Origin of the sequence: Mycobacterium sp. pR1184, from assembly GCF_041287235.1 — a bacterium.
Classification (GTDB): domain Bacteria; phylum Actinomycetota; class Actinomycetes; order Mycobacteriales; family Mycobacteriaceae; genus Mycobacterium.
The window spans coordinates 57,672-114,547 of record NZ_JBGGKR010000010.1 but is presented as its reverse complement, the minus strand read 5'-3'; the positions used below and the strand labels follow the sequence as shown (position 1 = coordinate 114,547).

The window sequence follows — 56,876 nt, the reverse complement described above, 5'->3', positions numbered from 1 at the left end:
TGCAGGAAATAGGTTTTCACCGGTTCTTCGAGACCACCGACTCGGTCAAGCACCACCTCGGCGGACCCAAGGGCGACCTGGACGTCATGGTCGTCGCGCTGCGGGCACCCGCCGACGGGCCGATCGGCGATTCAGCCCTGGTCGTGTCCGACGGCGAGACAACGCTTTTCAACATGAACGACGCCCGCCCGGTCGATCTGGACATGCTGGCGACCGAGTTCGGGCATATCGACGTCCACCTGCTGCAGTATTCCGGGGCGATCTGGTATCCGATGGTCTACGACATGCCGGCCCGGGCCAAGGCATCGTTCGGTACCCAGAAGCGGCAGCGCCAAATGGATCGCGCACGCCAGTACATCGCGCAGGTGGGTGCGACCTGGGTGGTGCCGTCCGCGGGACCGCCCTGCTTTTTGGACCCCGAGTTGCGCCACCTCAACGACGACCACGGCGACCCGGCCAACATCTTTCCGGACCAACTGGTGTTCTTGGACCAGATGCGCCGCCACGGGCACGATCGCGGCCTGCTGATGATCCCCGGGTCCGTCGCGGATTTCACTGGCAGGTCGCTGAATTCGCTACAGCATCCGCTGCCCGACGACGACGTGGAAGCCATCTTCACCACGGGCAAGGCGGCCTACATCGCCGACTACGCCGAGCGGATGGCCCCGGTGTTGGCCGCCGAGCGGGGCGGCTGGGCACCCGCGGCCGGCGAGCCGCTGCTGGAACCGCTGCGCGCACTGTTCGAGCCGATCATGCTGCAGAGCGACGAGATCTGCGACGGCATCGGCTACCCGGTCGAGCTGGTGATCGGCTCGGAGACGGTGGTCCTCGACTTCCCGAAACGGATTGTCCGAGAACGCATTGCGCATGAGAAGTTCCGCTACGGCTTTGCGATCGCCCCCGAGTTGGTGCGCACCGTGCTGCGCGATCGGGAACCGGACTGGGTCAACACCATCTTCTTGTCCACGCGTTTCCGGGCGTGGCGGGTCGGTGGCTACAACGAATACCTGTACACCTTTTTCAAGTGCCTGACCGACGAACGCATCGCCTACGCCGACGGCTGGTTCGCCGAAACGCACGACGACTCCGCGTCGATCACCATGGACGGCTGGGAGATTGCGCGCCGCTGCCCCCACCTCAAGGCCGACCTGTCGAAATTCGGTGTGATCGAGGGCGACACCCTCACCTGTAATCTGCATGGCTGGCAGTGGCGGCTCGACAACGGCCGCTGCCTGACCACCCGCGGTCACGAGCTGCGGAGCCGCCGGGTATGACCGACACCTACGACGACGGCCTGGTGCAGCTGGACCGGGCCGCGATCACGTTGCGGCGCTACCACTTTCCGGATGGCACCTCGAAGATCATCGCACTGAACTCGATCCGCGCTTACAAATCCCAGCCGTTGGGCTGGTTCACGGCGCGGTTCACCCTGTGGGGCGGTACCGACCCGCGCTATTGGCTGCCGCTGGACGTGCAACGACCACTGCGGTCGACGCTGATCACCCTGGACATCCGCGCCCGGCCGAACCCCGCGTTCACACCGGCGCGCCCGGACGAATTCGTCGCCCTGCTCGACGAGTTGCTGGCCCGGACCGGCTAGCGGTCTTCGAGCGCCGCATGCGCGGCGTTGTAGCCGGGGGTGAAGGTGATCCCGGGTCCGCCGTGACAGCCCGCACTGCCCAGGTACAGGCCCTTGATCGGGATCGGTTGGCCGAGAAAGCCTCTCGGACCCGGCCGGTTGGGACCGATCTGGTTCGCGTTCAACAGGCCGTGGCAGTAGTCGCCGCCGGGGGCGCCGAACATCACCCCCATGTGCTTGGGCGTGAAGGTGGTGTGCCGGATGATGCTGCGCTCGAAATTCGGTGCGAGCCGGGTGATCTTGTCGATCACCCGCTGACCCATCTCGACCTTCGCCTGCCCGTAATCCACGTCACCCTCGATCGGGAAGAACAACGCGAAAGCCGAAGCGGCGTGTTTGCCGTCCGGCGCCAGGTCCGGGTCGTTCTGCGACGGGATCTGCAACACGACCGTCGGGTCGGCCGGAACGATGCCACGCCGGGCGTCCTCCCACTGCTGCTGGACTTCTTCCGGCGTGCAGAACAACCCGATGGAGGCCTGCATGGCGCGGTCGTTGAGCATCTCGTAGGGCGCCGCGAATTCGGGGGCCTCGTCCAGCGCGAAGTGCATCTGCAAGTAGCTGCCGCGGTGATCGATGCGCGCATAGCGTTCCCGGATATCGGCGGGCAACTCGGCGGGATCGATCATTTCGTTGAGGGTGACGTCCGGCGCGACGCCCGACACGACGATCGGGGCGCTGAACGTCTCCCCCGCCTCGGTGCGTACGCCGGTCACTTGTCCGTTGGCGACCAGAATGTCGGTCACCTTGGTCCGCAACCGCACTTCGCCGCCGTGGCTCTCGAACACCTCGCGCAGATGGGCGGTCAGTGCGCCGATGCCCCCGCGCAGCTTCTTCATCTGCATGGTGTCCCCTTCGGGAACGCCGAGCCCGAAGGCGAGCGCGGCAGCACTTCCGGGCGTGGACGGCCCGCGGTAGAGCGTGTTGACAGCCAGCACGGTCATCGAGCCGCGGATCGCGCCGAACTTCTCGCGGTCGGGCAGGTAGCGGTCCAGCACGTCGGTGACCGATCCGAACAGTATGTCGTCGATCGCTGAACGCTCGAATTCGTTTGTGGCACAGGCATACATCTCGTCGATACTCTTGGGCGGCGTCCCGGCTTCGAATCGGCCCAACGCGCGGCACGGCGCTTGAGCCCAGCCCATCAACCCCGCCATTCCGTTGACGGCCTCCGCCCCGTGCACCTCGTTGAGATGGGTGAACAGCTTGATCGGATCGCTGTACTGGATCAGCGGATCGTCGCCGACACCACGCACTGCCACCGACATCACATCCAGGTCGATCGTCGGCATGGCGTCCAGGCCCAGCTCGCGGACCACCTCGGACGACGTCGGGAACAGCACCGAACCGGCGATCTCGAACTGGTACCCGTCGAACAGCTCGACGGTGGACGCCATGCCGCCCGCGTAGAGCTTGGGGTCCAGGCACAGCGTGCGCAGTCCCGCCTTTTGCAGTAGCACGGCCGCAGTGAGCCCGTTGTGCCCTGCACCGATAACGATCGCGTCATAGTCAGTCATATGCCTGCCCTCCGGGAAGGAGGCTCGCACGGCCGCAAAGTTTTGTCAATTATGACGAAACTCGCCGCGCGGTCGCCGAGCTCCAGGAGTCGGTGATTCCCGCGCGCAGCGACTCCAGCGCCGCATGGCACAGCCGCGCCAGTTCGCCCAGCGACCGGTCGTCGCTCTCCATCCAGACCTCCATCGCGCCGAACACCGCGGCCGCGATGCACCGTGCGGTCACCGCGGTGCGCACCTGTTGGTCCACCGTCGGATGCGCGCTGCCGTTGGTCCCGCCGCTACGCCGTTGTAGTTGCGCCCCAATGGCATCGGCGAAGTCGGCCTGGACCTCCCGGATGTGCCGAACGATGCGCCCGGGGTCGAGTTCGTCCTGGCGCAGGGCGGCGATTTTGGTCACCGCGTCGACGTCATAGGGGAACGCGAAAACGGCCGACTGCACCGAATCGATGATCGCCTCGTCGGCCGGCCGGGCGTCCAGGGCCGCCCGAAACCAGTGCAGCCCGGTGTAGTCCGCGAAGAGCAAATCGTGCTTGGACGTGAAGTGCCGATAGAACGTGCGCAGCGATACCCCGGCGTCGGCGGCGATCTGTTCGGCCGAGGTGTCTTCCACGCCCTGGGCCAGGAATCGCACCACCGCGGCCTGCCGCAACGCATCGCGAGTGCGCTCGCTGCGTGCCGTCTGGGCGGGCCGAACCATTTCAGTAAGGTACCAAGACTTTGGCACTGTTATGCCGCTAGTTGTGTCAATCTTGACAAAACTTCGCGGCGGGGGTGAGACTGCGCCCATGGTCTCCCTCATCACCCACGCGGTACTCGGACTCGCGGTCATCATCTGGATCGTCAGGTCGAACTCGGCGGTCTTCGCCCGGCCTGCCGGCGGCGGATTCTTCTCTCCGATGGAAATCGTCTACTACGTCGTCGGGATCGCGTCGGTCGCGCTCGGCTGGTACTTCAACATCACCTACGTGGCGGAGTACTCGCACGGATCCACCAATCCGCTGTGGGGTGAACACGGCAGCTGGGCCGAATACATCAAGCTGATGTTCACCAACCCCGCGGCCAGCTCGGCCAGCCAGGACTACACGATCGCCAATGTCGTTCTGCTGCCGATCTTTACCATCGTGGACGGTTATCGTCGCGGCTATAAGCGCCCCTGGCTGTACTTCGTGTCCAGCCTGTTCACCAGCTTCGCGTTCGCGTTCGCGTTCTACTTCGCGACGATGGAACGGCAGCGCCGCCACGAACAGGAGCGCGCGACCGTCAACGCCTGAGTCGGTCACGCCCTAGCTGCCGGCGAGTCTGCACCCACGGCTTCGATTCCGCTCTGACGGCGGGCTTTTCAGCGAGCAGCTCGCACTGGGCGCAGTCTCGAAACGGCGCGGCACGCCTACGGCTCCAGCACCTCGGTCCCGACGAACGGCACCAACGCCGCGGGCACCCGCACGGTGCCGTCGGGCCGCTGGTGGTTCTCCAGAATGGACACCAGCCAGCGGGTGGTACCCAGCGTGCCGTTGAGTGTGGCCGCGATCTGCGGCTTGCCCCCCGCGTCGCGGTAGCGGGTGGCCAGCCGGCGCGCCTGGAACGTGGTGCAGTTCGACGTCGACGTCAGCTCGCGGTAGGTGTGCTGGGTGGGAACCCAGGCCTCGCAGTCGAACTTGCGCGCCGCCGACGACCCGAGATCGCCCGCGGCGACGTCGATCACCCGGTACGGCACCTCGATGCGCGCCAGCATCTCGCGCTGCCAGCCCAGCAGCCGCTGGTGTTCGGCCTCCGCCTCGTCGGGCGTGCAGTAGACGAAACCTTCGACCTTGTCGAACTGATGCACCCGGATGATGCCACGGGTGTCCTTGCCGTAGCTGCCCGCCTCGCGGCGGAAACACGACGACCAGCCCGCGTACCGCAGCGGGCCGCCGGACAGGTCGAGGATCTCGTTCCAGTGATAGCCCGCCAACGGCACCTCCGAGGTGCCCACCAGGTAGAGGTCGTCGGCTTCGATCCGGTAGATCTCGTCGGCGTGGGCGCCCAGGAATCCGGTGCCCGCCATCACCTCGGGTCGGACCAGCACCGGCGGGATCATCGGGACGAATCCGTTCTCCACGGCCAGCCGCAGCGCCAGCTGCAGCAGGCCGAGCTGCAACAGCGCGCCCTTGCCGGTCAGGAAGTAGAACCGCGAGCCGGACACCTTGGCGCCGCGCTGCATATCGATCAGACCCAGCGACTCGCCCAGCTCCAGGTGATCCTTCGGGTTCTCGATCGCCGGCGGCTCACCGACGACGTCGAGGACCGCGAAGTCGGCCTCCCCGCCCGCGGGCACCCCGTCGATGACGACGTTCGAGATCGCCATGTGGGCAGCGGTGAACGTCGTCTCCGCGTCGGCCTGGGCGGCCTCGGCGGCCTTCACCTCGTCGGCGAGCTCCTTGGCGCGCGCCAACAGCGCCGGGCGCTCCTCGGGCGACGCCGTGCCCACGCTCTTGCTGGCGGCCTTCTGATCGGCGCGCAGCGTGTCGGCCGTCGAGATCGCGGCCCGGCGGGCGGCGTCGGCCGTCAGCAGCGCGTCGACCAGCGCCGGATCCTCACCGCGGCTGAGTTGGGAGCGGCGCACGGCGTCGGGGTCTTCCCGGAGCAGCTTGAGGTCGATCACGGCGCAAGATTACTTTTGGCTCGGCACCCGCCGCGCGGGAGCACCCGGCAGGCCTAACCCCAGGACTCACATCTGTAACGTTTGTCACGTTCGCCCGGGCGTCCTGTCAGAATGGGAGGCGATGTCGGACACGCTCGAGACGGAAGTCGCCGCTCCCGGCCCGCCCGCCGCTGAGGCGAAGCAGCCGCCGGCGGGCTTCCAGTTGCCGCGAACCCTGCAGGCGACCGCGACCCGACGGGCGCTGCTCCTGTTCGCGCTCGGCGGGCTGTTGATCGCCGGCCTGGTAACCGCGCTGCCGGTCGGCGGCCCGGGGCAGGGCAGGCTTGCCGGCTACCTCGACAGCAATCCGGTACCCAGCACCGGAGCTAAGACCGATGCGGCCTTCAACCGCGCCAAGACCGGCGATTGCCTGATGTGGCCGGACGTCACGCCGGAATCCGCGAGCATCGTCAAGTGCACCGACGACCACAAGTTCGAGGTCGCCGAATCCATCGACATGCGCACCTTCCCCGGCTCGGAATACGGCCCCAACGCCGCCCCGCCGTCGCCGGCTCGCATCCAGCAGATCAGCCAGGAGCAGTGCGAAGCCGCGGTGCGCCGCTACCTCGGGCCCAAGTACGACCCCAACAGCAAATTCAGCGTCAGCCTGTTGTGGGCGGGTGACCGGGCGTGGCGTCAGTCCGGCGAGCGCCGCATGCTGTGCGGCCTGCAGATGCCCGGCGCGAACAACGAACAGGCCTCCTTCAAGGGCAAGGTCGCCGACGTCGACCAGTCCAAGGTGTGGCCCGCCGGCACCTGCCTGGGCATCGACTCGACCGCCAACCAGCCCATCGACGTCCCGGTCGACTGCAAGGCGCCGCACGCGATGGAGGTCACCGGCACGGTGAACCTGGCCGAGAAGTTCACCGGCCCGCTGCCGGCCGAGCCCGAACAGGACGGTTACATCAAGGACGCCTGCACCAAGATGACCGACGCGTATCTCGCACCGACCAAGCTGCGCACCACCACGTTGACGCTGATCTACCCGACCGTGGCGCTGCCGAGCTGGTCTGCGGGGAGCCGCGAGGTCGCCTGCAGCATCGGCGCCACCCTGGGCAACGGGGGCTGGGCCACCCTGGTCAACAGCGCCAAGGGTCAACTGCTGATCAACGGCATGGCCCCGGTGCCGCCGCCCGACATTCCCGAAGAGCGCCTCACGATGCCGCCGATGCCGCAGCTTCCGGTCCAGACGCCGGCCAGCCCGCCGCAGCAGTCCAACTCTGCGCCGGAGATGCCGCCGGGCAATCAGCACCTGCCGCAGCAGCAGCCGGTCGTGACGCAGCCCCGGGCGACCACCCAGGCCCCGGCCAGCCAAGCGCCGCAAGATGTTCCGGCGCCGCCGGCCGACAACGGTGCACCGCCGGCCGGTAACCAGGCCCCACCGCCGATGCCGGACGCGCCCCCACCGGGCGCACCGCCGGCCCCAGCCGAGCCGGCGCCGGCGGGTTAGCCGGGTGGCCGTGCGGATGGATCCGCAGCGGTTCGACGAACTGGTCTCCGACGCGCTCGATCTGATCCCCGCCCAGCTGGCCGCCGCGATGGACAACGTCGTCATCCTCGTGCAGGATCGTCACCCCGAGGAGCCCGAACTGCTGGGGCTCTACGAAGGGGTGGCGCTGACCGAGCGCGACTCCGACTACGGCGGATCGCTGCCGGACGCCATCACGATCTACCGCGAGGCACTGCTGGATATCTGCGACGCCGACGACGATGTCGTCGAGGAAGTGGCGATCACCGTGATCCACGAAATCGCCCACCATTTCGGTATCGACGACGACCGGCTGGAAGAACTGGGCTGGGGCTGAAAACGCCGATCTTCTCCGCGCGGCAGCGCGGATTTGTCGTCCCCTGGTGCTAGGAACGGCTTATGAGCGCAGAATGCCGCGACTGCCGGGCAGGCCTGGAACACTGCCACGGCACCATCATTCGCCACTCGCTGCGCCGTTCGGAGTGCACCGAGCCGGACTGCGTCAGCCCCGAGCTGCTGGCGCACACGTTCGTCATCGACTGCGACGCCGTCGGCTGCACCTGCACGGAATTGGTGGCGCTGGCGGTCTGATCAGCCCATGGGATCGGTGCCCGAGTGCACCGCGTCGGCGACGGGCGTCGCCTCCGGTTCGGGGTAGAACGGCGGCGTCAGGGTTCCCCACCGCACACAGCTCCACCGCCCATCGGTGATCGGGGCCAGTACCACCGACTCGGCATTGCCCAGATGGTTGTCCAGGGCGAAGCCGGCGTCCACTCCGGCGAGCACCGCCGATACCAGCCGGATCGCCGCGCCATGGCTGACGACCACGATGTCACCGGTCCACGCGTGGTCGTCGAGGTAGCGCAGGCGCAAGTCGGTCAGCACCGGCACATAACGGTCCAGCACCTCGTTGGCGGTTTCACCGCCGGGTAGCGGCACGTCGAGTTCGCCGTGCTGCCAGCGCTCGTAGATGGCGTTGAACTCCGCGACCGCCTCATCGTCGTTGCGGTTCTCCAGTTCGCCGACCTGTACCTCGTGTATCCCGGCGAATTCGCGCGGCGCGACGTCGACCTGAGTCCCGATCACCGCGGCCGTCTGCGACGCCCGGTTGGCCACCGAGTGCGCGAGCAGCGCCGGCCGCCCGGCCTCGAGTGCGAACGCCCGGGCCTGGTCGCGCCCGGTCGGCGTCAGATCCGTCCCGGGCGGCCGGGTGTCCAGCCGCCGTTCGACATTGCCGAAGGATTGGCCGTGCCGAAGCAGCACCAACCGACCACTCATCGTTTAAATCCCCCCGCCGGAAGCATCGGCCTGCTCAGGTTTGCCCTCCCGCAGCCGCGCCAGCCAGCGCGACGCCTCGTCCGGTGGTGGTGGCCCGATGCCCGTCGCCGAGCCCGTCGGCCAGGAGCCCAAATACCGCACATCCACACAACGACGGTGCAGCGCCTTGAGTGCCTCGGCGACGGCGTCGTCATCGATGTGGCCCGCGCAGTCGGCGAAGAACTGATAGGTACCGAGTTCGGTGCGGGTCGGCCGGGATTCGATGCGGGTCAGGTCGATGTCGCGGATGCCGAATTCGCCCAGCGCGGCGAGCAGCGCGCCCGGCGCATTCTCGATCCGCAACACCACCGAGGTGCGATCGGCGCCGGTGCGCACCGGCGGCGGCCCGGGCCGGCCCACCAAGACGAAGCGGGTCCGGGCGTTGGGCTCGTCGACCACGCCGTCGGCCAGCGACTCAAGCTTCCAGTGTGTAGCCGCCAGCGGTGAGGTGACCGCGGCGTCGGCCTCGCCCTTGGCCACCTGCCGCGCGGCGTCGGCGTTCGAGTACGCCGGGCGCAGTTCGACGGCAGGCAGGTTCGTCGCGAGCCAGCGGCGCACCTGGGCGGCGGCGACGGGAAAGGCCGCCAGCGTCTTGACGTCGTCGGTGCCGAGTTTTTTTCCAAGGCCCGGTTGGACCACGATGCTGAACGCCACGTCCAGCGTCGTCTCGGCGAAAATCTGCATCGGCGAGCCGTTCGCAAGGCTGTCCAATGTCGGCACCACCGTGCCGTCGATCGAGTTCTCGATCGGCACGCACGCGTAGTCCGTCTCCCCGTTACGCACCGCCTCCAGCGCCGCGGGCGTGCTGTCGATCGGTGTCCGCTGAACCGGGCCCAGCTGTTGGTCGGGGATCAGGCCGGCGGACATCATCTGCAAGAGCGCCGCCTCGGTGAAGGTCCCTTCGGGACCGAGGTAAGTGATGCCGACCACGGTGACAACCCTAGTGGCCTCAATCAAAAAGCGGCCTTGCTTCGCTCTGCGATCTAAGTTAACTTAGGCTTACCTAAGATAGCGAGGAGAACGATGTTACCGCTGACCAGCGCCGCGCCGACGACTGCCGAACGTATTCGCAGCGCCTGTGCCCGCGCCGGTGGTGCCCTGCTTGCGGTCGAGCGCGAGGACCCGGTGCCCACGCCGGTGCACCACCTGCTGCACGACGGATCCTTCGCGGTCGCACTTCCCCGCGACTGCACGGCCCATGACCGGGTCTGCGGCTCCCAGGCGCTGCTCGAGCTGACCGACTACGCACCGCTTCCGCTGCGCGAGCCGGTGCGTTCGCTGGTGTGGGTTCGCGGTCACCTGCGCCAGGTGCCGCCCAACGAGATCAACCCCACGCTCGATGCGATCGCCAGCGAGTGCCCGCATCCCGCGCTGCTGCAGGTCGATACGCCGAGATGCCTGCCGCCCTCCCCGGGCGAAGATCGCTACACCTTGCTGCGGCTCGAGGTCGCCTCGGTCGTGGTTACCGACGCCACCGGCGCCGAACCCGTCAACATCGGGGACTTGCTCGCGGCGAGGCCCGACCCATTCTGCGAGATCGAATCGAGCCTGCTGTGGCACCTGGACAAGGCCCATGGTGACGTCGTCGCCCGCCTGGTGTCCCGGTTGCCGGCGCCGTTGCGGCGCGGACACGTCCGCCCGCTGGGGCTGGACCGCTACGGGGTGCGGTTCCGTGTCGAAGGCGGCGACGGCGACGACCACGACATCCGGTTGCCGTTTCACAAGCCGGTGGATGACATGACCGGGCTGAGCCAGGCCATTCGCGTGCTGATGGGCTGCCCGTTCATCAACGGCTTGCGCGCCCGCCCCTAACCGGGCGCGCCACCCGCCGGGCGGACCGCGCGGGGCACGTAAGTTAGCCGCGTGAACGGCGATCGATCAGCACACCGCGAATACCGTGGGCGACCGATCCCGCCGCAGTCGCGTCCCGAGCCACCGCCGATGCTGCGTCGCCACGCCAATCCGCCAGCGTCTGCTACCGACCAGACGGTGCCGCTCCCCCGGCTCTCGCCGCCGGCATCCACCGGCACGGCTACCCCCGGCCCGGGCGCGCCGCGGGATAAGCCGCGATCGCGCGCGCGGCCACGCGACCGGTCAGCGCCGCCGTCGGACCTGCCGGGCGTGCACCGCAAGCCCAAAAAGCGCCGTTGGGGCCGGGTGATCGCGTCGACGCTGCTGACCGGTTTGCTGCTGACCGCCGCCGTTGTCCTGGGCGGCGGCTTGTGGTTGGACACGGCGCTGCATCGCAAGGCGGTGCTGACCAATTACCCCGATCGGCCGGCATCCAGCCGCGGCACCAACTGGCTACTCGTCGGGTCGGACAGTCGCCAAGGCCTGTCGGCCGAACAGCAGGAGAACCTGGCCACCGGAGGCGATGTCGGTAGCAGTCGCACCGACACGATCCTGCTGATCCACATCCCCGCGCTGGGATCGAGCAATCCGACGACGATGGTGTCGCTGCCGCGCGACTCGTTCGTGCCGATCCCCGGACACGGCAAGGACAAGATCAACTCCGCCTTCGCGATCGGCGGGGCCACCCTGCTGGCCCAGACAGTCGAGCAAGCCACCGGACTACGGCTCGACCACTACGCCGAGATCGGGTTCAGCGGATTCGCGGCCGTGGTGGACGCCCTCGGCGGCATCACGGTCTGCCCGACCGCACCGATCAACGACCCGCTGGCCGGTATCGACCTGCCCGCCGGCTGCCAGCAGCTGAACGGCCGCAACGCGCTCGGATACGTTCGAACCCGCGACACCCCCCGAGCGGATCTAGACCGGATGGTCAACCAACGGCAGTTCCTCGGCGCACTGCTGCACCGCGCGGCCAGCCCGTCGGTGTGGCTCAACCCGTGGCGCTGGTACGCCGTGCCGCGCGCCGCGGCCGACGCGCTCACGGTCGACGACGGCGACCACGTCTGGGACCTGGCCCGGCTGGGCTGGGCGCTGCACGGATCTACCACCACGCTGACCGTCCCGATCGGGGACTTCACCAGTAACAGCTCCGGCTCGGTGGTGGTATGGAATCACGAGGTCGCGGGCAAGCTGTTCGAAGCGCTGGCCGCTGACTCCGCGGTGCCCGACGCCGCGCTCGAAGGGCAGTCATAGTGATTTCGTGACGCTAGTACGCGTCGCAATTGCTGAAATGGACCGGATGTGAATTCTCAATGGCCCTTGAATATGGCGTAGACAAATGCGCTTCTATGGTTTTGCGAACTTCTCCGAGCCGGTCCCACCCTCGTTGCGGCACCGATTTTACCTGCGCTAAGCTGCTGACATGACCGAAACCGACGCCCCCAAGTCTAAGTTCCACTCATTACTCCAGGAACAGATTTCCCACGAATTCACGAGCTCTCAACAATACGTTGCGATTGCCGTTTATTTCAGCGCCGGCGAACTGCCCCAATTAGCGAAGCATTTTTATGGACGTGCGCTTGAGGAACGCAATCACGCAATGATGTTGGTGCAGCATCTGCTCGACCGTGACGTCCAGGTCGAGATTGCGGGCGTCGACGCGGTGCGCAATCAATTCGACGAGCCGCGCGACGCGCTGGTCCTCGCTCTCGAGCAGGAAAAAATCGTCACCGAACAGATCACCCAGCTGGCCCGAGTGGCGCGCGACGAGGGCGATTACCTCGGCGAGCAGTTCATGCAGTGGTTCCTGCAAGAGCAGGTCGAAGAGGTCGCGGTGATGAAGACGCTGGTAACGGTGTCCGAGCGCGCCGGAGCCAACCTGTTCGACCTGGAGAACTTCGTCGCCCGCGAGGTGGCGACGCAGGGCATCAGCGCGAGCGCCCCGCCGGCCGCGGGCGGCCACCTGGTCTCGCCGGTCTAACCCCTGCCGTCGAGGGTCCGCGCGTTTTCCAGCCAGGTTTTCGTGCGGCCGGGGTGGTTGGTGGCGATCCAGGCCACCCCGACGTCTCGGCAGAAGTCGATGTCCTCGTATCCGTCGACGGTCCAGCAGTACACCGCCCGACCCTGGGCGGCGGCGCGATCCACCAGTTGCGGATAGTCCTTCAGCGCGACGACCGAAGGCCCGACGGCCGTGGCTCCGACGGCCGTGGCCGCGCTGCTGGTCAGGTAACGGGCATTGCGGCCGAGCAACACCGTGGGCAGCAGCGGGGCTGCTCGCCGGATTCGCCACACGGCCGCGGCCGAGAAGGACATCACCACCGCGCGCGACCGGTCAGCCGACGCCGGCGAGGCGATGCCGTAGCGGTGCAGCAGCGCCAGCAGCTTGCTCTCGACCAGCGAGCCGTACCGAACCGGGTGCTTGGTCTCGATGAAAAGCTTCACCGGCCGGTTCCAGTCGAGGACCAGCGATACCAGGGCGTCCAGCGTCAGCAGGCTGGTATCCCCGTGGGTGCCGTCGGGCCGCCAACTGTCGTGCCAGGCACCGAATTCCAGCTCACGCAACTGGGCAAGCGTCATGGTGCTGACCAGACCGGCACCGGTTGAGGTCCGGTCCAGCCGGCGGTCGTGCACGCAGACCAGGTGGCCGTCGCGGGTCAGCCGCACATCGCATTCCACACCGTCGGCGCCCTCTTTGAGCGCAAGGTCATACGCGGCGAGCGTGTGTTCGGGGCGAGCCGCCGATGCGCCGCGATGAGCGACGACAAAGGGGTGCCCGGCGACCACCTCGTCGGCCCACGTCATACCCTTATGCTGCCGGTTCCTCCCCCTTCAACTCAACCGGAGCGGCATCGGACGCGCCGGGCCGAGCCGGGAGATCCGGGGTTACCGCAACCCAGCGATGCGTGGGCCGTGCCACGGGTTTGCGTTCGAATCCCTCGAAAATGCGGGCTGCGGCGGCCAGCGTCGCCGCCGCGAACAGGTACCCGAACACCATCAGGACGGTGTTGTTCGCGATGCCCTGCGGATCGGTGGCGAAGCTGGTGATGATGGCCCAGATCGACACCGCGTAGCTGAAGACCCACGCGATCCACCACTCCAGGATCGGTCGACGCACCCGGGCGAGATGATCTTCGAGAGCGGCCAGCTCGATGACGTAGACCGGAGCCCACAGCAGGTTGACCAGTGGCACGGCACAGCCGGCCCACAGCGCGGCGGCCGAACGATGATCGGCCAGGCCGTAATGCGCGAACACCGCTGCCCGCCGTGCGATCAGCCACAGGATCAGAAACACGCCGGAGGTGATCAACGCGATGAGCGCCGCCACACTGGCCAGATCCCCCAGCCAGTCCGCCGCGGTCGCAACGATCGAGTTCAGCAAGGTCTTTCGGTTGTAGACCAACAACACATATCGGGCGACGTACACCAGCGCGGCAGCGCCGAGCGTGAGCACGCTGATGAACAGCACGAGACGCACCACCGCGGACGGTGGCGCGGACGGCGTCGAACCTTCGGGGCCCGCCGCGGCCTGCTCGACGCGGTCGGTCAAGCCCCAGCGCGGGATCACCGCATAGCGAGGTGTGGGGCCGAGCACCCGTCGTCCCCGCCGCGCCGGCGGTGCGGCGCCCGGACGCACCGCGATCCAGCGGAAGCCCGGCGGCAACCGTAACGGGGTGCGTTGCGGCGCGACCGGCCGAGCCGGCGCCGGCGGGCCGGCGGGCGTACTCCAGCGAGGGTCGGCCGCCGCGGTGTCCGGCAGTGGTGCGAGCAGCGCGCCGCGGCAGCGGGGGCACCACTCGCGGCGGCGTTCGCGCACGTTCCACCGAGTGCCGCACTGGGAGCACACCTGGATCACCGGACCAGCGTAGCCCTGGCGACGATGCGGGCCGTTGCAACGCGACCGTTCCCACCGCCGAGCGCGGCCCGCTGAAATGCAACGATCGTCCCGTAGGTGGCGCAAAGCGCGACCCACCTCGCCGGCGGCGTCCGTGTGCTCACCGATTCGCCTTCGACGGCGCGCACGGGCGTCTGTTACGCCGGTCACAGCTACACCGTGGCTATCCACAGTTTCCACAGGTTTATCCACATGGGACTCAGGGGTACAGACGCAATCAATCAGCAACTAGCGGTTAACCCTGGCCCCAACTGTGGATAACGCTTGGGTGTTTTTGGCACGCCATCGACAGGCCACACCAGCAGGCGAGCGAATGCACCGCCCCGTTGCACAGCAATCGGATCCACCTTCACGAAATAGGTGCTGACCTGCACCCCAGACCCGGCCCGGTCGCCGACCGTCGGCATGAATACGCAGTTCAGCGTGTTGTGGCCGGGGGCATTTTCCAACCCCATCGCAAAGGGTTATGATCGCCATCACGAAAAATGTTGTGACTCACCTCACTCGGCTGAGGTGACCGGCCGGTGAAGGGCGATCGATGGCGTTACATTCGTGGGGTTCGGGTAGCCCGGCCGCGTCGAACTCGTACTCCGGATCGCCTGCCTGGAACCACAGTTACAGCGTCGCCGCATTGCGTGCCGGGCTGATCGCGCTGGCATTGCTCGCCGTTCTCGCGCTCATTGTTTTGTCGTGATCACTTCGTCTTGAAACGACCCCGAGCGGGTACTCGGCCTACCGGCCCATTGGGGCAGTCCTTGCGGCGCGTGCTGTCATGGAGCAGGGTTGATTACGCTGAGCCTGTCGCGTGGCGGACTCCGTGCGAATGCGCGTTAAGACGATCATCGAGGAAAGGAATGCCGTGGCTGAATACACCCTGCCCGACTTGGACTGGGACTACGCAGCGCTGGAACCACACATCTCCGGTCAGATCAACGAGATCCACCACAGCAAGCACCATGCGACTTACGTCAAGGGTTTGAACGACGCCATTGCCAAGCTCGAAGAGGCACGCGCCAATGACGACCACGCCGCGATCTTCCTGAATGAGAAGAACTTGGCATTCCACCTGGGTGGCCACGTCAATCACTCGATCTGGTGGAAGAACCTGTCTCCGAACGGTGGCGACAAGCCGACCGGCGACCTCGCCGCCGCGATCGACGAGCAGTTCGGATCATTCGACAAATTCCGCGCTCAGTTCAGTGCGGCGGCCAACGGCCTGCAGGGTTCGGGCTGGGCGGTGCTGGGCTATGACACGCTCGGCGACCGGTTGCTGACCTTCCAGCTGTACGACCAGCAGGCCAACGTGCCGCTGGGCATCATTCCACTGCTGCAGGTCGACATGTGGGAGCACGCCTTCTACCTGCAGTACAAGAACGTCAAGGCCGACTACGTCAAGGCGTTCTGGAACGTGGTCAATTGGGCAGATGTGCAGTCGCGTTACGCGGCCGCAACGTCGAAGACCCAGGGCCTTATTTTCGGCTGATTTTCATCTCGGAGAGCCAAGGGCGTCACGCGGATCGCGTGGCGCCCTTGGCTTTATCCCGGCCGGGTCGGCTCGCTTCAGGAAAGGCAACGGCCCGTGGCCGTGTCGAGTTGCAACGCGCCTAAACCGCAGGCATTCTTAACTATTCGAGCTACCAGCGTGGTTATTTCGAACGACGACGTTGTGCGGAGGTCGAGATGGAAACTGGTTCAGGCCAGCCGATAGGGGTAGCCCCCTTCCATGCTCGTGGTGCCCTGAAAGGGTTTGTCATCTCCGGCCGTTGGCCGGACTCGACCAAGGAGTGGGCGCAGCTATTGATGGTTGCGGTGCGGGTCGCATCGTTGCCCGGATTACTTTCCACTACAACGGTATTCGGCGCCCGTGAAGAATTGCCCGACGAGCCCGAGCCCGACACTGTCGGCCTGGTGCTCGCCGAGGGCACGGTATTCGGTGAATCAGCAATCCAGCCAGGGTATTTCGCGGATCATCAACCGCCGGCGCTGCTGATGCTGCACCCCCCGTCGGAAACCACGCCGTCGTTGCCGGAATGCACCGGAGCGGCGTCGGGGTGCGTTTTGCTGCCGGGGTTGCCCTATCTGGGACTGGAGCATCGGGCCGCGTGGGTCGAAGCGGAAGCCGACGGCACCATCACGTCGATGGTGAGCCGTGTCGGCGTCGACCCCATCAGCCATCCGGACACCGCGATTCTGGCCATGCTGCTTGCGGCATAACGGAATTCGAACGTTTTGGTTCATGGCCCTAATCCGCCGGATAAGGGTTTTGCGAACTTCGGCGCCGTCCTGGCGCACCCACGGCTTGCCCGCTAGCCTGAGACCGTTGGCGAAGGGGAGTAGCCCCGAATCGTCGTGTCGACTTACTGGCGAATAGCCCCGCCGGCGAACCGGTCTTCACGGAGCGGTGGGCGAGAATGCTTGCTGGCACGGCCTCGCTGATAATCGGCCACTTCCTCGGCGCGACGCCGCCGGCACGGCCGATGGCCTTCGCCGCCGCGTTCGCGTTCCTGATTTTCGCCGCGTGGGCCCGGCGCGAGGGCGGCGCCGACGTGCACACGTGGCTCGGCGTCTTGTTCGGCCTGTGGACGCTGTTCGACAGCGCGCCGGGCCGGCAGTCGGAGGCCAGTGCAAACACGGCGACGCCGTCGCACCGAGGCCTCTCATGTGGGGAGGTCACCGGAGACCGGCTAAGGCGCAACGCCGCTCGCCCTCGCAGGCCGGCCGAGCCCGAGCAGTTGCCCCCAGAGGTATCTCTGAGGGCTGTTTGCTGCACCCGTCCCCTCTTACGGAGACAAAAATCAGACCGGACAGCAAAGTAAGCTGTCGGTAGGTTCTCGCTACCAGGCCGTTGCGAGATGTCCGGCCGACACCATTTGGCCGGCGGCGACGCTACCCCTCGGCAGCGCGCCGAAGCGTCCGGCTACCAGACTTGCTTTCTGCGGATAACCTGTGAGTTTTGGTCGCTTTATGGACACTGCCGTTATTTAGTTGGACGCTCGTCACGTGTGGTTGCAGCGAACCTCAGGGCCGCACCCAGCGAACCCGCCGCCGTTTGCACCTGGTTGCGACCTCAAACTCTCGCTACCATGGTCAGCAAATACACTTAGGTAATAGTTTCACTTCTACAGCCCAGTGGAGGTCATATCGATGAGCACGACATTTTCCGCCCGCCTGAACCGCTTGTTCGACACGGTGTATCCACCCGGGCGCGGGCCGCACACCTCAGCGGAGGTGATCGCGGCACTCAAGGCGGAGGGCATCACAATGTCGGCTCCCTATCTGTCGCAGCTACGCTCCGGCAATCGCACGAACCCGTCGTCGGCGACGATGGCCGCTCTGGCCAACTTCTTTCGCATCAAACCGGCGTACTTCACCGACGACGAGTACTACGAAAAGCTCGACAAGGAGCTGGTCTGGATGTCCACGATGCGCGACGACGGGGTGCGTCGCATCGCGCTGCGCGCCGCCGGGTTGTCTCCCCAGGCGCAGCAGGACATCGTCGAGCGCGTCGACGAACTGCGCCGCGCCGAACACCTCGACGCCTAGCGGGTTGTTCGGGCGCAGCCCGACCTGAACGGCTGCCGTCGACCTGTTCCGATTAGGGTTGCTCTCGGATCGCGGACACGCGACAGCGATAGTCCACAAGACACCGGGAGGCGACCGGGCATGGGCCTGTTTCGCAAGCGAAAGACTCGCGCCACGCGTCGTGCCGAAGCTCGTGCGATCAAGGCCCGCGCCAAGCTGAAAGCCAAGCTCGACGCCAAGAACCAGGCGCGCCGATTGAAGGCGGATCGACGGGCGGCCGAGAGGGCGCTCAAGGCGCAGATCAAGTCGCAGCGCGACAGCGACCGCGCGGCGCTGAAAGTTGCCGAGACGGAGCTCAAGGCGGCGCGGGAGGGCAAGGTCTTGTCGCCGACGCGGATCCGCCGGGTGTTGACGGTCTCGCGGCTGCTGGCACCGATCCTGACGCCGGTGATCTACCGGGTGGCGATATCCGCCCGCGCGATGATCGACCAGCGTCGCGCGGACCAACTCGGGATCCCGCTGGCGCAGATCGGCCAGTTTTCCGGGCACGGCGCCCAGCTGTCGGCGCGGATCGCCGGCTCGGAAAAGTCGTTGCGAATGGTGCAGGAAAAAAAGCCCAAGGACGCCGAGACCAAGCAGTTCGTGGCCGCGATCTCCGAGCGGCTGACCGATTTGTCGGCGGCCGTCACCGCTGCGGAGAACATGCCCGCCGCGCGCCGACGCGCCGCTCACTCGGCGATCTCCTCGCAACTCGACGGTATCGAAGCAGATCTGATGGCTCGGCTCGGACTGACCTGAAAGTAGTGTTCTGACATGCCATTCCGCGACAGGTGGATGTTGCGCGCCGTCGTCGTCATCTCCGCTGCCGCCGCGCTTTTCGTCGGCTCCGGGAGCGCCACCGCGTGGGCGCACGTCCACGCCAGTGCCGATACCACGGCCCGGGGCGCCATGGCGATCGTGACATTTCAGGTACCCAACGAATCCGACAAGGGCGCCGCCACCACGGCGCTGAGCGTCGTGCTCCCCGACGTCGCATCCGCGCGCACCGAAGCGATGCCCGGGTGGACGGCCAAACTCGACCGGGACACGGCATCGGGTGTCGTGCACTCGGTGACTTGGACGGCGGCACCGGGCGGCGGCATCGGAGTCGACCAGTTCGCGCTGTTCCGGATCTCGGTGAAACTGCCCGACACCGATACCGTCAACTTCCCGGCCACCCAGACCTACGCCGACGGGACGGTCGTCAAGTGGGACCAGCAACCGCAGGCCGGTGGCGGTGAGCCCGAGCATCCGGTGCCCACGCTGACCCTCGGCGCGGGGTTGGGCGCCCCGCATGAGCACCATCATTCGGGCATGCCCGCCGACCACGGCGACGAGTCGACGTCGGGGGACAACATCGCGCGGGTGTTGGGTGGAGCCGCCCTGGTTGTGGCCGCGGTGGGCATCGCCCTGGTGCTGGTCCGACGCCCCAGGACATGAGGCGGCCGGCCGCCGTCGCTTGGGTGGGTCTGCTGCTGGCTGCCTTGCTGTCGACCGCGACGCTGACCGCACAAGTCGCGTCGGCACACGCCACCCGGGTGTCCGCCGACCCCGCCGACGACGCGGTTCTGGCCACCGGTCCGAGCCGGGTCAGTGCGACCTTCAACGAGCCATTGCAGACCACGTTCGCGGCCATGACCGTCGTAGGACCGGACGGCAATGTGTGGTCCACCGGGGACACCACCGTGCAGGGCGCGGTCGTCGGCATCGCGCTGCGCCCACTAGGACCGACGGGCACCTACACCGTCAATTACCGGGTGACGTCCGCCGACGGTCATGTGGTGTCGGGGTCGTGGTCGTTCCGGCTGACGGTGCCCGGTACCGGCACGCCGGGACCCGCCGCCACCAGCAGCAACGCTGGCCACGGCATCCCCGTCTGGCCGTTCGTCGCGGTGGCCGTGGCGATCGTCGGCGCGGGCCTGTTGTTGACCCTGCGCCGCCGGCCCTGACCGACCTGGTCGGCGGGGTGCGATCACCCGTGCTGGCATGATGGGGTCCGAGTAAGTTTTGGCGGGGCTAGGAATGGCCGAGAAAAAGCTGCGAAGGAGCGGCCGCATGGCAGACCCTCAAGATCAACCCAACAGCGAGGCCAACGGCGCAGCGACGCCGCCGGAGAAGACGCCGCCCGCCAAGGCCGCCAAAAAGGCACCCGCAAAGAAAGCGCCGGCTAAGAAGGCGCCCGCGAAAAAGGCCGTCGCAAAAAAGGCTCCGGCCAAGAAAGCACCCGCGAAGAAGGCGCCCGCCCAGAGCCCCGCGCCCACGCCCCCGAAACCGCCAGCGGCGCAGCAGGATTCGTCCCCGCCCGATGGTGAAATTGCCGCTGCCGCCAAAGATGCGGCCGCACAGGCGAAATCCACGGTGGAGGGCGCCAACAATCCGGTAACCGCCAACATTGCGCAGCCGGTGCCCGGCTCGTCGACGTTGCCACTCGTGGTCGCCGTAGCACTGAGCCTGCTCGCGATTCTGCTGATCCGGCAGTTGCGGCGGCGCTGATGAGCGTGTCATTCGAGGCAACAGCCGACCTGGTCGACCGAATAGGGCCCGACGTACGCAGCTGCGATCTTCAGTTCCGCCAGTTCGGCGGCCGCACCGAATTCGCCGGACCGATCAGCACCGTGCGCTGCTTCGAGGACAACGCACTGCTGAAATCCGTACTTTCACAACCGGGTGCGGGCGGAGTGCTGGTGATCGACGGCGCCGGATCGCTGCACAGCGCGCTGGTGGGAGACCTGATCGCCGAACTCGCCCGCTCCAACGGCTGGGCGGGACTGATCATCAACGGCGCGGTGCGCGACGCCGCCGCGTTGCGCGGCATCGACATCGGCATCAAGGCGCTGGGCACCAATCCCCGCAAGAGCACCAAGAGTGGCGTCGGTGAGCGCGATGTCGAGGTCAGCCTCGGCGGTGTGACGTTCGTGCCCGGTGAGGTCGCCTACAGCGACGACGACGGCATCGTCGTCGTCTAGCAGCTAAACCGCTACCGGTGCACGCTTTTTCGTGAACCGCAGGCTCTCGTCGTTAACCTTGCCGCGCCGGATGGTGCGCATGTCGAACAGGTAGTTCTGCTTGAGACGCCACGGTGCCCGCGAGCCCGACTTGGGCAGCAAGTGCATGGACCGCTGGAAATAGCCGGGACTGAAATCCATGAACGGCAGTTCGTCGACGTCGGCGCCGGGATGCTGCGGCTCCACGTTGTCAAAGCCGTTGTCGTCCATGTAGTTCAGCACGCGGCAGAAGAACTCCGACACCAGATCGGCCTTCAGCGTCCAAGATGCATTGGTGTAGCCGAAGGTGATGACGAAGTTCGGAACTCCGGAGAACATGCAGCCCTTGTAGGTCATCAGCGAGGTGAGGTCGAACGGTTCGCCATTGCGGGTGGGTTGCAGCCCGCCGAGCAGTTGCATGTTCAATCCCGTTGCGGTGACGATGATGTCCGCCTGCAGCTCCGCACCCGAGGTGAGCTTGATTCCGGTCTTGGTGAACCGGTCGATGGTGTCGGTGACGACGTCGGCCTTGCCGTGCCGGATGGCTCGGAAGAAGTCGCCGTCGGGCGCCAGGCACAGCCGCTGGTCCCACACGTTGTAGCTGGGACCGAAGTGCTTTTCGACGTCGTAGCCCTTCGGTAGGCGGCGCTGCGCCATCGTCATCAGCGTCTTGCGCATGTAGGCCGGCCGCTTGCGGGCCAGCTGATACTGGAAGGTGCTGAACGCGATGGCTTTCCAGCGATTGGCGAGGTGCGCCAGCCGGTCCGGAAGCCATCGGTTGAACTGCACCGCGAACGGGTCGGTCCCGGGCAGCGAGCCGATGTAGGTCGGTGAGCGCTGCAGCATCGTCACAAAGCCGGAGCCCGAGTTCACCAGGGCGGGAATCAAAGTGATCGCGGTTGCGCCCGAGCCGATCACGACGATCTTCTTGCCCGCGTAGTCGAGGTCTTCGGGCCAGTGCTGTGGGTGGATGATGGTGCCGCCGAAGTCCTCGGCACCGGGGAACGTCGGCGAATATCCCTCGTCGTAGTTGTAGTAGCCGGTGCACGCGAACACGAACGAACAGGTGATGTCGCTCCGCTGGCCGTCGTTCTCGACGGTGAGGGTCCATTGGTTCTCCGCGTCGGACCAATCGGCGGCCACCACGCGGTGGCGGTAGCGGATGTGTCGTTCGATGCCGTTCTCGACCGCGGCTTCCTTGATGTAGGCCTTGATGTCGGCGCCGTCGGCGATCGACTTCGCCGAGCGCCACGGCTTGAACCGGAACCCGAGCGTGAACATGTCCGAGTCGGACCGGATGCCCGGATATTTGAACAAGTCCCAGGTGCCGCCGAGGTCGTCGCGGCGTTCCAGGATCGCGTAGCTCTTGGTCGGGCAGCGGTCCTGCAGGTGCCAGGCCGCACTCACGCCGGAGATGCCGGCGCCCACGATCACGACGTCCAGGTGCTCAGTCATGAGGGCCACGCTATCAACGCGGTGTCGAGCTAGTCAACACACTGTTGAAATCTTCAACCATGTGTAAAGTAACAGGCGTGACAACCGCCGGCCAGACTCGCGCTCTGCGCGGCCGCCGCTCGATGCGCCCTTCGGGCGACGACCGCGAGCAGGCCATTCTCGCGACCGCCGAGCGGCTGCTCGAGGAGCGTTCACTCGCCGACATTTCGGTCGACGACCTGGCAAAAGGTGCCGGGATCTCGCGCCCGACGTTCTACTTCTACTTCAAGTCGAAAGAGGCCGTGCTGCTGTCGCTGCTCGAGCCGGTGATCGCGCGGGCCGACTCCGAGTTCGACGGCGCCGTGATGCGGCTGCCGAAGGACCCGCGCCGGGTGTGGCGCAACGGCATCAAGGCGTTCTTCACCGAATTCACCACCCACCGTGCCGTGGCGCGGACCGCGACGGAGGCACTGGCGACCAGCGCGGAATTGCGGGCGTTGTGGTCGGGGTTCATGCAGAAATGGATCGACCAGACCGCCGCCATGATCACCGCCGAGCGAGAGCGCGGCGCCGCGCCGGACACCATCCCGGCCGCCGACCTGGCGACGTCGCTCAACCAGATGAACGAACGCACGATGATGGCGGCATTGTCCGCCGAGACACCTTCTGTCCAAGCGGAGCGGGTCGTCGACACCCTCACCCACATCTGGCTCAGCAGCATCTACGGCGAATCCGGCTAGCTGTCACCACCGCGTGCGAACATACGTTCGTGCGGTGTGATGCGTCCATCCTGCACGCCGACCTGGACTCGTTCTACGCGTCGGTGGAACAGCGTGACGACCCGACGTTGCGCGGTCGCCCGGTGATCGTGGGTGGCGGCGTCGTGCTGGCCGCCAGCTACGAGGCCAAGGCCTACGGTGTGCGCACCGCGATGGGCGGTCGGCAGGCCCGGCGGCTATGTCCCGACGCCGTCGTCGTGCCCCCGCGCATGGCGGCCTATTCGCGGGCCAGTGACGCCGTCTTCGAGGTGTTCCGCGATGCCACACCTATAGTCGAGCCGCTGTCGGTGGACGAGGCATTCCTCGACGTCGGTGGCCTGCGCCGGGTCTCGGGCACGCCGGTCGAGATTGCCGAACGGCTGCGGCGCGACGTGCGGGAGCGGGTCGGCCTGCCGATCACCGTCGGCATCGCCCGCACCAAATTCCTGGCCAAGGTCGCCAGCCAAGAGGCCAAGCCGGATGGGCTGCTGCTGGTGCAGCCCGATCGTGAGCTGGCGTTCCTGCGGCCGTTGCCGGTGCGCCGACTGTGGGGCGTGGGCGCGGTGACCGCGGACAAGCTGCACGGCTACGGCGTCACGACGGTCGCCGATGTCGCCGAGCTCAGTGAGTCGACGCTGGCCTCGCTGCTGGGTGCGGGCATGGGCCGCCAGCTGTATGCGTTGTCGCGCAATATCGACCGGCGCCGGGTCAACACCGGGGTGCGCCGCCGGTCCGTCGGTGCCCAGCGAGCGTTGGGCCGCGCTGGAAATCGCATGTCGCCCATCGAGATCGATGCGGTCGTGGTCAACCTGATCGACCGGATCACGGCGCGGATGCGCGCCGCCGGCCGCACGGGGCGCACCGTGGTGCTGCGGCTGCGGTTCGACGACTTCACCCGGGCGACCCGGTCCCACACCCTGCCGGGTGCGACGGCGTCGACGCAGCCGATCCTGGCCACCGCCCGGGAGCTGATCGCCTCGGCCGCACCCGCGATCGCCCAACGCGGCTTGACGCTGGTCGGTTTCGCGGTTTCGGGCATCGATCGGTGTGGGGCCCAACAGCTGATGCTGCCTTTTCAAGAAGACTCGCTCGCGGTCGACGCCGCGGTAGACCGGGTCCGTGAGCGCTTCGGCAAATCCGCTCTCACCCGCGGGGTGTTGATTGGACGAGATTCGGGTATAGAGATGCCGCGACTGCCCGACTGACCGCGTTCCCCTGATTCACCAATGTGCTTCCGGCCCATGCGGTTTCGATGATAAGAGGTTTGTTTGAGATGACGCGCGGTCCGGGCGGGCCCCGACGGCTCGCTTGTACGCTGGCCAAAACCCAACCTGGAAAGTGAGTGTCTAAACACATGCCGCCGGACAATGCCCGCGACAGTGGTCTGCCTCGCGAAGGTCTCCTGCTCGGCTACAGCGCGATACTCGCGCTGTCTGCCGGTTTCGTCAACGCGGTCGCTCTGCTGATCTTGGCGTTGCCGGTCGGCAACCTCACCGCGATTACCACCCAGCTGGGCATGAACACCGCCAACCCGTGGCTCTACGAAGGCCATGTGCTCGCCGCGATCTTGTTCGGCTTTCTCGGCGGCGCGACGCTGGCCGGAGCCGTTCTCGCGCCCACCCAAGCCTTGGCAGGCCCGCGCCATGCCGTGGTTCTGTTCACCGAGGCAGCATTGCTGGTGCTGGCCGCCGCGGGGGTGGAAGAAACTTTCGTCAAGGCCCAGATCGAATCGCTCGGCGTCGAGCTCACCGCCGTCCAGGCGATGTTCGCCGCCGCGGCACTCGGCCTGCAGAACGCCATGACGTCGAGCTTCCGCGGCATGTCGATTCGCACCACCCACTTCACCGGAACCGTCACCGACCTGGGACTGATGCTCGGGCGTGCCCGCCAAGACGGGATTGAGAAGTGGAAGGCCGCGATCCTGGTGACCACGCTGCTGCTGTTCCTCGGCGGCGGTATCGCCGGCATCGTGTTCGGCTCGCGCTTTGGTGGCTACTCGCTGCTCATCCCGGCCGCAACCTGCGCGATCGTGGCCACCGCCAACGTTATGCACAACCGGGGCACCAGCGACGAACCCATGCCCGAGGCAGCGGAAGCGGTGCGTGCCTAACCGCTCAGCTTGATCCCGTCCACGCCAGCAGCTTGTCGGCCGGCCAGGTGTTCACGATCCGGTCGACCGGAACGCCGGCATCCAGGGCGCGTTGCGCGCCGTACCCCAGGAAGTCCAGCTGGCCGGGTGCGTGCGCATCGGTGTCGATGCTGAACATGCAGCCGATTTCCAGCGCCAGGCTGAGCAGCCGGGTCGGCGGGTCGCGGCGTTCGGGGCGGGAGTTGATCTCCACCGCGGTGCCGTGGTCGCGACAAGCGGAGAAGACCTTCTCGGCGTCGAACTTCGATTCCGCCCGGATGCCCCGGTTGCCGGAAACCAGCCGGCCCGTGCAGTGGCCCAGCACATCGGCGTGGCCGTCGGAGACCGCACGCACCATCCGGCGCGTCATGGCCGCCGAATCCATCGACAGCTTGGAGTGCACGCTGGCCACGACGACGTCGAGGCGTTCCAGCAGCTCGGGCTCCTGATCCAGGCTGCCGTCGTCGAGAATGTCGACCTCGATACCGGTGAGGATGCGCATCGGCGCGAACGTGTCCCGCAGCCCGTCGATCACGTCGAGCTGTTTGCGCAACCGCTCCGGCGACAGGCCGTTGGCGATCGTCAGCCGCGGCGAATGATCGGTCAACGCGCAGTATTCATGTCCCAGCGCTGCCGCGGTGGCCATCATCTCCTCGATCGGCGCCGAGCCGTCCGACCAGTTCGAGTGCAGGTGCAAATCCCCCCGCAGCGCGCTGCGCACCTCGCCGCCACCGAGATCTGTTGCCTCGGCCCGCAATTCGACCAGTGCATCGGGCTCACGGCCGGCCCAGGCCTGGGCGATGACCTTCGCGGTCTTGGGTCCGATGCCCGGCAACGTCTGCCAGCTGTCGGCCTGACCGTGTCGCTCGCGCTCGGCGTCGTCGAGCGCCTCGACGATGTCGGCCGCGTTGCGATACGCCATCACGCGTTTAGGGTCCTGTCGGCTGCGGTCTTTGTAGTAGGCGATCTGCCGAAGAGCGACTACCGGGTCCATGGCTCCAGTGTTACAGCAGCTGCCCGTAGACGAACCCGGCCAGGATCACACCGAAGCCGCCGATCTCGCCGACGATCAGCAGGCTCATGGCCAGCCCCGTTCCCCGCGGCGGGTTTTCGAATTGGTTGACGGTGTCTCGCCGCGCACCGTGCTCGATATAGGTACCGATCGCCCCGACGAAGAAGAACACGGTGACCATCGCCGCCGTCAGGTTGACCCATGTCGGCCACGCGCTGAACTGGACGAACACCGCGATCAGCAGGGTCGCAAAGGAATACAGCAACGCCGCCCGGTGCGCGATATCTACATAGGGATGGGCCCGGTGGTCGTCGGACGCCATGATCTGCCGGTATTTCCACACGCCGAGAACCAGCGCCAGCAAAAAGATCAGGCCGGCCGACAGCAGGGTGATCTTGGCGTCGATCCCGAGGGCACTACTCATCGCGCGCACGAGTTTAGTTGCGCTTCATAAATTTCGACTAGCGTCGATGGCATGCGATTCGCGTTCAAGACCTCACCGCAAGACACCACCTGGGCCGCCATGCTCGCCGTTTGGCAGGCCGCCGACGATATCGACGTCTTCGAGTCCGGGTGGACCTTCGACCACTTCTACCCGATCTTTTCCGACAGCACCGGCCCGTGCCTGGAGGGCTGGACCACGCTGACCGCGCTGGCGCAGGCCACCCGGCGGCTGCGCTTGGGCACCTTGGTCACCGGTATCCACTACCGCCACCCCGCCGTCCTGGCGAACATGGCCGCCGCCCTCGACGTCATCTCCGACGGACGGCTCGAGCTCGGGATCGGGGCGGGCTGGAACGAGGAGGAATCCGGCGCCTACGGCATCGAACTCGGCAGCATCAGGGAACGGTTCGACCGGTTCGAGGAAGCGTGTCAGGTGCTGATCAGCCTGCTCAGCGAGGAGACCACCAACTTCGACGGCAAGTACTACCAGCTCAAGGACGCGCGCAACGAACCCAAGGGACCGCAACGTCCGCACCCGCCCATCTGCATCGGAGGCAGCGGCGAGAAGCGCACGTTGCCGCTGGCCGCGCGCTACGCCCAGCACTGGAACTTCGTCGGCGGTACGCCCGAGGAGTTCGCCCGCAAGCGCGACGTGCTGGCGGCACGCTGTGCGGACATCGGGCGCGACCCGAAGGAGATCACCCTGTCGGCGCACGTTCGCCTCGGCGAGGACCTCAACTACGGACAGGTCATCGAGACCGCCGCCGGGCTGGCGGCCGAGGGACTCGACCTGGGAATCGTCTACCTACCACCCCCGCACGACCCGGCCGTCCTGGAGCCGTTGGCTGAGGCGATCCGGGATTCGGGACTGCTGTCGACGAAATGACGATTCCGTGACGCCGAGCAAACTGGCGGTGGAATCGCGGGTAGATAGCTTGGGTTGTTATGTCCCGAACAGCAACAGCTCCTGGGCAGTTACCAGGCGCTCTTGCTTAGCGGGAAACTCGCGACTTTTCACCGGGTGACGAAACAATGACCAGGCCATTCGCCCCACCCGCGAACTAGGTACTGGGTTCACATGCACAGTGACCACTCCTGCGATCGATCTGTTTAGCCGTGGCTCCGTTGTGACGAAGCACACAAGTCGTTATTACACACCCATGCGCTGGCAAACTACCGGAGACTCGCCGAACAAATATCGGCGTGTTTCTGGTGTGGCTGGTGTGACTACTGAAGCGGTGCGGCCGTCGGCTTGATCGGCGCGGGAAGGGCGGTTGACCCCATCAAATACCGGTCCACACCGGCCGCGGCGGCCCTGCCCTCGGCGATCGCCCAGACGATCAACGACTGGCCCCGGCCCATGTCCCCGGCAACGTAAACGCCGGGCACCGAGGTCTCGTAGTCGCCACCCCGCGCAACATTGCCGCGCTCGGTGAACTTCACGTCGAGGTCGGTCAGCAGACCCGCCTTCTCCGGGCCGACGAAGCCCATCGCCAGGAACACCACGTCGGCTTCGAGCTCGAAATCGGAGCCCTCGACCTTGACGAACTTGCCGTCCTGCATCTGCACTTCGTGGACCTTGAGCGCGCTCACGTGCCCGTCCTTGCCGACGAACTCCTCGGTGTTGACCGAGAACACCCGCTCGCCGCCCTCTTCGTGGGCCGAGGAGACCCGATACATCAGCGGATAGGTCGGCCACGGCGTGGACTCGGCGCGCGCCTCCGGCGGCCGCGGCATGATCTCGAACTGGTGCACGCTGACCGCGCCCTGCCGGTGCGCAGTGCCCAGGCAGTCGGCTCCGGTGTCGCCGCCGCCGATGATGACGACCTTCTTGCCTTTGGCGGTGATCGGCGGCTGCCCGTCCGGGCCCAGCACGTCGTCACCCTCCTGCACGCGGTTACCCCACGGCAGGTATTCCATCGCCTGGTGGATGCCGTCTAGTTCCCGCCCCGGGATCGGCAGGTCACGCCAGGCGGTGGCACCGCCGGCCAGCACCACCGCGTCGAAGTCGGCGAGCAGCTGCTGGGCGGTGATGTCGACTCCGACATTGACGCCGGCCCGGAATTCGGTTCCCTCGGCGCGCATCTGGTCCAGCCGGCGGTCGAGGACGCGCTTTTCCATCTTGAACTCCGGGATGCCGTAGCGCAGCAATCCGCCGATGCGGTCGGCCCGCTCGAAGACGGTGACGCTGTGTCCCGCGCGGGTCAGCTGCTGGGCGGCGGCCAAACCGGCCGGGCCCGAACCGATGACGGCAACCGTCTTTCCGGTCAGCTTGGTCGGCGGCTTCGGCTCGACGAAACCCTGGTCGAACGCGTGGTCGATGATCTCCAGCTCGATCTGCTTGATCGTGACCGGGTCCTGGTTGATGCCCAGCACACACGCCGGCTCGCACGGCGCCGGACACAACCGGCCGGTGAAGTCGGGGAAGTTGTTGGTGGCGTGCAGCCGTTCAATCGCTTCGCGCCACCGGCCCCTGCGCACCAGGTCATTCCACTCCGGAATCAGGTTGCCCAGCGGACAACCGTTGTGGCAGAAGGGAATACCGCAGTCCATGCAACGAGTCGCCTGCTCGCGCAGGGTGTCGTCGTTGAATTCCTGGTAGACCTCGTTCCAGTCCTTCAACCGCAGCGGAACCGGCCGGCGTTGCGGCAGCTCCCGATGGGTGTACTTGAGAAAGCCAGTGGGATCAGCCATGTGCCGCCGCCATAATCGCCTTGTCCACATCGACGCCGTCGCGCTCCGCTTGGGCGATCGCCTGCAACACCTTCTTGTAGTCCCGAGGCATCACCTTGGCGAAATGCCGTTGCTGGGAGTGCCAGTCGGCCAGAACCCGCTGACCGACGGCGGAATCCGTCGCATCGACATGCGCCTGGATGATGCCGTGCAGGAACTCGACGTCGTCGGAGTCGAGACTCTCCAGATCCACCATCTCGGTGTTCAGGTTCTCCGGCAGTTCCTCACCGGGGTCGTAGACGTAAGCCACACCGCCGGACATACCGGCCGCGAAGTTGCGCCCGGTGTGGCCGAGAATCACCACCCGGCCGCCGGTCATGTACTCGCAGCCGTGATCGCCTACGCCCTCGACCACGGCGTGGGCGCCGGAGTTACGGACCGCGAACCGCTCGCCGACCACTCCGCGCAGGAAGGCTTCGCCGCTGGTGGCCCCGAACAGGATCACGTTGCCACCGATGATGTTCTCCTCGGCGACGTAGTCCGCCGGCGCATTGTCCGATGGCCGCACCACGATCCGGCCGCCGGACAGGCCCTTGCCCACGTAGTCGTTGGCGTCGCCGTACACCCGCAAGGTGATGCCCTTGGGCACAAACGCGCCGAAGCTGTTGCCCGCGGAGCCGTCGAAGGTGATGTCGATCGTGCCGTCCGGCAAGCCTTGTCCGCCATAGGCTTTCGTCAGCTCGTGGCCGAGCATCGTGCCCACCGTGCGGTTGACGTTGCTGATGGTGGTGGAGAACCGAACCGGCTTGCCCGAATCCAGCGCCTCGCGGCTCATCACGATCAACTGCTGATCCAGCGCCTTGTCCAGGCCGTGGTCCTGACGCGAGCTGCAGTACAGGTCCTGGTTCATGAACGCAGACTCCGGCTCGTGCAGCACCGGGGTCAGATCCAACTTGTGCGCCTTCCAGTGCGCACGCGCCAGCGTGGTGTCCAGCGACCCCACTTGGCCGACGGCCTCGTTGAAGGTACGGAAGCCCAACTGCGCCATGTACTCCCGGACTTCCTCGGCGATGAACATGAAGAAGTTCTCGACGAACTCCGGCTTGCCGGTAAAGCGATCCCGCAGCACCGGATTCTGAGTAGCCACACCAACCGGGCAGGTGTCGAGGTGACACACCCGCATCATGATGCAGCCCGCGACGACCAGCGGGGCGGTGGCGAAGCCGAACTCCTCGGCGCCCAACAGCGCGCCGATCATCACATCGCGGCCGGTCTTTAGCTGTCCGTCCACCTGGACGACGATCCGGTCACGTAATCCGTTGAGCAGCAAGGTCTGCTGCGTCTCGGCCAGCCCCAGCTCCCACGGAGCACCCGCGTGCTTCTGCGAGGTGAGCGGCGTGGCGCCGGTGCCGCCGTCGTGGCCGGAGATCAGCACCACGTCGGCGTGCGCCTTGGACACACCCGCGGCGACCGTGCCGACGCCGTTCTCGGAGACCAGCTTGACGTGCACGCGCGCCGACGGGTTGGCGTTCTTCAAGTCGTGGATCAACTGCGCAAGATCCTCGATCGAGTAGATGTCGTGGTGCGGCGGCGGTGAGATCAGGCCCACGCCGGGCGTCGAGTGCCGGACCTCTGCCACCCACGGGTACACCTTGTGCCCCGGAAGTTGGCCGCCCTCACCAGGTTTGGCGCCCTGAGCCATCTTGATCTGGATGTCGGTGCAGTTGGTCAGGTAGTGCGACGTGACGCCGAACCTCGCCGAAGCGACCTGCTTGATCGCGCTGCGGCGCCAGTCCCCGTTGGGATCGCGGTCGAAACGCTTGACGTCCTCGCCGCCCTCACCGCTGTTGGATCGCCCACCCAGGCGGTTCATCGCGATGGCGAGCGTCTCGTGCGCCTCGGCGGAGATCGAGCCGTAGCTCATCGCTCCGGTCGAGAACCGTTTGACGATCTCGCTGGCGGGTTCGACCTCGTCCAGCGGAACCGGGGATCGCACGTCGCCGCGGAACTTCAGCAGTCCGCGCAACGACGCCATCCGCTCGCTCTGGTCGTCGACCAGGCGGGTGTAGTCCTTGAAGATCTTGTACTGGCCGGTGCGGGTGGCGTGCTGCAGCTTGAATACGGTCTCCGGATTGAACAGGTGGTATTCGCCCTCGCGGCGCCACTGATAGTCCCCACCCACCTCGAGCTCGCGGTGCGCGCGCTCGTCGGGCCGGTCCAGATACGCCAGATGGTGGCGCGCCGCGACGTCGGTGGCGATGTCGTCCAGCGTGATGCCGCCGGTCGGGCACCCCAGCCCGGTGAAGTACTCGTCGAGCACGTCCTCGGAGATCCCGATTGCCTGGAACAGCTGGGCGCCGGTGTAGGAGGCCAGCGTCGAAATGCCCATCTTGGACATGACTTTCAGCACGCCCTTGCCGGCGGCCTTCACATAGTTGTTCAGCGCCTTGTCGCGGTCGATCCCGTCGATCACGCCGCGGTCGAGCATGTCCTCGATCGATTCGAACGCCAGGTACGGGTTGACCGCGGCCGCGCCGCAGCCGATCAGCATCGCCATGTGATGCACCTCGCGGGCATCACCGGATTCGACGACCAGTCCCACATGGGTGCGGGTGCGATCGCGCACCAGGTGGTGGTGCACCCCGGCGACGGCGAGCAGCGACGGTATCGGTGCCATCTGCTCATTGGAATCGCGGTCGGACAGAATAATCACCCGAGCGCCATCGGCGATCGCGGCCGACGCCTGCGCACGCACCTCTTCCAGCGCGGCTGCCAGCCCGGCGCCACCTTCGGCGACCGGGTACAGACAGCGAATCACCTTGGAGTGCATGCCATGTGGGCGCCCATTGACCGCGTCGTCGGGATTCAGGTTGATCAGCTTGGCCAGCTCGTGGTTACGCAGAATCGGCTGTCGCAGCATGATCTGGTGACACGAGTATTCGTCCGGGCTGAGCAGGTCGCGCTCCCCGCCGGTGGTGCCCTGCAAACTGGTCACCACCTCTTCGCGGATGGCGTCCAGGGGCGGGTTGGTCACCTGAGCGAACAGCTGGTGGAAGTAGTCGTAGAGCATCCGGGGACGCTGCGAGAGCACCGCGACCGGGGTATCGGTGCCCATCGACCCGATCGGCTCGGCACCGGTGCGCACCATCGGCGCCACCAGCAGGTTGAGCTCCTCATAGGTGTAACCAAAGGCCAACTGCCGCATGACAAGTCGATCGTGTGCCATCCGCACGTACTCGCCCTGCGGCAACGACTCGAGCGGCACCAGGTTCCTGTCGAGCCACTCCTGATAGGGGTGCTCGGCGGCCAGCTCGGCCTTGATCTCCTCGTCGGAGACGATGCGGCCCTGGGTGGTGTCCACCAGGAACATCCGGCCCGGCTGCAGCCGCATCCGCTGCACCACCGTCGACGGATCCAGGTCCAAGACACCCGCCTCAGAGGCCATCACCACCAAACCGTCTTCGGTGACCCAAATACGGGACGGGCGAAGGCCATTGCGGTCCAGCACGGCGCCCACGATGGTGCCGTCGGTAAAGGTCATCGACGCGGGGCCGTCCCACGGTTCCATCAGCGATGCGTGGTACTCGTAGAAGGCGCGGCGCGCCGGGTCCATCGTCTCATTGCGCTCCCAGGCCTCCGGAATCATCATCAGCACCGCGTGCGGCAGGCTGCGCCCGCCCAGGTGCAACAATTCCAGCGCCTCGTCGAAGCGTGCGGTGTCGGAGGCGCCCGGAGTGCAAATCGGGAACAACTTTTCCAGGTCGTCGACCGAACCGAAGATGTCGGTCTTGATCAGCGCCTCGCGGGCGCGCATCCAGTTCTCGTTTCCGGTGACGGTGTTGATCTCACCGTTGTGGGCGATACGCCGGAATGGATGTGCCAGCGGCCAGGACGGGAAGGTGTTGGTCGAGAAACGAGAGTGCACGATGCCCAGCGCGCTGGTCATCCGGTCGTCTTGCAGGTCAAGGTAAAACGCCTTGAGCTGCGGGGTGGTCAGCATGCCTTTGTAGACCATTGTCTGACCGGAAAGGCTTGGGAAATATACGGTTTCGCGTCCTGGTCCGTCTTGGCCCGGGCCCTTGGTACCGAGCTCGTGCTCGGCACGCTTGCGCACGACGTAGCAACGGCGTTCCAGCGTCATGTCGGAAGCGCCGGTCATGAACACCTGCCGGAAGGTGGGCATGGCGTCGCGGGACAACGCACCCAGCGAAGAGTCGTCGGTGGGCACGTTGCGCCAGCCCAGAACCGTCAGGCCCTCGGATTCGGCGATCTTCTCCACGGCGGCACACGCGGCCGCGGCGTCCTTGGACGATTGCGGCAGGAACGCGATACCGGTGGCGTAACTGCCCGCGGCGGGGAGCTCGAAGTCGACGACTTCGCGCAGGAACGCGTCCGGGACCTGAATCAGGATCCCCGCGCCGTCACCGCTGCGCGGCTCGGCGCCCTGGGCGCCACGATGTTCGAGGTTGACCAGTGCGGTGATCGCCTTGTCGACGATGTCGCGGCTCCGTCGGCCGTGCATGTCGACGACCATGGCAACCCCGCACGAATCGTGCTCGAACGCGGGGTTATACAACCCAACGCGCGTGGGCGTCATATGCACCTGCCTTCACCAGAACCTGCTACGCGACCGTTTTCAGTGGCTCCGACGGGGCTGCACCCGGAGGTTGCGAGCCGACCCCTTCGGTCTTGTCGATAGGCTGTCTCCCAGGCGGAAAATGATCCGATGGGGGAATCGTCCGTGCGGCGCTGAACGGTGGCGTGTACCCGGTCTCGACAAGTCGTAAAACGATATGACAAAAACCGCCTGACATGCCAACTTGGCCGAGTCTACCCGGCAGGTAGCGGCAACGTAAATTCGCTGCAGGCGGCGATCGATGACCCGGGGAAATACGCATCTACCCCGACAATCCGCCCGCGACAGTGCAGACCCGAAACGGGCGCCGGCCGGCCCGATCACCTCATCGGGTTTGCTGTGACCCCGGCCTGCGGACGGCGTCGGGATGGCCGTGATCACAGTCTGCCCGCGTATCCGTGCGACCGATCCCGATAAGACGTGGCAGCCATGCCGCCTATACCGCGCGCCGCATAGCCGGCAACCACCCCAACCGTCACACCGGCACCGCGTTAGGGGCTGCGCGAGTTTGCGCGATACAAAGGAGGAGCGCGTGGGGAGATACTAGGCCGATACGGGCCGGGTCGCCCCGCGGCCGGCCAGCGCGCCCTGATCGATCGCCCGGCACCGAGGAGCCCATGAACGAGCGCGACGAATTCCTGCGGGACCGTCTGCAGCCCGACCGACCCAGCACCCCCGCCGGTCCCCTTCCCACGCCACAGCGAAGCGCACCGCCCGCAGCAGTTCCCCCGCCTCCGCGGCGACCCGCCCCACCCCCGTCGTATCCGCCGCCGGCACCGCCGCCGCCTCCGCCGCGGCCCCCCGCCGGGCCGCCACCGCCCCGTCAGCCACCGCCGGGGCAGCCGCGCCAGCACGTCGCTCCCCCGCCCCCGGCGCGACCCGCCGGGCCACCCGCGCGGCCGGCTGCTCCGGCCGCGCCCGCCATCCCGGCAACCGACACCGCGCTGGTGCCCACCGGCGGGCCCGAACTGGCCGACACCGGGTGGCGGCGCATCCTGCGGCTACTCACCTTTGGCCTCGTCAGGCTGGGTCCGTCGCCCGCCCAACGCGAAGAAGCGCAATTCGAAGCCACTATCCGCACCGGCTTTCGCGGTAAGCACAAGGTCGGCGTCGTGGGTAAGGGCGGGGTTGGGAAGACCTCCGTCGCCGCCAGTGTCGGGTCGCTGTTCGCCGAGCTTCGTCGCGGGCAAGACCACGTGGTGGCGATCGACGCCGACACCGCCTTCGGCCGGTTGAGCAGCCGGATCGATCCGCAATCGACGAGTTCGTTCTGGGAATTGACCGCCGACAAGAACCTCGAGACCTTCGCCGATGTCGCCGAGCGAGTAGGCCGCAACGCCGTGGGTCTACATGTGCTCGCCGGCGAACCGGCATCCGGTCCGCGCCGGGTGCTCGATCCCGCGATCTACCGGGAGGCCGCGTCGCGCCTGGATCGCCATTTCACGATCTCGGTCATCGACTGCGGCTCGACGATGGATTCACCGGTCACCCAGGAAGTGCTGCGCGACCTGGATGCGCTGATCGTGGTGTCCTCGCCGTGGGCCGACGGGGCATCCGCGGCCGCCCGGACCATGGAATGGCTGTCCGATCAGGGCATGACGGAGTTGCTGCACAAGACGATCGTGGTGCTCAATGACTCCGACGGGCACGCCGACAAACGCACCCGGGCGCTGCTGGCCCGCGAGTTCGTCGACCACGGACAGCCGGTGGTCGAGGTTCCCTACGACCCTCACCTGCGCCCTGGCGGCGTCATCGACGTGATGCACGAGATGGGCCGCCCGACCCGGCGCAAGTTGCTACATGCCACCGCGCTGATCGCCGGGTTCTTCGGGACCAGCCCCGACCGTGCGGGCTGACCCGTCACGCCTCAGCCGGCCGCGATACGCGCCGACGGGTCGGCAATCGCCTCGATCTTGCTGACGAACGGGCCGCGAATGGTCAGCACGATAGCGGCGAAAAGCCGGCGCTCGGCGAACGCGAGCACCACCGGTTGGCCGGCGGGACCACTGACCAGGGTGACGCCCGGCCCCAGATAGCGCATCAGGTTGGTCGCCACCGCATGCGGGCCATGGTTGATCTGCGGCGGCGGCGGCGGGTCGGCAAGGACGGTGCCCACACCCCAGACCGTCGGATCCAGGACAGCGGTCAGCGCGGCGATGTCGCCGTTGGCGCAGGCGGTGATGAACTTCTCGGTGACCAGTTGATGCTCGGCGGGTGCTACTTCAGTCGCCTTAGGCTGTGCCGCAGTGAATTTCGCGCGTGCGCGCCGCGCCAGTTGACGGCAGGTGCCGACCGGGCGTCCCACTGTTTCGGCGATCGTCTCGAACGGGACACCGAACACGTCGTGCAGCACGAACGCCACTCGTTCGCCCGGGCTGAGTCGCCGCAAGACCTCCATCAACGCGGTGCGGACCTCGTCGTCGAGGGTGACCCGATCCGCCGGATCCAGGCTCCGCGACTCGGCGACGTCGGCGCCAGGATCGCTCAACCGCTCGTAGCGCGTTCGCGCCGAGCGCACCTGGTCGAGGCAGAGCCGGCTCGTGACGACGGTGAGCCAGCCGCGGATGTCGTCGACCTCGTCGGGCCCGGTCCGCGACAATCGCAGAAACGCCTCTTGCGCAACATCTTCGGCGTCTCCGACGTCACCGAGGATTTGATACCCCAGATTGACCAGATAGGGGCGGTGACGACGCCAAGCATCGGCCAGCTGGTCCGTTGGCGGTAGCGACTGGTTCATGAAACATCGACGATCTGGTACCGGAAAAAGTTACGTGTATCGACTGTAACTTTCCCGCCTCCGCGCCCGTCGTTGATGAAGATCTTCGACTTTCAGGAGGAAACACCATGACCATCGTCGTAACCGGGGCGACCGGAAATGTCGGACGCCCCCTCGTTGCCGAACTCGTCGCCGCTGGCGCACGGGTACGCGCCATCACCCGCACCCCGAATCGCGCCGGGTTTCCCTCGCCCGTCGAGGTGCTCGACACGGTGGGCGACGCGCTGCCGGGAGCATCGGCGGTTTTCTTGAACTCGCGCGCGCTCGGCGAAAGTCTCGCCGACGTCGTGGCCGAATGCCGTCGCGCCGGTGTCGCCAAACTGGTTGCGGTGTCGGCGATCAACGCCGATGACGACTTCTCACGGCAACCGTCGCGCTTTCGCGGCGACCGCAACCGCGAGGTCGAGCAGCTGGCCGTCGACTCGGGCCTGGCATGGGTGAGCCTGCGGCCCACGGTCTTCGCGACGAACTTCGCCGGGATGTGGGCCGCACAGATTCGCGCCGGCGATGTGGTGGCGGGTCCGTATGCCGCGGCATCGACCGCTCCGATTGTCGAGAGCGACATCGCGGCGGTCGCGGCGCGCGCACTGCTCAGCGAGGAGCTGGTCGGTCAACGGGTTCCGTTGACCGGTCCCCAGGCGCTGACCAATGCGGAACTGGTGGGAATCATCGGCACGGTGCTGGGGCGCCGGCTGCAGTACCGCGAAATTCCGCCGGAGGCGGTGCGGCAACGCTTCATCGATTTGGGTTTCGGAGCCGAGTTCGGCGATGCCTATACGGCGATGCTCGCCGAAACGCTGGACCGCCCGGCACTGGTCACGCACGACGTCGAGAAGATCCTCGGCCGGGCGCCACAGTCCTTCGCGCAGTGGGTGTCCGAGCACCAAGACCTGTACACGAGCTAGCTTCCAGACAAGGAGATTCCGACATGTCCGAACCACAGCCGCCGCGCTACCTCAAGCCGATGAACAAGGTGATGATGGCGGTGCAGAAATTGGGGATACCGACCGGTCCAGCCATGGTGCTCACCGTCCCGGGCCGCAAGTCCGGCCAACCGCGCAGCACCCCGATGACGCCATTTGAATTCCAGGGCGGCCTCTACGTTGTCGCGGGCTACCCGGGCGCGGACTGGGCGGCGAACGCGCGCGCCGCGGGTACCGGCACGTTGTCCCGGGGCCGCCGATCCCGGGAGGTCAGGATCGTCGAACTGACAGCCGAACAGGCGCGTCCGGTGCTGCGGGCGTTTCCGAGGAAGGTGCCGGTAGGGGTTTCGTTCGCCAAACGTTCGGGAATGGTGCGCGACGGGACATCCGACGAATTCGAGGCGCTGGCGGGGCGGCTCTGTGTCTTTCGCTTCGACCCGGCCGCTTCGTCGTAGCGCCCTGGAACGCAAGACAGCGCGAGAACCGTGGCTGGTTCTCGCGCTGTCTGTTCGCCGGTCCGGGATATCCGAGTGGGGCGCTCCAAAGTGGAGCCGCTCAAGGGTTTGCACTCCGGTCCCGGACGTTGTTCAACTGCGGACGCCTCAGGAGGCCGGGTTAGGCCGATTTGGCCGTCTCGCGCACCGGGTATCCGTTGCGCTCGGCCAGCGACCGCAATTGGTTCAGGGCAAAGGCGCGCGGGCGGCCAGACTCGGGAATTACGACACCGGCCCACAGGCCCTCGGCACCGGCCGACTCGACAGCATCGCGGGCGCACAGCCACCGGCGGGGGCACGCCCGGCACAGGGCCTTGGCCTCGGCATCGGGAGCGGTCGTCCAGCGGTCCGGGTCCTGGGTGCAGGCGCCCAACGGGATGTTGTACAGAGTTGTTGCGGTCATCGCTACGTTCCTCCAGAAAGCGTTGCAGTTCTGCGTCCTATGACTCGAAAGGGTATAGCACTAACCATCGCGATGCAACAGTTTGGTGCTTCGTTTTTCGTTCGGGCCGGTATGCAGGCGCTACGGCCATATCTCACGCGCCGCAGGCTTCACCCCGCTGAACTGGCGGAGAACTGCGGCGAAACGGTGCCCCAATGGTGGAGCCGAGCAGGTCGTACGCCAAATAGCGCCGGCCCCGCGAGCGGCGCCAGCCGGGCCAAGCTCCAAACTGTAGCGGTGATGCGGTTATCCCGCGGGTGCTCGCCGGCGCGGTGTGCAGGCTCGTTCTGTAACAACTTGACGCCGAACTGTAGCGCCGCGATAGAATTTGACGGGTGCAGCAGTTAGACTCCTGAGGGCGGACACCGCCACCAGGCAAATAGTGAGCGAGGAATCACCGACGATGTCCAGCGCCGCCTCAACCGCCCGACCAGCTCTGCTGGTGGTGCACAGCGGCGACACATCGCACGCGATCGAGCCCGACCGCGGCGTGGTAACCATCGGCCGCGAACCTCAGGCCGGCGTACAGATCGATGATCCACAGATCTCCCAGGAGCACCTGCGGGCTGAAGCCGCCGATGGGCAGTGGCGCATCGTCGATAGCAGCCCGGGCGGCATGTTCGTCGACGGACTACGACAGACCTCCGTGACGATCACCGACAAGACCATCGTCCGGTTCGGGGACCCCGCCGCGGGGAAAGTCCTGACGTTTGAAGTCGTCAGGCCGCCGAAATCCGTTGACCAACAAGGGGTTAACGATTCCGATGAGCAGGGGGACAACATCGCGTCAATCGATCTGGATCCCGGCGTGGTGCGCGCCGGAGCCGCCGCTGCCGCCCGCCGTCGCGAACTCGACATCAGCCAGCGCAGCCTCGCGTCGGACGGGATCATCAACGCCGGCGCGCTGATTGCTTTCGAAAAGGGCCGCAGTTGGCCGCGCGAACGGACCCGCGCGAAGCTCGAGGAAGTTCTGCAGTGGCCTGCCGGAACCATCGATCGGATCCGCCATGGGGAACCGGTCGCGGCGGATGCCGCCGCCTCGCAGGCCGCGCCGGTCGACGGTCCGGCGACGGCCGACAACCCCGAGGCTCACGGCGCGGCGTCGCTGATCGCTCAGGCGGTCGTCGCCGCCGTGGACGGGTGCAGCCTGGCCATCTCGGCGTTGCCACCGGCCGAGGACCCCGAGTTCACCGAGCGCTCGGCGCCCATCCTCGCCGATCTGCGGCAGCTCGAGGCGATCGCCGTCCGGGCCACCAGGATCAGCCAAATTACCCCGGAATTGATAAAGGCGCTGAGTGCGGTTCGCCGGCACCGCGACGAATTGATGACGCTCGGAGCGAACGCTCCGGATGCTCCGCTGGCGCAACGCTTGTACGCGGCCCGGCGCCGGGCTAACCTCTCGACGCTGGAAATTGCACAAGCCGCAGGGGTCGACGAAGAAATGATTGTGCGCGCCGAAGACGAGGAGCCTTTGCCCGCGCACGTAACGGCCGCGATCGAAACTTTGATAGGCCACATCAACTGATTTCCATGGGTCGCCGGCAGCGCTAATTCTAATTGTTCGCTTTTCGGCAACCTTGCCGCAATGTTTACCGTGGCGGCCGAACGCCGGGTGGTGGAAGCTGTTGCCTAGCCGAAAAATTCGTGCACTGGACCCGCTCTGAGCGCTGTTAGGCTCGTTCTACCGTGCACAGGATCGGTGCACAGGATCTGCGAGCTTGAAGGGAAACACCGACGTGGCTTGGCTTAACGGTGCAACGGATTTAGCGACGTGTGTGAAGAGTTTTGGATCTGGCGTTACTGCTGCCTCGGCTGGGGACTGGGCCAACCTTGGTGCGAGCGCCGCCACGATCCTCGGTAAAGGGCTGATCTACGCCGGCAAGCAGAACGCGGTTCTGGCAAAGGCGTTGAAAGAAAGCGGAACAAAAGTACTGCCGACGCCGACGGCCATTGTCGATGCCGCGGCGCTGGCCGTCACAATCGTGGACCTGCTCAACGGATTTGGATCCCCCAACTCGGGTTCGGCCGTATCGACCGCCGCGGACAAACTGAACCTGTTCCTCAAAGACTTGGACCCCGGCGCTATTCCGGATCCGCGGGACTGGAGCGGCCCCGGGGCGACGGCTTACATCAGCCAGGTCAACACGCTCAAGGGTTTCGTCGACACCTTCAAGACCTACGACCAGACCCTGAAGGGCTACCTGAGCAAGCAGGCCGGCGAGGTCAAGCAGGCACACCTGTGCTGCACGGTGAACGTGGCCGTCCTGACCGCCGCCGCTGGTATCGCCCTGGCTCTCTACCTGATCCCGATCGCGGGTCCGGGTATATCGCAGGCGTGGCAGATCATCGCCGCTTTCGCGTGCTGTGCGGCAGTTTTCGTCGTCGAGATGCTGACCCTGTCCAGCTCGATGAGCATCTCCAACCAGTGCGCGACCTTGGGTCAGCAATACGTCCAGCTGGGCAAGGACGTGAGCTCGCAGCTGGCGGGCACCTACGACAAGATCGACGGCAAGGTATCGGCGGAGAGCTCGTCGCAGTTGTCCGGCTTCCGCGCCGTCTCCGACGGCCTGACGGACTACACCTTCGCGTCCAGCGGGAAGTCGGTCAACAAGCTGGCCGCCGAAGCGGGCGACAAGGTTGCGCCGGAGCAGAAGGCGCTGCTGCAGTCCTCGAGCGACAAAGCCGCCGCCGCGAAGGCGTCGGACACCAAGACGGACACCCCGGCCAAGGGCGACAAGACGACTCCGGCGCCGGCGGCGTTCACCCCGCCGAGCCTGGCTCAGATCGGGCAGGCGTCGCAGGGGCTCTCCACGGTCGGCCAGACGCTCGGCCAGGGCATGCAACAAATCCAGTCGCTGGCCCAGTCCGCCAAGGGTGCCGCTCCCGCGGCAGCAGCCGCCCCGGCCGCGGCTAGCGACGTCAGCGACGTCAAGGACGACGAGGACAAGAAGAAGGAAGACGACGCCAAGAGGGACGCTGAAACAGGTGCCGCCGCCGGTAAAGACGGTGGCACCGAGCGTGCACCCGTCGACGCCGCGGCACCGGCCGCCGCACCGGCAGCAGCTGGGCGCGAACGCGTCCTTTGATAACACTCGCGCGTCAAAAACGCAGCGGGCCAACGCCATAGCGCGAACATCGAACGTCAAGGAGACCGACCAATGGTAAATCTACTCGTCACACCAGCGATCCTCGAGACGCTGGCGACCAAACAGGAAGCCGCACAAAAGGATGCCCAAGCGGCGGCCGACGCCCTGAACGGCACCGGAAGCAACTGCTGGCTGACGCACGGCGTCATCAGCGGGTGCTCCAACGGTGCCTTCGACACCATCGAGGGCATCCGCAAGACCGCGGGCAAGGCCCTGGGCGACGCCAGTCTCTTGATGGCCGCAAAGCTGCGCACGGCCAAGTCAGCATATGAGGGTGTCGACAGCGAGTTGGCCGGCAACCTCAACAAGCAACTGCTCGACAAATAATGACATCCGGTCCCCTCGCCGCCGGCCGCGCCGGGCTTGTTGACGACGTCGTCGGCGTCGAGGTGACTATCGACGGCATGCTGGTGATCGCCGACCGGTTGCACCTGATCGAATTCCCTACGGCCCTTGGGATCCGGCAGAACATCCCGCAAGACGACCTGCGCAAGCTGGTCTGGGACCAGGTGGAGAAGGACCTGACCCAGCAAGGGGTGCTGAACGAACTGGGCCAGCCCCACCCGACCGTGGCCGCCCTGATCGACACGCTCAGCAGGCCCGACCGGACCTTGGAAGGCCGGTGGTGGCGCCGCGATATGGGCGACGGAGTGATGGTGCGTTTTGCGGTGTGCCGCAAGGGCGATCGTCATGTCATCGCCGCTCGCCACGGCGAGCTGATCGCGCTGCAACTGGTGGCGGCGCAGGTCGGTCTGGCCGGCATGGTGACCGCGGTACTGGGCCCGGCGACGCCGGCCAACGTCGAACCACTGACCGGGGTGGCAAGCGAACTGGCCGAATGCACCACGGCGGCACACCTGGCCAACCTCGGCGTCGCGCCCGCCACCGCCCGCGTCTACGCCGAGATCGTCGGCAACCCCGATAGCTGGGTGGAGATCATCGCCGGCGAGCGTCACTCCGGTGGCACCTGCACCCACACCGACGTCGCTGCCGGCGTGCTCGACTCCCCGCTGGGCCGACTGGTGTCGCTGCCCCGCCGCGTCCACGGCGAGCTGTACGGAAGTTTTCTGCCCGGCTCCCAAGAAAATCTGCAACGGACACTGGACGGACTGCTGGAATTCCTCCCCGCGCGCACCTGGCTCGACCACACTTCAGATGACGAGGCCGCGCACACCGACCACCCTCACGCCTCGTACCGAGGCTGATTTCTGCCGCTACCAATGAAAGATGGATCCCATGTCCCAGCATGATGAGCACGACGATCTCTCCGCCTTGGACTTCTCCTCCTACCACTCCGGATCCGACGACGACGGCCACGATCACGGGGATGCCCTGGACTTCTCCGCCGACGACGACGGCAGTGAGGAGTCCGACGCCGACGCCTTGGACGCGTACGCGCCGACCGAGCCCGGCGAGGCCGACACCGAGCTGGAGGCCATCGCCGCGACAACCGAGCCCTCCGACGACGACGAGGACGACGAGGACGACGCCCAGCAGTTCACCGTGACCAACCCGCCCGAAACGGTGTCGGTGTCGGCACTCATCGACGGCCGCACTCAGCGGGTCACACTGTCACCGAACGCGACGAACCTGACCGAGGACGAGCTGGCCGACGAGATCGTCGTGCTGGCCGAGTTGGCCCGGCAAAAAGGGCTCGCCGGGCAGCGTACCTATGTCATGGACAGTGCCGCCGACAACGCAGGGCTGCAACAACTCGCCGACATGGGCTTGGACAGCACCCAGCTGCTGCGTGACTTCGTGGATACCGGCATGCGGTTGCCGACGGAGGAACAGGCTGAGACGGCACAGGCCGAAGTCTTCGCCGTGCGCTACACCACCGATAAATGAGCGAGCATCTGGCCGGCCTGTTCGAAAGCGCGGTCGGCATGCTTCCGGTCTCGGAGTCGCGGGCGCTTGACCTGTTCACCGAGATCACGAACTACGACGAGACCGCATGCGACGCATGGGTCGGCCGCATCCGGTGCGGGGACAGCGACCGGGTGACATTGTTCCGGGCCTGGTACTCGCGCAAGCACTTCGGACAGCTGTCGGGGTCTGCCCAGGTCTCGATGAACGCCCTGGGTGCCCGGGTTCCGATCGGCGGCCTCTACGGCGACATCACCTATCCGGTCAATTCGCCGCTGGCGATCACGATCGGTTTCGCGGTGAACGAAGCATCGGCGGGTAACTACGCCGATGCCCTCGAAGCCGTCGAAGCCAGCCCGACCGCCGGTGCCGAGCACCTGCTGTCATGGACCAAGGCGGTGGTCTACGGGGAAGGGCAGCGCTGGACCGAGGTCATCGACGAAGTCCGAGCCGCCGGTAAGTGGCCCGACACGTTTCTGGCTGCTGCCGCCGGCGTGGCCCATGGGGTCGCGGCCGCCAATCTCGGTTTGTTCACCGAGGCCGAGCGCCGCTTGACCGAGGCGAACTCCTCGCCTGCGGGCGAGGCGTGCGCGCAGGCCATCGCCTGGTATCTGGCGATGACGCGCCGCAGCCAGGGCAACGAAGAAGCCGCGGTGGCCCTGCTGGAGTGGCTGCAGACGACCCATCCCAGCCCCAAAGTTACTGCGGCACTAAAGGATCCTTCTTACCGCCTGGTGACCACCAGCGCAGAGCAGATCGCCGCCCGAACAGATCCCTGGGATGCGGGCAGCGTCGTGGCCGACACCTCGGGCCGGGAGAAGCTGCTCGCCGAAGCGGAGTCAGAGCTACGCCGGCAGATCGGGCTGACGCGCGTCAAGGATCAGGTCGAGCGCTACCGCGCCGCGACCCAGATGGCGAAAGTTCGTGCCGCGCGCGGCATGAAGGTCGCACAGGCGAGCAAGCACATGATCTTCACCGGGCCGCCCGGCACCGGCAAGACGACCATCGCCCGCGTGGTGGCCAACATCCTGGCGGGTTTGGGCGTCATCCAGGAACCCAAACTCATCGAGACGGCTCGCAAGGATTTCGTCGCCGAATACGAGGGACAGTCCGCGGTCAAGTCCGCGAAGACGATCGACCGCGCCCTGGGCGGTGTGCTGTTCATCGACGAGGCCTACACGCTGGTTCAGGAACGCGAGGGTCGATCCGACCCCTTCGGTCAAGAGGCGTTGGACACGCTGCTGGCCCGGATGGAAAACGACCGAGACCGACTTGTGGTGATTATTGCCGGTTACAGCAATGACATCGATAGACTCCTGGAGACCAACGAAGGACTGCGGTCGCGGTTCGCCACCCGTATCGAATTCGACTCCTACTCCCCCGAGGAGATTCTCGAAATCGCGAAAGTTATTGCGAAGAACAACGACTCGGAGCTCAGCGTGGAGGCGGCCGAGAAGCTGCTGGAGGCGGCGAAGCTGCTGAGCCAGCGGACGGTACGCGGCAAAGCCGCGCTGGACATCGCCGGCAACGGACGCTATGCACGACAAATGGTGGAGGCCGCGGAGCAATACCGTGACATGCGCCTGACTCAAGCGGTCGACTTCGAGGAACTCGACGCGGACTTCCTGCGTGAGATCAACGGCGAAGACATGGCGGAAGCGGTGGCATCGGTGCACGCCCGGCTTGCCATTACCGAGTAGCGCATGGCGGGGTTCCGGCTCACCACCAAGGTCCAGGTCAGTGGTTGGCGCTTCCTGCTCCGGCGGTTGGAGCACGCCATCGTCCGCCGGGACACCCGGATGTTCGACGACCCGCTGTCCTTCTACGGTCGGGCGGCGGCGCTGGGCATTGTCATCTCGGTGGTGATTCTGGTGGGCGCCTTGGCGATGGCGTACTTCAAGCCGCAGGGCAAGCTCGGCGGCGGGAACTTGTTCGTCGACCGCTCCACCAACCAGCTGTACCTGATGGTGTCCGGGCAGTTGCACCCCGTCTACAACCTGACATCGGCGCGTCTGGTGCTGGGCAATCCCGCCGAGCCCACCGTCGTGAAAGCCACTGAGCTGGGCAAGTTCCCCCGGGGCCAGACGGTCGGCATCCCCGGCGCTCCTTATGCCACGCCGGTGTCGTCGGACTCGGCGTCGGTGTGGGCCCTGTGCGACACCGTCACCAAGGCCGAGACCATCAATCCGACCGTCCAGACGTCGGTGATCGCGATGCCGTTGTCGCTGGACTCCTCGGTGGATGCCCTGCAGCCCAACGAGGCGCTGCTGGCCTACTACCAGGGCAAGGACTGGATCATCACCTCGACCGGCCGGCACGCCACCGACCTGGCCGACCGCACTCTCACCTCGGCGGTGGGCATACCCGTGAACGCCAAGCCGAGCCCGCTGTCCACTGCCGTCTTCAATGCGCTGCCCGACGGTGGATCCTGGCAACTGACCCCGATCCCGGACGACGGTGCCCCCAATACCCTTGGGCTGCCTGACTTTCTGGTAATCGGGTCGGTGTTCCAGATCCATGCGCAATCGGGGCCGCAATATTTCGTGGTGCTGCCCGACGGCGTCGCGCCCATCAACGCCAACACCGCGGTGGCGCTGCGCGCCGCCCAGTCGCACGGGCTGGTCGAGCCGCCGTCGGTGGTTTCGAGTCTGGTGGTCAGAATCCCCGAACGTGTATACAACTCACCGCTGCCCGACCAGTCGATCAAGATCGTCAACCGGCCGAACGAACCGGTGCTGTGCTGGACGTGGGAACGCAAGCCCGGCGAGCAGAATGCCCGCACAGCGGTGGTGACCGGTCGGCATCTGCCAGTGCCGACGTCGGTGATGGGCCAGGGCATCAAGCAAATCCAGGGCCCGGCAACGGTTTACATCGACGGCGGCAAGTATTTGCAGCTGCAATCCCCTGATCCCCGGTACGGCGAATCGTTGTACTACGTCGACCCGCAGGGCGTGCGGTACGGGATCTCCGACCCGAAGGCGGCTGCCTCGCTGGGCCTGCAGTCGCCAAAGCCCGCGCCATGGGAGATCATTCGTTTACTGGTCGACGGTCCGGTGCTGTCTAAAGAAGCTGCCCTGCTCGAGCACGACACGCTGCCCGCCGACCCGAGCCCGCGAAAGTTACCCGCAGCGCCCGGAGCTGGTTGATGTCAACACGGAAGTTCACCCCATCGGTAACCCGCGGTCCCCGCTTGACGCCGGGCGAGATCGCCGTCGTACCGCCTGAGGACCTCGGTGTCGATGTCCCGCCCAGCTTTGTCCAGCGGGTCATGCCCTACGTGATGGGTGTGTGCATGCTCGGCATGATCGGCATCATGGTGTTCACCGGCACCAAAGCGCTGTCTCCGTACATGATGATGACGCCGCTGATGATGATCATGATGTCGTTGAGCATGGTGGGCGCCGGCGGAGGCGGCGGTGGCAAGAAGGTGCCGGAGATCAATGCAGACCGCAAGGAGTACCTGCGGTATCTGGCGGGGCTTCGCCCCCGGGTGACGTCGTCTGCCACCGCGCAGGTCGCCTTTTTCAGCTATCACGCACCCCACCCCGACGATCTGCTGTCGATCATCGGCACACCCCGGCAGTGGTCGCGACCGGCCAGCGCCGACTTCTACGCGGCCACCCGCATCGGCATCGGTGACCAGCCGGCGGTCGACCGGCTGATGAAGCCGTCGGTCGGCGGTGAGCTGGCGGGCCCGACCGCGGCACCGCAGCCGTATTTGGAGCCGGTCGCCAACATGTGGGCGGTCAAGTTCTTGCGCACCCATGGCCTGATCCATGATTGCCCAAAATTGTTGCAGCTCAGGACATTTCCGACTATTGCCATCGGTGGCGACCCGGCCGGGGCGGCCGGATTGCTCACGGCCATGATTTGTCACCTGGCGGTGTTCCATCCGCCGGACCTGCTGGCCATCCGGGTGCTCACCGAAACGCCGGATGATCCGGAGTGGTCCTGGCTGAAATGGCTTCCACACGTGCAGCATCCGACCGATACCGATGCGGCCGGGCCGGTCCGGATGATCTCCGCTCACCCGGAAAGCCTCTCCGATCTCGCCGCCCGCGGCCCGCACTCACCGGATTCGACGCCGGGCGGACCCTACGTCGTCGTCGTGGACCTGACCGGCGGCAAGGCGGGAGTCCCGCCGGACGGCAGGGCCGGCGTCACGGTGTTCACCCTGGGCAACCATCGCGGCTCGAACTATCGGATCAGGGTGGCGGCGGACGGGACGGCCGACGACCGGCTGCCCGGCCAGCAGTTCCGCCAGGTGACGGCCAGCACCGACCACATGTCGGCGCCGCAGGCGGCGCGCATCGCCAGAAAGCTGGCCGGGTGGTCGATCACCGGCACCATCATCGACAAAAAGGCCAGCACCGGGGGCACCAAGAAGAAGGTGGCGACCGAGTTCTACCAGCTGGTGGGCGCGAAAAGCGTCGAGGACATCACCCCGGCGCGTTGGAAGATGTTCGCCGACAAGGATCTTGATCGCCTCAAGATCCCATTCGGTCACCAGCTCAAGACCGGCGAAATCATGTCACTGGACATCAAGGAGGGTGCCGAATTCGGGGGCGGGCCGCACGGCATGCTGATCGGAACCACCGGGTCCGGAAAGTCCGAGTTCCTGCGCACCCTCATCCTGTCGCTGGTATCGATAACTCACCCCGACCAGGTGAACCTGTTGCTCACCGACTTCAAGGGTGGCTCGACATTCCTGGGCATGGAAAACCTTCCGCATACGGCGGCGGTCATCACCAACATGGCCGAGGAAGCCGAGCTCGTCGGCCGGATGGGTGAGGTGCTGACCGGCGAACTGGACCGCCGGCAGAATTTGCTGCGCCAGGCCGGGATCCAGGTCGGCGCGACCGGGGCACTGTCCGGTGTGGCCGAATACGAGAAGTACCGCGAACGCGGCGCCGACCTGAAGCCGCTGCCAACGCTTTTCGTCGTCGTCGACGAGTTCGCCGAGTTGCTGCAAAGTCACCCGGACTTCGTCGGGCTGTTCGACCGGATCTGCCGCGTGGGCCGCTCACTGCGGGTGCATCTGTTGCTCGCCACCCAGTCGCTACAGACCGGTGGAGCGCGTATCGACAAATTGGAGCCCAACCTCACTTACCGGATCGCATTGCGCACCACCAGCTCTCACGAATCCAAGTCGGTGATCGGCACGCCCGAGGCGCAGTACATCACCAACAAGGAAAGCGGCGTCGGGTTCTTGCGGGTCGGCATGGAAGACCCGGTCAAGTTCAGCACGCTCTACACCGGTGCCACCTACGTTCCGCCGGCGCGCACCGAGACCAACGGCGAGGCAGAAAAAGTCGACGGCGCACGACCCGGCCCCCGGGCAATGCAAATTCGGCAGTTCACCGCGGCGCCGATTCTCGAAGACCTCGAAGACGCGGCGGCACCGCCCGCTCAGGGCGGAGTGCCGGTATGAGCACCGAGGCCAAAGGGAAACCGCTGAGCGAGGTGATCCTGGACCAACTCAGCACCGTCGAGTCGCGGGCATACAAGATGTGGCTGCCGCCGTTGACCCATCCCACTGCGGTCGACGAACTCGTCAAGCGCGCCGAACTACGACCGTTGTACTTCCCACTCGGAATCATGGACGAGCCGCGCCGGCACCTCCAAGAACCCTGGGGCGTAGACGTTTCCGGCGGTGGCGGCAACATCGGCATCGGCGGGGCGCCGCAGACCGGGAAGTCCACGCTGTTGCTGACCCTGATTCTGTCGGCCGCGGTGACCCACACACCGCGACAGGTCCAGTTCTACTGCATCGACCTCGGCGGTGGCGGGTTGATGTATCTGGACAATCTGCCGCACGTCGGTGGGGTGGCCACCCGGTCGGAACCCGATCGGGTCATGCGCGTGATCGCCGAGGTGCAAGCCGTTCTGCGGCAACGAGAAGCCACCTTCAAGGAGCACCGGGTGGGCTCCATCGCGAGCTACCGCGAATTGCGCGCTGACCCAAGCCAACCCGTGGCCGCCGATCCATTCGGCGATGTGTTTCTGGTCATCGACGGGTGGCCGGCGTTCGTCGCTGAATTCCCCGACCTGGAGGCGCACGTCCAGACCCTGGCCGCCCAAGGCCTGTCGTTCGGCATCCACACCATCATCACCACACCGCGGTGGACGGAATTGAAGTCGCGGGTGCGCGACTACCTCGGCACCAAGATCGAGTTCCGGCTCGGTGATGTCAACGACACCCAGCTGGACCGCGCCACCCGGGATATTCCGGCGAACCGCCCCGGCCGGGGCATGTCGATCGAGAAGCACCACCTGATGATGGGTGCGCCCCGACTCGACGGCGTCAACAGCATCGACGGCCTGGTCGAGGCACTCACGGTCGCGGTGAACCACATCGCGTCGCACACCACCGAGGAAGCACCGCGGGTCAGGGTGCTGCCGGAGCGCATCCATCTTTACGAACTGGATCCGGAACCACCCGGGCCGGAGTCCGACTACCGCACTCGCTGGACGATTCCGGTCGGCATCCGCGAGACGGACCTGACGCCGGCCTACGCCCACCTGTACGCGGCGAACCATATCCTGATCTTCGGTGCGGCCAAGTCGGGCAAGACAACCATTGCTCACGCCATTGCCCGCGCCATCTGTGCCCGCAACAGTCCAGACCAAGTGCGATTCATGTTGGCCGACTACCGGTCCGGACTGCTGGACGCGGTGCCCGAAAGCCACCTACTCGCCGCGGGAGCCATCAACCGCAACGCTCAGTCGCTGGACGAGTCGATCAAAGCGCTCGCGATTAACCTACAAAAGCGGTTACCGCCGGCCGACCTGACCGCATCGCAGTTGCGGTCGCGGTCGTGGTGGACAGGATTCGATCTCGTGCTTTTGGTCGACGATTGGCACATGATCGTCGGCGCGTCCGGGGGTATGCCTCCAATGATGCCGTTGGCTCCATTGTTGCCGGCTGCTTCGGATATCGGATTGCACATCATCGTTACCTGCCAAATGAGCCACGCGTATAAGTCGACGATGGACAAGTTCGTCGGCGCCGCCTATGGTGCGGGATCTCCGACGCTGCTGCTGTCCGGCGACAAGGCCGACTTCCCCTCGAGAGAGTTTCAGGTCAAGCGCAGGCCCCCTGGGCAGGGCATTCTTGTGACGCCGGACGGCAAGGATGTCATCCAGGCCGCCTACATCGACCCTCCAGAAGAAGTGCACTGACCACCTGGAGCAGGCGGTTAGGATTATCCCAACGCTCATTACGGGAGCCGGAACCGAAACGCGATAAACCGCGCCGGGGACTGCATTGTGCGATTAGGATTTTCACTGCGACAAAATGGTTTGCGTTTACTCAGAATTTGATATTCGTTCACGTGCAATTCGAGGAGGGCCGGCCAAAATGCGCCCCACCCCGCATTGTTCGAAGAAGCGAAACTTTCACGTAACAGCAGACCCCGAGAACTACCGCACTACACCTCGCACCAAGGGAGACCGAGCATGCTGTGGCACGCTATGCCACCGGAGCTGAACACCGCACGGCTGATGGCCGGCGCGGGTCCTTCGCCGATGCTCCAGGCCGCCGCGGGCTGGGAGGCGCTGGCCTCCAGCCTGGAAGCCGAGGCCGCCGAATTGGCCGCGAGCATGACCGCTCTGTCGGGAGCGTGGACCGGAACCGGCAGCGAGCGCGCGACGGCCGCGGCCGCGCGGATGGTCACGTGGTTGCAGACCGCCGCGGCGGCCGCGCAGAAGCGTGGCATGCAGGCCGCGGCGCAGGCCGCCGCCTACGTGAAGGCGTTGGGAATGACGCCTTCGCTGCCGGAGATCGCGACGAACCACATCACCCACACGGTCCTGACGGCCACCAACTTCCTGGGCATCAACACGATGCCGATCGGATTCAACGAAGCCGACTACTTCGTCCGGATGTGGAACCAGGCCGGCGGCGCCATGGATGTCTACGCCGCCGAGACCGCCGCCAACACCGTCTTCGAGCCGCTTCCCGAGATGTCACCGATCCTCGCACCCGGCATGGACGCCGCCGCCGAAGCCGAGGCTCAGGCCGGGGCGGCGGGATTGCTGAGCACGCTGTCCGACGAAGCCTCCGACCCCGGTAGCTTGGGATCCTCGACTCTGCTCCAGGCGGCCAAGGACGCCGGCGACGACGACCTGACCCCCACACCCTCTGGCGTGAACCAGGTTTCGCAGTTGATGAACGGGCTGGGGCAGCTGAGCGGGCCCATGCAGCAACTCATGCAGCCGCTGCAGCAACTGACGTCGATGGCCGGTCAGTCCGGCGGCATGGGCAGTTCAACGCTGGGCGACCTCACCGTGGGTGGCGGCAAAGTCGGCGGCGAGCTCGGTAAGGGTGGCGCACAGATGGGTCTGATCGGGGCACCGCCGCTGTCGTCGCATCCGCTGCTGGGCGGCTCGGGCCCGAGCGTCGGCATGGGGCTGATGCACGCCGAGCAGCTTCCGGGCTCCGGCCTGAGCGGTCCCCGCACGTCGATGATGAGCCAGTTGCTCGACAAGCCCGGCGCAGTCGTCGCGCCTGCCGGTGCGGGCGCCGGGTCGTCGGCGGGCGCCGGCGCCGCGCCGCTCGGTGCGGGTGCCGGCGCGCAATCCGGCGCCGGTTCCAAGGCCGGGATGGCTGCCCCGGTTGCGCTTGCGCGCGAAGAGGAAGAAGGCACCAACCTCCACTACGACGAGCTGCACGGCATCGACGACGGAGACGACTGGTGAGCAACCACCACAACAGACTTCCCGGCCGCCCGGGCCGGAAGACTTGCCATCACTTGGCGAGGACAGAGCACACAGAAAGTAGTTCAACATGGCAGAAATGAAAACTGATGCCAGTACCCTCAGCGCCGAGGCCGGGAACTTCGACCGGATCGGTGGCGAGCTTCAGGGTGTCATCAAGGGCGTAGAGCACACCGGCAGCGAACTCGCCAGCCACTGGACCGGCCAGGCCGGCTCGGCGGCCCAGGCCGCGCTGCAGCGCTTCCAGGAAGCCGGCAACGCGCAGATCAAGGCGCTCACCGACATTCACGAGAAGATCAGCCACGCCGGCGTCCAGTACCAGCGCGCCAACGAAGAGCAGGCCTCCAACCTGCACTCGACCGCCGGCAACATGGGCTTCTGAGCCCACCTAACCCCTCAGCATCAGAAAGAAACGGAGACAAATCATGTCGGAAGCTCAGTCATGGAATTTCAGCGGCATCGAGGCCGGTGCCAGCTCGATCGCGTCGTCGGTGCAGACCGTTCAGGGTCTTCTCGACGAAGGAAAGCAGTCCCTCGCCAAGCTTGCCGAGGCTTGGGGCGGTTCCGGTTCGGAGGCCTACCAGGCCGTGCAGAACGACTGGCAGACTAAGTCGGACGAACTCAACAACTCGCTGCAGTCGCTGTCGCACACGATCACCGAGGCCAGTGCGGCAATGGCCAGCACCGAGCACGGCGTCAGCGGCATGTTCGGCGGTTAGAACGGCAAACGACGTCGAAACACGGGATCAGGCGAGTTCACCGTACGGGAGAACTCGCCTCTTCTCGTGTTTTCGGCGTCTGAACTATTGAGGGGTTCTCATGGGGGCCGACTACGACCGGCTCTTTCAGCCGCCCGAGGGGGGCGAAATCCCGGATGACACAGCGGATTCGGGGTTCGATATCGACGCCGGCTTCGACGTCGACTCCCCTGCTGCCGCGGCGCCCAAACCGGCGGACACCAAGCCAGATGCCCCGGCTCCGCCGCCGATGCCGGTCGATTGGGACCACCCGGCACCGTCGACCCGACCCGATCCGCAGCGGCCGCCCATGCCGGTGGACTTCAACGAGCAGCCCGCAGCAGCCGAGCCCGAAACCCGCCGCCCGCCAATGCCGGTCGACGAGATCCAGCCACCCCCGGCGGCGCGACCCGGCGCGCAGCGCCCCCCGATGCCGGTCAGCTACGACGAACTCTTCGCCCACCCCGAGGGAACTGAAAACGCAGAGTCGGGAACCGACTTCGAGGTGAATTCGGGCTTCGACATGAGCGCTGCGCCGGTGCCGGCCGGCCCGCCACCACCCAATGGCCACGCGCCGCCGCCGATGCCGGTCGACTGGGAAGACCAACCAGCACCCGCACGGCCCGAATGCCCCCGTCCCCCTGTCGACTGGGCGGACCGACCACCGCCGGCGCGGCCCGAAAGCCCTCGTCCCCCAATGCCGGTCGACCGCAACGACCAGCGCGCGCCGGCCCGGCCCAAGCCGGGCCCGACCCATTCGCCGGGAGGGGCTCCCCCGCCGCCCCGGCGCGCGCGCCCGGCTCCTCGCGATCCCAACGAGACCCAGCGCGGCCCCACGGCCGGCCCTGTCCACCGGCAAGCACCGGATGCCGAGCAGCGCCGCGGCAAGTCTGCTCCACCGCCACGCAAGCGCCCCAACCCGGCCGCACCCACACCTCATCGCGCCCCGCCGCAGATCCCGCCGACGCAACGCGTTGCGGTGCAACCGGATTCGGCCTCAGCGCATCCGGTCGCAGATCAGCCAGGAGCGACTTCGAAGATCGGCGTCAAACCCGCGAAGAAGTCGAAGACCCGGATGGTGTCACGTCGAGGTTGGCGCCGATGGGTCCACAAGCTGACGCGTATCAACGTGGGCCTGTCGCGCGACGAGAAATACGACCTGGACCTACGCGATCGCATTCGCCGCAGTCCCCGGGGGTCGTATCAGATCGCGATATTGGGCCTGAAGGGCGGGGTCGGCAAGACGACCGTGACGGTCGCTCTCGGTTCGGTTTTCGCCCAGGTCCGCCGTGACCGCATCCTGGCTTTCGACGCCGATGCCAGTTGCGGAAACCTCGCCGACCGCGCCGGGCGTCAGTCCGACGCCACGATTGCAGACTTGTTGGCCGACAAAGAGTTAACTCACTACAACGATATCCGCGCACATACCAGTGCCAATGCGGTGAATCTGGAAGTACTTCCGGGCGAGGACTACAGCACGGCACGGCGCGCCTTCAGCGAGGCGGATTGGCACTACGCGGCCGACGCGGTGTCGCGGTTCTACAACCTGGTGCTCGCCGACTGCGGGGCCGGCTTGTTCGATCCGGTCACCCGCGGTGTGCTCTCGACGGCGTCGGCCGCGGTGATCGTGACCAGCGCGTCGATCGACGCTGCCCGGCAAGCCGCGGTCGCGATCGACTGGCTGCGAAATCACGGCCACCGGGATCTGTTGGCCCGCGCGTGTGTGGTGATCAACCATGTGTCGCCGGGAGATACCAATATCGCCGTCACCGAGCTGGCGCGGCAATTCGAGCAGTACGTCCAGCCGGGTCGGGTCGTCGTCTTGCCGTGGGACAAGCACATCGCGGCCGGCACCGAGATCCAGTTAGGCCTTCTCGACCCCACCTACAAGCGTAGGATCCTGGAACTAGCCGCCGCACTGTCCGATGATTTCGACAGGAGTGAACGTCGTTGAGCGCGCCCACCGCTACTGATTCTGCTGCCGGTGCGGGAGCCGCAGCCGCTCCGGCTACCGGAGGCGCGGCCCCGGCCAAACCCTCGACAACGCGGGTCACGATCCTGACCGGGCGACGGCTGACTGATGTGGTGCTGCCCTCTTCGGCGGCGATAGAGACCTATATCGACGACACCGTGGCGGTGTTGGCGGAAATCCTCGGCGAGACGCCCGCGGATGTGCTCGCCGGTTTCGACTTCGCCGCGCAGGGCGCGTGGACGTTCGCCCGCCCGGGCGCCCCGCCGCTGCCGGCCGATCAATCGCTGGATGACGCGGTCGTCGTCGATGGGTCGTTGCTGACGCTGGTGTCGGTCAGTCGCACCGAGCGGTACCGCCCCCTCGTCGAGGACGTCATCGATGCGATCGCGGTACTCGACGAGTCGCCGGAGTTCGACCGTAAGGCATTGAATCGCTTTGTCGGGGTGGCAATTCCGGTCGTAACGATGGCGATGACCGGAATCGGCGCCGTGGCGTGGGTGGCCAACGGACACCATCTATGGTGGCCGGTCGGGATGGGCGCTGCGGGGCTGATTGTGCTGATGGGCAGCTGGGCGGCCAACAAGTTCTACAAGAATCCGAACTTGTCGGAGAGCCTGCTGGCGACCGCGTTCCCGCTGATCGTGGTGGCCGTAGCGATGGCCATTCCGCGCCCGCGCGGCATGACCAGTTCGTTCGGGCCGCCACAGCTCGCCGCCGGCGCCGCGGCGGTGCTGTTCTTGACGCTGATCACCCGTGGTGGGCCCCGCCACCGTACCGAGCTCGCGTCGTTCGCCGCGGTCACCTCGATCACGCTGACCGCGGCCGCCTTCGCCTACGGGTACGGCTGGCAGCAGTGGGTCCCGGCCCTGGCGATCGCGTTCGGATTGTTCACCGTAACGAACGCGGCCAAGTTGACCGTCGTCTTCGCACGGATCGCACTGCCGCCCATCCCGGCACCCGGCGAGACGGTGGACCACGAGGAATTGCTCGATCCCATTGCGGGCGAAGAAGTACCCGAAGACAAAGAAACCCGGACCTGGCAGGCCATCATCGCGTCCGTACCCCATTCGGCCGCCCGGCTGACCGAACGCAGCCAGGTCGCAAAGCAGCTGCTGACCGGTTTCATCACGGCCGGCACCCTGGTTCTCGTTGCCGGTGTCATCGGGGTCCTGGTGCGGGGACACTTCTTCGTGCACAGCTTGGTGGTGGCCGGACTGGTCACGATCATGTGCGCGTTCAGGTCTCGTCTCTACGCCGAGCCTTGGTGCGCATGGTCACTGCTGGCAGCCACGGTCGCCATTCCCATCGGGGTGACCATTCGGTTGAGCATCTGGTATCCGACGAGCGCCCGCTGGTTCGTGCTCATCCTGTTGGTGACGGCCCTGGTCGCGCTGACGGTGGTCGGCGCGGCGACCGGGATTCGCCGAATCACGCCGGTGATGAAGCGGATGCTGGAATTGTTCGACGGCGCCGTAGTCGCGGCGATTCTTCCGTTGCTCCTGTGGATAACCGGCGTCTACGACACCGTCCGCAATATCCAGTTCTGAGCAGGATGCGGCCGCCGTGTGCCGGGCAATATTGCTGCAGTTGGCCTGCGGCTCCTTCGGTAAAATTTGTCTGACAGCCGGCACATAAAGGGAGCCGAACGATGACTGAACCACTGGTGGTTGATCCCGCCCGTCTCAAGGCTGCGGGCGCAGCCGTTCGCGACCAACAGCTACCCGCGGCCCCGCCCCCGATGACCGCGCCCGGGAGCGATTCGGTGTCGGCCGCGATCAACCAGACGTTGCCAATCATCGAATCACCCGTGC

At 66.4% G+C, this 56,876-nt stretch carries 53 protein-coding genes and 1 pseudogene (2 of these 54 cut by a window edge); 40 read left to right on the top strand and 14 right to left on the bottom strand.

The genetic code is table 11. The annotated features are described in order from the left end of the window. Together ACAG21_RS18535 and ACAG21_RS18530 are read left to right on the top strand one after the other, a co-directional pair. Positions 1-1,274, top strand: the 3' portion of a protein-coding gene (locus ACAG21_RS18535) for a Rieske 2Fe-2S domain-containing protein (RefSeq protein ID WP_370497718.1). 277 nt of this gene lie to the left of the window's left edge; the window shows 1,274 of its 1,551 coding nt (coding positions 278-1,551); its start codon lies beyond the left edge, outside the window; it ends in the stop codon at positions 1,272-1,274. Beyond that, complete coding sequence (locus ACAG21_RS18530; protein ID WP_370497717.1) at positions 1,271-1,600, top strand: hypothetical protein; 330 nt, start codon at positions 1,271-1,273, stop codon at positions 1,598-1,600. The genes ACAG21_RS18535 and ACAG21_RS18530 overlap by 4 nt, the downstream gene beginning before the upstream one ends. Here the strand turns inward: ACAG21_RS18530 and ACAG21_RS18525 are convergent. Continuing rightward, a complete protein-coding gene (locus tag ACAG21_RS18525; RefSeq protein ID WP_370497716.1) occupies positions 1,597-3,153 on the bottom strand; it encodes a phytoene desaturase family protein in 1,557 nt (518 codons plus the stop codon). The genes ACAG21_RS18530 and ACAG21_RS18525 overlap by 4 nt on opposite strands. Positions 3,154-3,202: 49 nt before the next feature. Beyond that, positions 3,203-3,850 carry a TetR/AcrR family transcriptional regulator gene (locus tag ACAG21_RS18520; RefSeq protein ID WP_370497715.1) on the bottom strand — a complete coding sequence of 216 codons (648 nt, stop codon included), beginning with the start codon at positions 3,848-3,850 and terminating at the stop codon, positions 3,203-3,205. Between the two features lie 88 nt (positions 3,851-3,938). Here ACAG21_RS18520 and ACAG21_RS18515 point away from each other — a divergent pair, with 88 nt between their 5' ends. Beyond that, positions 3,939-4,424: a DUF2834 domain-containing protein gene (locus ACAG21_RS18515; protein WP_370497714.1), complete on the top strand. Its 486-nt coding sequence runs from the start codon at positions 3,939-3,941 to the stop codon at positions 4,422-4,424. 116 nt (positions 4,425-4,540) lie between these two features. Here the strand turns inward: ACAG21_RS18515 and serS are convergent, their stop codons facing one another. Next, positions 4,541-5,794 carry a serine--tRNA ligase gene (gene serS, locus ACAG21_RS18510; protein ID WP_370497713.1) on the bottom strand — a complete coding sequence of 418 codons (1,254 nt, stop codon included), beginning with the start codon at positions 5,792-5,794 and terminating at the stop codon, positions 4,541-4,543. Positions 5,795-5,915: 121 nt separating this feature from the next. Between serS and ACAG21_RS18505 the strand changes: the two genes are divergently transcribed. The 3 genes and pseudogenes from ACAG21_RS18505 to ACAG21_RS18495 all read left to right on the top strand — a co-directional run bounded on the left by ACAG21_RS18505 (position 5,916) and on the right by ACAG21_RS18495 (position 7,892). Further along, positions 5,916-7,283, top strand: a complete 1,368-nt coding sequence (locus tag ACAG21_RS18505; protein ID WP_370497712.1) for a septum formation family protein — start codon at positions 5,916-5,918, stop codon at positions 7,281-7,283. A 4-nt stretch (positions 7,284-7,287) separates the two neighbouring features. Continuing rightward, positions 7,288-7,704: pseudogene (locus tag ACAG21_RS18500) on the top strand (metallopeptidase family protein). Beyond that, positions 7,701-7,892 (top strand): hypothetical protein, encoded by a 192-nt coding sequence (locus tag ACAG21_RS18495; protein WP_090597839.1) that lies wholly within the window; start codon positions 7,701-7,703, stop codon positions 7,890-7,892. The pseudogene ACAG21_RS18500 and the gene ACAG21_RS18495 overlap by 4 nt, the downstream one beginning before the upstream one ends. Here the strand turns inward: ACAG21_RS18495 and ACAG21_RS18490 are convergent, their stop codons facing one another. Together ACAG21_RS18490 and pheA are read right to left on the bottom strand one after the other, a co-directional pair. Continuing rightward, complete coding sequence (locus ACAG21_RS18490; RefSeq protein WP_370497711.1) at positions 7,893-8,579, bottom strand: histidine phosphatase family protein; 687 nt, start codon at positions 8,577-8,579, stop codon at positions 7,893-7,895. It lies immediately after the preceding gene. 3 nt (positions 8,580-8,582) lie between these two features. Continuing rightward, positions 8,583-9,548 carry a prephenate dehydratase gene (gene pheA / locus ACAG21_RS18485; protein WP_370497710.1) on the bottom strand — a complete coding sequence of 322 codons (966 nt, stop codon included), beginning with the start codon at positions 9,546-9,548 and terminating at the stop codon, positions 8,583-8,585. A gap of 93 nt (positions 9,549-9,641) precedes the next feature. Between pheA and ACAG21_RS18480 the strand changes: the two genes are divergently transcribed. The 3 genes from ACAG21_RS18480 (at position 9,642) to ACAG21_RS18470 (ending at position 12,450) form a co-directional block, all read left to right on the top strand. Further along, positions 9,642-10,430: a DUF2470 domain-containing protein gene (locus ACAG21_RS18480; RefSeq protein ID WP_370497709.1), complete on the top strand. Its 789-nt coding sequence runs from the start codon at positions 9,642-9,644 to the stop codon at positions 10,428-10,430. Positions 10,431-10,481: 51 nt separating this feature from the next. Continuing rightward, positions 10,482-11,723: an LCP family protein gene (locus tag ACAG21_RS18475; RefSeq protein ID WP_370497708.1), complete on the top strand. Its 1,242-nt coding sequence runs from the start codon at positions 10,482-10,484 to the stop codon at positions 11,721-11,723. 169 nt (positions 11,724-11,892) lie between these two features. Further along, a complete protein-coding gene (locus tag ACAG21_RS18470; protein ID WP_370497707.1) occupies positions 11,893-12,450 on the top strand; it encodes a ferritin in 558 nt (185 codons plus the stop codon). Here ACAG21_RS18470 and ACAG21_RS18465 read toward each other — a convergent pair. Together ACAG21_RS18465 and ACAG21_RS18460 are read right to left on the bottom strand one after the other, a co-directional pair. Further along, positions 12,447-13,271, bottom strand: a complete 825-nt coding sequence (locus ACAG21_RS18465) for a glycerophosphodiester phosphodiesterase (protein ID WP_370497706.1) — start codon at positions 13,269-13,271, stop codon at positions 12,447-12,449. The genes ACAG21_RS18470 and ACAG21_RS18465 overlap by 4 nt on opposite strands. 4 nt (positions 13,272-13,275) lie before the next feature. Next, positions 13,276-14,322, bottom strand: a complete 1,047-nt coding sequence (locus tag ACAG21_RS18460; RefSeq protein WP_370497705.1) for a DUF4328 domain-containing protein — start codon at positions 14,320-14,322, stop codon at positions 13,276-13,278. A 577-nt stretch (positions 14,323-14,899) separates the two neighbouring features. On the opposite strand from ACAG21_RS18460, the gene ACAG21_RS18455 reads away from it, so the two are divergent. From ACAG21_RS18455 to rraA, 9 genes are all read left to right on the top strand, one after another. Further along, a complete protein-coding gene (locus ACAG21_RS18455) occupies positions 14,900-15,055 on the top strand; it encodes a hypothetical protein (protein ID WP_370497704.1) in 156 nt (51 codons plus the stop codon). A 165-nt stretch (positions 15,056-15,220) separates the two neighbouring features. Continuing rightward, positions 15,221-15,844: a superoxide dismutase gene (locus tag ACAG21_RS18450; RefSeq protein ID WP_090608247.1), complete on the top strand. Its 624-nt coding sequence runs from the start codon at positions 15,221-15,223 to the stop codon at positions 15,842-15,844. Positions 15,845-16,041: 197 nt separating this feature from the next. Further along, positions 16,042-16,575, top strand: coding sequence for a peptidase (locus ACAG21_RS18445; protein WP_090597853.1), 534 nt, complete (start codon positions 16,042-16,044; stop codon positions 16,573-16,575). A gap of 930 nt (positions 16,576-17,505) precedes the next feature. Further along, entirely contained in the window at positions 17,506-17,904 is a 399-nt protein-coding gene (locus ACAG21_RS18440) for a transcriptional regulator (protein WP_370497703.1), read from the top strand. Positions 17,905-18,024: 120 nt separating this feature from the next. Then, positions 18,025-18,681, top strand: coding sequence for a DUF6474 family protein (locus ACAG21_RS18435; RefSeq protein WP_370497702.1), 657 nt, complete (start codon positions 18,025-18,027; stop codon positions 18,679-18,681). A 15-nt stretch (positions 18,682-18,696) separates the two neighbouring features. After that, entirely contained in the window at positions 18,697-19,362 is a 666-nt protein-coding gene (locus ACAG21_RS18430; protein ID WP_370497701.1) for a YcnI family protein, read from the top strand. Further along, positions 19,359-19,871, top strand: a complete 513-nt coding sequence (locus tag ACAG21_RS18425; protein ID WP_370497700.1) for a copper resistance protein CopC — start codon at positions 19,359-19,361, stop codon at positions 19,869-19,871. The genes ACAG21_RS18430 and ACAG21_RS18425 overlap by 4 nt, the downstream gene beginning before the upstream one ends. 106 nt (positions 19,872-19,977) lie before the next feature. Further along, on the top strand, positions 19,978-20,415 hold the full coding sequence (locus tag ACAG21_RS18420; protein ID WP_370497825.1) for a nucleoid-structuring protein H-NS: 438 nt from the start codon (positions 19,978-19,980) through the stop codon (positions 20,413-20,415). Continuing rightward, a complete protein-coding gene (rraA, locus tag ACAG21_RS18415) occupies positions 20,415-20,888 on the top strand; it encodes a ribonuclease E activity regulator RraA (RefSeq protein WP_370497699.1) in 474 nt (157 codons plus the stop codon). The genes ACAG21_RS18420 and rraA overlap by 1 nt, the downstream gene beginning before the upstream one ends. Positions 20,889-20,891: 3 nt before the next feature. Here rraA and ACAG21_RS18410 read toward each other — a convergent pair whose 3' ends face one another. Then, a complete protein-coding gene (locus tag ACAG21_RS18410) occupies positions 20,892-22,361 on the bottom strand; it encodes a flavin-containing monooxygenase (RefSeq protein WP_370497698.1) in 1,470 nt (489 codons plus the stop codon). 77 nt (positions 22,362-22,438) lie between these two features. Between ACAG21_RS18410 and ACAG21_RS18405 the strand changes: the two genes are divergently transcribed. The 3 genes from ACAG21_RS18405 to ACAG21_RS18395 all read left to right on the top strand — a co-directional run bounded on the left by ACAG21_RS18405 (position 22,439) and on the right by ACAG21_RS18395 (position 25,208). Then, positions 22,439-23,080 carry a TetR/AcrR family transcriptional regulator gene (locus ACAG21_RS18405; RefSeq protein ID WP_370497697.1) on the top strand — a complete coding sequence of 214 codons (642 nt, stop codon included), beginning with the start codon at positions 22,439-22,441 and terminating at the stop codon, positions 23,078-23,080. Between the two features lie 29 nt (positions 23,081-23,109). After that, positions 23,110-24,303 carry a DNA polymerase IV gene (dinB, locus tag ACAG21_RS18400; RefSeq protein ID WP_370497696.1) on the top strand — a complete coding sequence of 398 codons (1,194 nt, stop codon included), beginning with the start codon at positions 23,110-23,112 and terminating at the stop codon, positions 24,301-24,303. A gap of 149 nt (positions 24,304-24,452) precedes the next feature. After that, the gene (locus ACAG21_RS18395; RefSeq protein ID WP_370497695.1) at positions 24,453-25,208 is read left to right on the top strand and encodes a YoaK family protein; all 756 of its coding nucleotides are present in this window, start codon (positions 24,453-24,455) and stop codon (positions 25,206-25,208) included. Between the two features lie 4 nt (positions 25,209-25,212). Here ACAG21_RS18395 and ACAG21_RS18390 read toward each other — a convergent pair whose 3' ends face one another. Together ACAG21_RS18390 and ACAG21_RS18385 are read right to left on the bottom strand one after the other, a co-directional pair. Beyond that, on the bottom strand, positions 25,213-26,220 hold the full coding sequence (locus ACAG21_RS18390; RefSeq protein WP_370497694.1) for a PHP domain-containing protein: 1,008 nt from the start codon (positions 26,218-26,220) through the stop codon (positions 25,213-25,215). 10 nt (positions 26,221-26,230) lie between these two features. Further along, positions 26,231-26,662: a hypothetical protein gene (locus tag ACAG21_RS18385; protein WP_370497693.1), complete on the bottom strand. Its 432-nt coding sequence runs from the start codon at positions 26,660-26,662 to the stop codon at positions 26,231-26,233. A 51-nt stretch (positions 26,663-26,713) separates the two neighbouring features. Here ACAG21_RS18385 and ACAG21_RS18380 point away from each other — a divergent pair, with 51 nt between their 5' ends. Continuing rightward, the gene (locus tag ACAG21_RS18380; protein WP_370497692.1) at positions 26,714-27,568 is read left to right on the top strand and encodes an LLM class F420-dependent oxidoreductase; all 855 of its coding nucleotides are present in this window, start codon (positions 26,714-26,716) and stop codon (positions 27,566-27,568) included. 341 nt (positions 27,569-27,909) lie between these two features. On the opposite strand, the gene ACAG21_RS18375 is transcribed toward ACAG21_RS18380, so the two are convergent. Both ACAG21_RS18375 and gltB read right to left on the bottom strand, forming a co-directional pair. Next, positions 27,910-29,376 (bottom strand): glutamate synthase subunit beta, encoded by a 1,467-nt coding sequence (locus ACAG21_RS18375; RefSeq protein ID WP_370497691.1) that lies wholly within the window; start codon positions 29,374-29,376, stop codon positions 27,910-27,912. Further along, entirely contained in the window at positions 29,369-33,952 is a 4,584-nt protein-coding gene (gene gltB / locus ACAG21_RS18370) for a glutamate synthase large subunit (RefSeq protein WP_370497690.1), read from the bottom strand. Before gltB ends, ACAG21_RS18375 begins: the two co-directional genes overlap by 8 nt. Before the next feature lie 656 nt (positions 33,953-34,608). Here gltB and ACAG21_RS18365 point away from each other — a divergent pair. After that, entirely contained in the window at positions 34,609-35,847 is a 1,239-nt protein-coding gene (locus ACAG21_RS18365; protein WP_370497689.1) for a MinD/ParA family protein, read from the top strand. 11 nt (positions 35,848-35,858) lie between these two features. On the opposite strand, the gene sigI is transcribed toward ACAG21_RS18365, so the two are convergent. Continuing rightward, a complete protein-coding gene (gene sigI, locus ACAG21_RS18360) occupies positions 35,859-36,728 on the bottom strand; it encodes an RNA polymerase sigma factor SigI (protein WP_370497688.1) in 870 nt (289 codons plus the stop codon). A 107-nt stretch (positions 36,729-36,835) separates the two neighbouring features. Here sigI and ACAG21_RS18355 point away from each other — a divergent pair, with 107 nt between their 5' ends. Then, complete coding sequence (locus ACAG21_RS18355) at positions 36,836-37,672, top strand: NAD(P)H-binding protein (RefSeq protein ID WP_370497687.1); 837 nt, start codon at positions 36,836-36,838, stop codon at positions 37,670-37,672. 23 nt (positions 37,673-37,695) lie between these two features. Next, entirely contained in the window at positions 37,696-38,145 is a 450-nt protein-coding gene (locus ACAG21_RS18350) for a nitroreductase family deazaflavin-dependent oxidoreductase (RefSeq protein WP_370497686.1), read from the top strand. Positions 38,146-38,305: 160 nt separating this feature from the next. On the opposite strand, the gene ACAG21_RS18345 is transcribed toward ACAG21_RS18350, so the two are convergent. After that, complete coding sequence (locus ACAG21_RS18345; protein WP_096290650.1) at positions 38,306-38,587, bottom strand: WhiB family transcriptional regulator; 282 nt, start codon at positions 38,585-38,587, stop codon at positions 38,306-38,308. Between the two features lie 421 nt (positions 38,588-39,008). On the opposite strand from ACAG21_RS18345, the gene ACAG21_RS18340 reads away from it, so the two are divergent. From ACAG21_RS18340 to ACAG21_RS18270, 15 genes are all read left to right on the top strand, one after another. Further along, positions 39,009-40,151 carry an FHA domain-containing protein gene (locus tag ACAG21_RS18340; protein WP_370497685.1) on the top strand — a complete coding sequence of 381 codons (1,143 nt, stop codon included), beginning with the start codon at positions 39,009-39,011 and terminating at the stop codon, positions 40,149-40,151. A 250-nt stretch (positions 40,152-40,401) separates the two neighbouring features. Continuing rightward, the gene (locus ACAG21_RS18335; protein ID WP_370497684.1) at positions 40,402-41,712 is read left to right on the top strand and encodes an EspA/EspE family type VII secretion system effector; all 1,311 of its coding nucleotides are present in this window, start codon (positions 40,402-40,404) and stop codon (positions 41,710-41,712) included. A 72-nt stretch (positions 41,713-41,784) separates the two neighbouring features. Further along, a complete protein-coding gene (locus tag ACAG21_RS18330; RefSeq protein ID WP_370497683.1) occupies positions 41,785-42,099 on the top strand; it encodes an ESX-1 secretion-associated protein in 315 nt (104 codons plus the stop codon). Then, positions 42,099-42,977 (top strand): ESX secretion-associated protein EspG, encoded by an 879-nt coding sequence (locus tag ACAG21_RS18325; protein ID WP_370497682.1) that lies wholly within the window; start codon positions 42,099-42,101, stop codon positions 42,975-42,977. The genes ACAG21_RS18330 and ACAG21_RS18325 overlap by 1 nt, the downstream gene beginning before the upstream one ends. Before the next feature lie 31 nt (positions 42,978-43,008). Then, the gene (locus tag ACAG21_RS18320) at positions 43,009-43,620 is read left to right on the top strand and encodes a hypothetical protein (protein ID WP_370497681.1); all 612 of its coding nucleotides are present in this window, start codon (positions 43,009-43,011) and stop codon (positions 43,618-43,620) included. Continuing rightward, entirely contained in the window at positions 43,617-45,338 is a 1,722-nt protein-coding gene (gene eccA, locus ACAG21_RS18315) for a type VII secretion AAA-ATPase EccA (protein ID WP_370497680.1), read from the top strand. Before ACAG21_RS18320 ends, eccA begins: the two co-directional genes overlap by 4 nt. A gap of 3 nt (positions 45,339-45,341) precedes the next feature. Further along, on the top strand, positions 45,342-46,784 hold the full coding sequence (eccB, locus tag ACAG21_RS18310; protein WP_370497679.1) for a type VII secretion protein EccB: 1,443 nt from the start codon (positions 45,342-45,344) through the stop codon (positions 46,782-46,784). Beyond that, positions 46,784-49,069, top strand: coding sequence for a type VII secretion protein EccCa (eccCa, locus tag ACAG21_RS18305; protein ID WP_370497678.1), 2,286 nt, complete (start codon positions 46,784-46,786; stop codon positions 49,067-49,069). The genes eccB and eccCa overlap by 1 nt, the downstream gene beginning before the upstream one ends. Further along, on the top strand, positions 49,066-50,820 hold the full coding sequence (gene eccCb / locus ACAG21_RS18300; protein ID WP_370497677.1) for a type VII secretion protein EccCb: 1,755 nt from the start codon (positions 49,066-49,068) through the stop codon (positions 50,818-50,820). The genes eccCa and eccCb overlap by 4 nt, the downstream gene beginning before the upstream one ends. A gap of 276 nt (positions 50,821-51,096) precedes the next feature. Next, complete coding sequence (locus tag ACAG21_RS18295; protein ID WP_370497676.1) at positions 51,097-52,338, top strand: PPE family protein; 1,242 nt, start codon at positions 51,097-51,099, stop codon at positions 52,336-52,338. An 88-nt stretch (positions 52,339-52,426) separates the two neighbouring features. Continuing rightward, positions 52,427-52,738, top strand: coding sequence for a WXG100 family type VII secretion target (locus tag ACAG21_RS18290; RefSeq protein WP_370497675.1), 312 nt, complete (start codon positions 52,427-52,429; stop codon positions 52,736-52,738). Positions 52,739-52,781: 43 nt separating this feature from the next. Further along, positions 52,782-53,075 carry a WXG100 family type VII secretion target gene (locus ACAG21_RS18285; RefSeq protein ID WP_090597907.1) on the top strand — a complete coding sequence of 98 codons (294 nt, stop codon included), beginning with the start codon at positions 52,782-52,784 and terminating at the stop codon, positions 53,073-53,075. Between the two features lie 100 nt (positions 53,076-53,175). Continuing rightward, on the top strand, positions 53,176-55,047 hold the full coding sequence (locus ACAG21_RS18280; RefSeq protein WP_370497674.1) for an AAA family ATPase: 1,872 nt from the start codon (positions 53,176-53,178) through the stop codon (positions 55,045-55,047). Next, positions 55,044-56,612, top strand: coding sequence for a type VII secretion integral membrane protein EccD (gene eccD / locus ACAG21_RS18275; RefSeq protein ID WP_370497673.1), 1,569 nt, complete (start codon positions 55,044-55,046; stop codon positions 56,610-56,612). The genes ACAG21_RS18280 and eccD overlap by 4 nt, the downstream gene beginning before the upstream one ends. Before the next feature lie 101 nt (positions 56,613-56,713). Then, on the top strand, positions 56,714-56,876 hold the 5' portion of the coding sequence (locus tag ACAG21_RS18270) for a hypothetical protein (RefSeq protein WP_370497672.1). Its footprint extends 572 nt past the window's final position; the window shows 163 of its 735 coding nt (coding positions 1-163); it begins with the start codon at positions 56,714-56,716; its stop codon lies beyond the right edge, outside the window.

Coding starts and splice junctions, on each gene's coding strand:
- ACAG21_RS18355 (WP_370497687.1), top strand. CDS start 36,836: ATGACCATCGTCGTAACCGGGGCGACCGGAAATGTCGGACGCCCCCTC.
- ACAG21_RS18520 (WP_370497715.1), bottom strand. CDS start 3,850: ATGGTTCGGCCCGCCCAGACGGCACGCAGCGAGCGCACTCGCGATGCG.
- ACAG21_RS18435 (WP_370497702.1), top strand. CDS start 18,025: ATGGGCCTGTTTCGCAAGCGAAAGACTCGCGCCACGCGTCGTGCCGAA.
- ACAG21_RS18495 (WP_090597839.1), top strand. CDS start 7,701: ATGAGCGCAGAATGCCGCGACTGCCGGGCAGGCCTGGAACACTGCCAC.
- ACAG21_RS18375 (WP_370497691.1), bottom strand. CDS start 29,376: ATGGCTGATCCCACTGGCTTTCTCAAGTACACCCATCGGGAGCTGCCG.
- gltB (WP_370497690.1), bottom strand. CDS start 33,952: ATGACGCCCACGCGCGTTGGGTTGTATAACCCCGCGTTCGAGCACGAT.
- ACAG21_RS18350 (WP_370497686.1), top strand. CDS start 37,696: ATGTCCGAACCACAGCCGCCGCGCTACCTCAAGCCGATGAACAAGGTG.
- ACAG21_RS18420 (WP_370497825.1), top strand. CDS start 19,978: ATGGCAGACCCTCAAGATCAACCCAACAGCGAGGCCAACGGCGCAGCG.
- ACAG21_RS18345 (WP_096290650.1), bottom strand. CDS start 38,587: ATGACCGCAACAACTCTGTACAACATCCCGTTGGGCGCCTGCACCCAG.
- ACAG21_RS18445 (WP_090597853.1), top strand. CDS start 16,042: ATGGAAACTGGTTCAGGCCAGCCGATAGGGGTAGCCCCCTTCCATGCT.
- ACAG21_RS18330 (WP_370497683.1), top strand. CDS start 41,785: ATGGTAAATCTACTCGTCACACCAGCGATCCTCGAGACGCTGGCGACC.
- ACAG21_RS18290 (WP_370497675.1), top strand. CDS start 52,427: ATGGCAGAAATGAAAACTGATGCCAGTACCCTCAGCGCCGAGGCCGGG.
- ACAG21_RS18380 (WP_370497692.1), top strand. CDS start 26,714: ATGCGATTCGCGTTCAAGACCTCACCGCAAGACACCACCTGGGCCGCC.
- ACAG21_RS18480 (WP_370497709.1), top strand. CDS start 9,642: ATGTTACCGCTGACCAGCGCCGCGCCGACGACTGCCGAACGTATTCGC.
- ACAG21_RS18440 (WP_370497703.1), top strand. CDS start 17,506: ATGAGCACGACATTTTCCGCCCGCCTGAACCGCTTGTTCGACACGGTG.
- ACAG21_RS18285 (WP_090597907.1), top strand. CDS start 52,782: ATGTCGGAAGCTCAGTCATGGAATTTCAGCGGCATCGAGGCCGGTGCC.
- eccA (WP_370497680.1), top strand. CDS start 43,617: ATGAGCGAGCATCTGGCCGGCCTGTTCGAAAGCGCGGTCGGCATGCTT.
- ACAG21_RS18455 (WP_370497704.1), top strand. CDS start 14,900: ATGGCGTTACATTCGTGGGGTTCGGGTAGCCCGGCCGCGTCGAACTCG.
- eccCa (WP_370497678.1), top strand. CDS start 46,784: ATGTCAACACGGAAGTTCACCCCATCGGTAACCCGCGGTCCCCGCTTG.
- ACAG21_RS18325 (WP_370497682.1), top strand. CDS start 42,099: ATGACATCCGGTCCCCTCGCCGCCGGCCGCGCCGGGCTTGTTGACGAC.
- ACAG21_RS18320 (WP_370497681.1), top strand. CDS start 43,009: ATGTCCCAGCATGATGAGCACGACGATCTCTCCGCCTTGGACTTCTCC.
- ACAG21_RS18395 (WP_370497695.1), top strand. CDS start 24,453: ATGCCGCCGGACAATGCCCGCGACAGTGGTCTGCCTCGCGAAGGTCTC.
- sigI (WP_370497688.1), bottom strand. CDS start 36,728: ATGAACCAGTCGCTACCGCCAACGGACCAGCTGGCCGATGCTTGGCGT.
- eccCb (WP_370497677.1), top strand. CDS start 49,066: ATGAGCACCGAGGCCAAAGGGAAACCGCTGAGCGAGGTGATCCTGGAC.
- ACAG21_RS18470 (WP_370497707.1), top strand. CDS start 11,893: ATGACCGAAACCGACGCCCCCAAGTCTAAGTTCCACTCATTACTCCAG.
- ACAG21_RS18410 (WP_370497698.1), bottom strand. CDS start 22,361: ATGACTGAGCACCTGGACGTCGTGATCGTGGGCGCCGGCATCTCCGGC.
- ACAG21_RS18505 (WP_370497712.1), top strand. CDS start 5,916: ATGTCGGACACGCTCGAGACGGAAGTCGCCGCTCCCGGCCCGCCCGCC.
- ACAG21_RS18430 (WP_370497701.1), top strand. CDS start 18,697: ATGCCATTCCGCGACAGGTGGATGTTGCGCGCCGTCGTCGTCATCTCC.
- ACAG21_RS18465 (WP_370497706.1), bottom strand. CDS start 13,271: ATGACGTGGGCCGACGAGGTGGTCGCCGGGCACCCCTTTGTCGTCGCT.
- ACAG21_RS18280 (WP_370497674.1), top strand. CDS start 53,176: ATGGGGGCCGACTACGACCGGCTCTTTCAGCCGCCCGAGGGGGGCGAA.
- ACAG21_RS18385 (WP_370497693.1), bottom strand. CDS start 26,662: ATGAGTAGTGCCCTCGGGATCGACGCCAAGATCACCCTGCTGTCGGCC.
- ACAG21_RS18515 (WP_370497714.1), top strand. CDS start 3,939: ATGGTCTCCCTCATCACCCACGCGGTACTCGGACTCGCGGTCATCATC.
- ACAG21_RS18525 (WP_370497716.1), bottom strand. CDS start 3,153: ATGACTGACTATGACGCGATCGTTATCGGTGCAGGGCACAACGGGCTC.
- ACAG21_RS18425 (WP_370497700.1), top strand. CDS start 19,359: ATGAGGCGGCCGGCCGCCGTCGCTTGGGTGGGTCTGCTGCTGGCTGCC.
- eccB (WP_370497679.1), top strand. CDS start 45,342: ATGGCGGGGTTCCGGCTCACCACCAAGGTCCAGGTCAGTGGTTGGCGC.
- rraA (WP_370497699.1), top strand. CDS start 20,415: ATGAGCGTGTCATTCGAGGCAACAGCCGACCTGGTCGACCGAATAGGG.
- ACAG21_RS18295 (WP_370497676.1), top strand. CDS start 51,097: ATGCTGTGGCACGCTATGCCACCGGAGCTGAACACCGCACGGCTGATG.
- ACAG21_RS18530 (WP_370497717.1), top strand. CDS start 1,271: ATGACCGACACCTACGACGACGGCCTGGTGCAGCTGGACCGGGCCGCG.
- ACAG21_RS18490 (WP_370497711.1), bottom strand. CDS start 8,579: ATGAGTGGTCGGTTGGTGCTGCTTCGGCACGGCCAATCCTTCGGCAAT.
- ACAG21_RS18390 (WP_370497694.1), bottom strand. CDS start 26,220: ATGGACCCGGTAGTCGCTCTTCGGCAGATCGCCTACTACAAAGACCGC.
- ACAG21_RS18365 (WP_370497689.1), top strand. CDS start 34,609: ATGAACGAGCGCGACGAATTCCTGCGGGACCGTCTGCAGCCCGACCGA.